The following is a 42,835-nucleotide window of genomic DNA, read 5'->3' as shown; positions in this document are numbered from 1 at the left end:
GCTGCGTTGTCGATCCTCACAGTCAAGGACGGGCCTTCGGCCCGCCGGCTTCGCCGGCCGCTTCGCGGTCCTTGACCCGGCACCTGATCGAGAAAAGATTTCGCCAATATCGGGGCGGCGGCGAGGGTGTGGCGCGGGGATCAGGTTGCTTGTTCGCGGATCGCGTAAATCGGGGTTGACCAGCCTAAACAGGTAGCGCTGTGGTGCTGTTTGACATATAATTGGGCGTATGAACGAGACCGTCGACCAGCTCCTTGCCGGGCCGCCGCTGGGCGCGTCCGAGGGTGAGCTGATCGACTGGATCAGCCGGCTCGAAGAAGTGAAGTGCACCGCTGAGGCGGTTCAGGCAGAAGCAGCGGTACGCCTCGAGGAAGCCACCCGCGTCCGGCAGGCCGAGGCTGGGGTTCCGGCCCGGAAGCTTGGCGAGGGCGTGGCCTCGCAGGTGGCGTTGGCGTGGCGGGTCTCACCGGCCAAGGGCGCCAAACTGCTCGGTCTGGCGAAGATCCTTGTCGCGGAGATGCCGCACACCTTCGCTCTGATGAAGGCTGGTCTGTTCTCGCAGTGGCAGGCCACCATCCTGGCCCGCGAGACCGCCTGCCTCTCGCTGGAGGACCGCCGCGTCATCGACCACCAGCTCTGCACCCTCAGCCCCGACGGCGAACCGCCTGCCGTGGTGACCATGGGACTGCGACAGCTCGAGAACGCCGCCAAGAAGCTCGCCATCACCCTTGACCAGGAGTCCGTCGCCGCGCGGGCAGCGAACGCGGAGAAAGACCGCCGAGTCAGCGTGCGGCCGGCACCGGACACCATGACCTGGCTCGGTGCCCTGCTCCCCGTCAAGGACGGAGTCGCGGTCTACGCCGCGTTGGATCAGGCAGCCAAAGCTGCGCAGGCTGCCGGGGACGATCGAACCCGTGGCCAGGTCATGGCCGACACCCTGGTCGACCGCGTCACCGGACGTGAGGGCGTCGATGCGAGGCCTCGGATCGAGGTGAAGGTCGTGATGACCGCTGACTCGCTCACCAATGACAGTGACCAGCCTGCGGTGGTCGAGGGCTACGGCCCCGTCCCCGCGTCTTGGGCGCGTGAGGCGCTCGCCGACGCGGAGGTCTTCATGCGGCGGCTGTTCACCGATCCCGCCGGCCAGCTGGTCGCGATGGAGTCCCGCTCCCGCACAGCCCCCGACGGACTCGCAGAGTTCATCACCACCCGCGACGGTGGGATCTGCCGCACCAACGGCTGCGACGCCCCCATCCGCAACGTCGACCACGTCGAACGCCACACAGACGGCGGCACCACCAGCGTCCCGAACCTTCAAGGGCTCTGCGAGCGCTGTAATCAGGCCAAGGAAGCCCTCGGCTGGCAGGCCAGACCAGGACCGGACGGCAGCATCATCACCATCACGCCGACCGGCCATACCTATGTGAGTCCGCCACCCGACACCTGGCGAGCAGACCCACCACCACTGTCGCGGGCGGAGTTCATGCTCCGCGACGTACTGATGGACTACGGACGTGCCGCTTGACCGCGGCCGCCCCGCCGACCGGGCGTCAGTCGATGTAGCCGGTCTTCGGATCCACCTGCGCCAAAAACGTCCGGATCTCGTCGTCCAGCTCGGCCTCGGTCTGCTGTCGGCCGTCACTCACGCTGCTGCGCTCTCGGCGGGTCCCCGGCGGCGCCCGACGGCGACGGCGCCCCAGGCGACCAAAGTGAACGCGGCGGCGATGCCGATGACATAGGCGATCACCACTTCGTAGCCGCCCTGCAGGTGGTGGTTGAGGAACGGGTAGGGGTACCACCACGGGTCGCCGGTCAGTGGGCTGACGACGTGTTCGCCGCGGATCAGGGTGTAGACCGCCCACACGATCGGGAACGCGATGATGGTCCCGACGGTCGGCCAGGGCAGGCGGCGCCGCGGGGGACCGAGGAAGAGGTCGACGAGCAGGAACAGCGGGCCGATCAGGTGCAGGATCTCGTTGGCCCACGGCACCGCCGAGGGCACGAGTCCACGCAGCAACAGGTTGTAGACCAGCCCGGTGATGGCCATGAACGTCGTCGCTGCCGCCGCCAGCACCGCCATCCACGGGGGCTCCTCGCGGCGCCGGGCCAAACCCCAGATTCCGGCGGCGACGAGCGCTGCCACGGCGAAGAGGTTCGACTCGATCGTGAAGTAGCTGAAGAAGTTCACCACCACCGTCGACATGCTCGAGCCCTCGGCGGGTGCGGTCCGCAGCGCCCCGCGGAGCTCGGCCGTCACTGCGGCGAGGATCAGCGCAGCCATGATGAGCCGCAGGATCGACCAGGTCCTTGTCACAGGCTCACCGTAGCCGCCGAGGCCGGCTGAACCGGCCGTTCTCGATGTGGACGTACGTGTCGATGTCCAGACGAGCGAGGAAGGCGTCGTCGTGACTGACCACGATCAGAGCGCCGCGGTAGGCGTCGAGCGCGGCGAGGACCTGTTCGACGGTGGCGATGTCGAGATTGTTGGTCGGCTCGTCGAGGACGAGCAGCTGATTGGGCGGATCGGCCAGAAGCACGGCGGCCAGTGCGACCCGGAAGCGCTCGCCGCCGGAGACGTCACCGACTCTCCGATGCACGACGTCGCCTCGGAAACCGAACCCGGCCAAGGTCGCGCGGGCCTTCTCGGGCTCCGCCTCGGGCCGGGTGCGGCGTACGGTCTCGAGGATCGTGAGGTCGTCGTCGAGGTGGTCCAGGCGCTGGGGAAGATAGCCGATCCGCGTGGTGAGCGCGGTCGCGTACGGCTCCTGGTCAACTGCACGTGGCCGCACCTGCTTCTCCGTACGCAGCCTCTGCTCCGCCGTGGTCAGAGCTTGCTCCGCTGCGGCCTGCTCACGCTCCACGTGCTCCTGGAACGCGGAGTAGCGACCGCCGTAGACCGTCAGCGACCCCTCGCGCAGGTCAGCGGTCTCGTCCATCAGGTCGAGCAGCTCCAGGTCGTGGCTGGCCACCAGCAGCGTCCCGCGCCAGCTCGCGATCAGGTCGTAGAGCCGGTGCCGGGCTTCGCGGTCGAGGTCGTTGGTCGGCTCGTCGAGCAGGGCGATTTCGGCGCCCGAGAGGCTGATCCCGGTCATCGTCGTCGCGACGGTCTCGCCACCGGACAACGTCGCGACCCGGCGATCGAGATCGAGGTCAGAAAGTCCGTTGATCCCGAGCGCTGCTCGCGCACGCTCCTCGACACCCCAGTCGTCGGCGAGCGCCTCGAAGCGTCGCGGATCGGCGTCCCCCGACTCGATCGCCCGCAGCGCGTCCAGCCGCTCACGTACACCGAGGAGGTCGGCCACCGTGGCATCGGTCTGCACGGTGATCTGCTGGGGCAGATAGCGGACCTGGCCCCTGGCCGAGACCGAGCCCGACGTGCGTGCCAGGTCACCGGCCACGACCCTGAGCAGGGTCGTCTTGCCGGCACCGTTGGTGCCGACCAGGCCGGTGCGTCCGGGGTTTAAGGCTGCGTCGAGGCCGTCCAGCGCAATGGCGCCGTCCGGCCAGCGAAGGGTGAGACCGTCGATGACGACGGCCGGCTTCTGCGTACTCATCGAGCTCCTGGGCGTGTCAGCGGGGCGCTGACATCGGAGCCGGAGGCGGCCTACGACGTCAGCGCGCGATGGCGGTGAGCGACTCGCGGATCAGCACGATGAGTCCTTCTGGTGGGTGATGGTGCGTGAACATTCTCCGGTGCGCCGCGGATGGTCGCAACGGGTTATCGGCCCGCCGCGACCACCGCGCGTCAAGCCTCAGGTCCAGAGGTCGACGAACCGCCCGGCGAGGCGCCGGCCCTGGGCGTGGCCGGCCCTCGCGGCTGGTGCACGGGTCGCCAGGCTCATCATGTTGTCGCCGAACGCCGCGAGCGAGTCGACGTCCGGAAGGATCGCCTCGACGCTGCTGCCACCCGCACGGAGCTCGTCGACCTGGGCGGCGAGGTCGCTCCGCCAGGCCGTCGGATGCCGAGTCCTGCCGCCGAGGGGCGAGAGCACGAGCACTCGTTCGTACCCGCCGGCCAGGTCGGCGTTCTCGCTGGAGCGCCGGTAGCCGCCGTCGATGTAGTGCCTCTCGCCGATCCGGTACGCCGGACCGCCGGCGCAGCTGGCTGCGACCGCGTCGACCAGGTCGACACCGCTGTCCCGGTCGAACCCGACCGGCTCGCCTGTGTCCGCATCGACCGCGGTGAGGAGCGTGTGCCGGTCGGGCCAGTGCACGCCGGAGAGGCGGGCGCGAACCGTGTCGCGCCACCGCTCGTTGCCCTCATCGCCCGCGGCCGCGGCGAGCTCGAGCGCGTCCGCACCGGCCCGCCGGCGCATGTCGGCAAGGTCTGCGGAGTCGGCGATGATGGCGTTGGTCCGCTCCAGATGGTTCATCCACATGGCCGTCCGGCGATCGGGGCGTGCCGGCTCGCTCCGGATTGGCGGCGGTGTCGCGTCGAGGATGGCCGCGAGCAGGTCAGTGAGACCCGCGCCGGCGATCTGGGCGGCGGCGGTCGCTCCAGCGGACGTGCCGATGACCAGATCGGCGTTGGTCACATCCAGTCCGCCGTCGCTCAGTCCGGCGATCACGCCGATCAACCAGGCGTTGCCGGCCGATCCGCCACCGCCGAGGACGAGTGCGCGTGAGGGCAGCGATTCAGGTGTAGTGTTCATGGGAGTGCCTTTCGGGATTCGAGGCGCTCCCTACGGCGATCAGCGCAGTCGCCGGATCGTGGACTGCAGGGGAGCACCCGCTGTGGACGCTGCGTGCACGGGACTCACCTCCTGCCAATAGATCACGATCGCCGCGACGCTAGCACGGCGCCGACCGGGCGCGCCTCGGATATTCCGATCGTCTCCGGTCCGCCGGTCGGGCGTCTAACGTGTCGCGTGCAGCATGTCCGCGAGCACCCAGGAGCGCACCATGACATCCAGCCGCGTCGGCGTGGTCGGTGGCGGGATCGTCGGGCTGGCGGTGGCCCGCGAGATCCTGCTGCGTCGCCCTGAGGACACCGTGGTGGTGTTCGAGAAGGAGAGCCGGCTGGGCGCCCATCAGACCGGGCACAACTCAGGCGTCGTCCACGCGGGGATCTACTACAAGCCCGGCAGCCTCAAGGCCCGGCTCTGCGCCCGCGGGCGTGACCTGCTGAAGGAGTTCGCCGCTGAGCACCGGATCCCGTTCGAGGAGTGCGGCAAGCTCGTCGTCGCGGTCGGTGAGGACGAGATGGGGCGCTTCGATGCGTTGGAGAGGACGGCCACCGACAACGGCGTCCCCGGCCTGAGGCGAGTCGGCCGCGAGGAGATCGAGGACATCGAGCCGTACGCGGTGGGGCTGGCCGCCCTGCACTCGCCGAGGACCGCCATCATCGACTACGTCGCGGTGGCCGAGACGCTCGGCCGGACGATCACGGAAGCCGGGGGAGAGATACGCCTCGGCGAGGAGGTCACCGGCATCCACCGCTCGACCGGAGGGATCGACGTCGAGACGGCCTCCGGGCGGACCCAGGTCGACCACCTGGTCGTCTGTGGAGGCCTGGAGTCCGACCGGCTCGGTGAGCTCGCCGGCGGTCCCGAAGCGCCCAGGATCATTCCGTTCCGCGGTGAGTACATGCAGGTCAGCGCGGAGAAGCAGGACCTCGTCAAGGGCATGGTCTATCCGGTCCCCGACCCGCGCTATCCCTTCCTCGGCGTGCATTTCACCCGTCGGGTGGGCGGCGGTCTCGAGGTCGGCCCCAACGCCTTCCTGGCGCTGAGCCGTCGTCGCTACGGTCGGACGTCGCTGACCCTGCGCGACGTCGTCGACACGCTGGCGTGGCCGGGGTTCTGGCGGTTCTCCGTCGAGCACTGGCGCACGGGCTTCACCGAGCTCCGCGGCGTACTGTCCAAGCAGGCCTACATGGGGGAGGCCCAGCGCTACGTGCCCGAGATCGGCGCGGGTGACGTCACCCGCGCGGGGCTGGGACTGCGGGCGCAGGCCGTCGAGCGCGACGGCTCGCTGGTCGACGACTTCGTCATCCACCACGCCGATGGCATCACGTCAGTGCGCAACGCGCCGAGTCCGGCGGCGACCTCCAGCCTCGCGATCGCCGAGTACGTCGTGGACCGGTTGTCCTAGCTCGCGAGCAAGGGACTTCACGGCGGCTATGTGCCGCTGAGCACCTCCGCGAGCTGGGACATCATGTCCTCGTCGCGTCTGTAATGGATCCACTTGCCGATGCGCGTGGACCGGACGAGACCGGCCCGCTCGAGTGTTGCCATGTATGACGAGACCGTTGATTGGGCTAGCCCTGACTTGGCCTGCAGGTGGCTGACGCAGACCCCGACCTCGTCCCGATCAGCGATCGGCTCCCACTGCGAGAACTCGCCATGCGGATCTCGCAGCCAGTCCATGATCTGCAACCGCGCGGGGTGTGCCAGAGCCTTCAGGGCCTCGACCGCTTCCGGGGGGTCGATCCTTCCTGGGCCTGTCGCGTGTGACTTCGCCACGGTCTTCTCCTCATCCTCGCGCCTACGCACCATCATATCCCGATGTGACGCTCTGAGCCCCGCTCGCTCCGCAGCATGCATTTACATATCGCGATGTGACGATATGATGAGCTCCGGTCCACAAGAGAAGGAAGTGCCATGTCTGTTGCCGGAAAGCCGTTGATCGTCGTCGCGGGTGCGACCAGCAAGCAGGGAAGGAGTGTTGTCGCCTCCCTGCTCGACAGTGGGCGGTTCCGGGTGCGAGCCCTGACCAGGGCCGCCGACTCTGTCCAGGCCCAGAATCTCGCGAGAATGGGTGCGCAGATCGTCACGGTTCCCCTGGAGCCGGGGCATCAGCGTGAGCTCGTGCGGGCGTTCGGATCGGCTGACGGGGCCTTCCTCATGACGCCACCGGTTGCGCCGCCGTCCACCGATGAGTTCGCCCTCGGGCGTCAGCTCGCCGATGCTGCGGTCGAGGCCGGCGTGGCGCACGTCGTCTTCAGTGCGCTCGAGAACGTCGACGAGAGGTCGTCGGGCACCAAGTACGCCCCACACTTCACTGACAAGGCGCTCGTCGCAGAGCACATTCGGACCCTGCCGGTCGGGCACACCTTCGTCATGCTGTCGTTCTTCTACACGAACGCGCTGGAGTACTACGCGCCTCGCATCGAATGCGACCGGGTGCTCATGCCCTTCTATCTTCCTGAAGACTTCCGGGCCCCGTTCGTGGACCCGCTCACTGCGACCGGACCCGCCGTTCTGGAGGTGTTCTCGAATCCGGACGCCTATCGCGGCGCCGCGCTGCCGGTCGTCGGCGAGGTCATCTCGCCGAGGGAGATGGTCGATGCGTTCTCCCGTGTCACCGGCCTCGAGGCCGAGTACTGCAATGCACACTCCAGGGAGGGCCTGCTGACCTACTTCCCCGAGCTCGGGGAGAACCCTCTGCTGGTCGACGAGATCCTCGGTATGGCGGAGTACGCAGTGGAGCTCGGATACTTCGGCAACGACCGCGACATGGAGTGGAGCCGACGCATCGATCCCGCCGCACTGAGCTGGGAGCAGTTTCTCCGCAGGACCGATTGGCGCGGCGAGCGGATCTCCTTCGGGGGCTAGTCTGCGGAGTCTTCTGTGGCGGGCCAGTCGGTGGGGAACTCCTTGGCGAGCCGGTCGTGCTCCTTGGTGAGCTTCTTGCGCGCCTTGGCGGAGAGACGGTCACCGAAGACGGTGCCGTTGGTGTGGTCGGTCTCGTGCTGGAGGCATCGGGCCAGCAGGCCGTTGCCCTCGAAGTGGACCGGTTCGCCGTCGAGGCCGACGCCGTCGACCGCTGCCCAGTCGGGGCGGGCACAGTCCACGAAGGCGCCGGGGAAGGAGAGGCAGCCCTCCAGGTCGACGTCCAGGTGGCGGTCGTCGCCCTCCGGCAACGTCAGGACCGGGTTGCAGACGACGCCGACGGTGCGCTGGCCGGAGGCGTCGGGGCAGTCGAAGACGAAGATCGCGACGTCCTCGCCGATCTGGTCGGCGGCCAGCCCCACGCCCTCGGCGGCGTACATCGTGGCGACCATGTCGGCGGCCAGCGCGCCCAGCGCGTCGTCGAAGACCTCGACCTGCTTCTTGGGCCGGTGCATCACCGGAGTTCCCCAACGGGTCATCGGCCGCACGTTCCCGCCTTCGGGCAGGGGGCCGTGGGGTGCGAGCGGGGCTGCGCCTTCGTGGGGAGCGGGGGATTCGAGGGAGGAGTCGGCCATGGTCCAACCCTATAAAGCGCTCGTACGCAGTTTGTTACCGCCATCACCTGGTCCAGGTGTAGACCGCGTTGTAACTCCCAGTTACAGTTCTGCTCATGAGTATCCTCCAAGGCCTACGTGGCGGGGTTGCGCACGGCGTCCCGTCCGGCGAGTCGCGTGATCCGATCGGATTCGCCGTGGCCGGTCTGCGCAAGCTCTCGCAGAGCCCTGTGCTCGACCGGCTCGGTGTCCGCAAGCAGACCGAGCAGGCCGTCTTCACGGTGACCCGCAGCGGGTTCAAGACGATGGCGGCGACCAGTCGTGCGTTCAAGAAGAAGGGCAAGCCGGGCGCTCCGGGCGTCCGCGTGCCCAACGCCATCCCCAAGGGCGTCTTCGACCTGACTCCGAGCGAGGACGAGCAGATGCTCGTCGACGTCGTCACCGAGTTCGCCGCGGAGGTCGTGCGGCCCGCTGCGGCCGAGGCCGACGAGGCCTGCGCCGCACCCGACGACCTGCTCAAGTCGAGCCTCGAGATCGGGCTGCCGATCCTGGGTGTTCCCGAGGAGCTCGGCGGCATCTCCGAGACCCGTTCCGCGGTCGCCGGCACCCTGGTCGCCGAGGCGCTCGCCAAGGGTGACCTCGGTCTGGCGGTCGCGGCGCTCGCGCCCGGCTCGGTCGCGACCGCGCTGGGGCTGTGGGGCACCGACGAGCAGCAGCAGACCTACCTGCCGGCCTTCACGGAAGGGTCCGTTCCGGCGGCCGCCTTCGCGCTCAACGAGGACAAGGTCCTCTTCGACGTGCTGTCGCCGGCCACCACCGCCACGAAGACCGCCGACGGGTTCACCCTCAACGGCGCCAAGTCCCTGGTCGCCCGTGGCACCGAGGCCGAGCTGTTCGTCGTCGGCGCCGTGCTCGACGGCAAGCCGACCCTCTTCCTGGTCGAGTCCTCGACCCCCGGGATCACGATCGAGTCCGAGCCGGCGATGGGCGTCCGCGCCGCCTCGCTGACCAAGCTGACTCTGACCGACGTGAAGGTCCCCGCGTCGGCAGTCCTCGGTGAGACCGACGGTTCGACCTACACCGAGGCCGTTCGGCTGTCCCGCCTCGCCTGGTGCGCGCTGTCCATCGGCGTCGGTCAGGCCGTGCTCGACTACGTGACGCCCTACGTCAAGGAGCGCGAGGCCTTCGGTGAGCCGATCGCTCACCGCCAGTCGGTGGCGTTCATGGTCGCCAACATCGCCATCGAGCTGCAGGCGATGCGTCTGGTGACCTACAAGGCCGCGTCGCGCGTGGCCCAGGGGATCGACGCGACCCGCGAGATCGCGCTGGCTCGCAAGCTCTGTGCCGACAAGGGCATGCAGATCGGCCTCGACGGCGTCCAGCTGCTCGGTGGCCACGGCTTCGTCAAGGAGCACCCGGTCGAGCGGTGGTACCGCGACCTGCGTGCCATCGGAATCATGGAAGGCACGGTGCTGGTCTGATGGCCATCAATCTGGAAGACCCGAAGAAGCTCAAGCCGCTGCGCGAGCAGGTCCACCAGGTCGCGATGAACATGCTGCGACCGATCTCGCGCAAGTACGACAAGGCCGAGCACGAATACCCCACCGAGCTCGACATGCTCGCCGCAATGGCCGACGGGCTCTCCGAGTCCGGGCAGGGCGAGGGCGCCGGCGCCACCGGCGTACGCCGTGACTCGAAGCCCGACGACGGGTCGGTCAGGAACGGCGCCAACATGTCCTCGGTCCTCTCCGTCAACGAGATGTGCTGGGGTGATGTCGGGCTCACGCTGGCCATGCCCCGTCAGGGCCTCGGCAACTCCGCCATCGCGAGCGTCGCCAACGACGAGCAGCACGAGCGCTTCGACGGCGTTTGGGCTGCGATGGCGATCACCGAGCCGGGCACCGGCTCGGACTCGGCCAACATCAAGACCACCGCCACGCTGGACGGCGACCACTACGTGCTCAACGGCGAGAAGATCTTCGTCACCTCCGGTGACCGCGCCGACGCGGTCGTGGTGTGGGCGACCCTTGACAAGGAGCTCGGCAAGGCGGCGATCAAGTCGTTCGTGGTCGAGAAGGGCACCCCGGGGATGAAGGTCGAGCGTCTTGAGCACAAGCTCGGGATCAAGGCCTCCGACACCGCCACCATCACCTTCACCGACTGCCGGGTGCCGGCCGAGAACCTTCTCGGGAGCCCCGAGGTCAACGTCAAGGAGGGCTTCGCCGGCGCGATGGCCACCTTCGACAACACCCGTCCGCTGGTGGCCTCGATGGCGGTCGGTTGTGCCCGGGCCGCGCTCGACTACACCCGCGACCTGCTCGAGAAGGCGGGCGTCGAGATCGACTACGACCGGCCGGCCCACCTGCAGTCGGCGGCTGCGGCGAAGTTCATCCAGCTGGAGTCGGACTACGAGGGCGCGTACCTCCTCATGCTCCAGGCCGCTTGGATGGCCGACAACCGCCAGCCGAACTCCAAGGAAGCGTCCATGGCAAAGGCCAAGGCCGGCCGGATGGGCTCCGACGTGACCCTGTCCTGCGTCGAGCTGGCCGGCACGATCGGCTACTCCGAGGGTGAGCTGTTGGAGAAGTGGGCGCGCGACTCGAAGATCCTCGACATCTTCGAGGGCACCCAGCAGATCCAGCAGCTGATCGTGGCGCGACGCGTCCTGGGCCTCTCCTCGGCCGAGCTGAAGTAGACCCCGGCCCGAGTCGGCTCATCCTGACCGGAATGCATGCCGAGTCGGCGCGTCATGACGCGCCGACTCGGCATCCTGCTCGTCGCGGACGAGATGTGACCTGCGCCCCTGTCCTGGGGCGCTGGAGTGACCCCAGTGAGCGGTCTACTCGCCAGTAGCATCACAATCCAGGCGTGGACGCATTGCAATCGGGGGTGGCCGAGCTGCTCCGGAACCGCCTCGGCGCGGACAGTCGGAACGACGGTGACGAGGCGACCCTGGCTCTCGTGATCGAGGGCGGCGGGATGCGGGGGATGTTGTCGGCGACGATGGCCGCGGTGCTCGCCGACCGGGGCCTGCTGGATGCGGTCGACCTGGTGGTCGGCACCTCCGCCGGCGCGGCGAACGCGACCGCGGTGGCGGCCGGGACGATCGGCGCCTTCAGCGAGTCGTACGCCTCGGTGTTCGCCTCGCCGGAGTACATCGGCGCGGGGCGGATGCTGCGCCGCAAGTCGATGGTCGACACCCGGGGGATCACCGCCCGCTCGGCGGAGCTGTTCGAGTGGTCGCTGGCGTTGCGGGACGGCGCGCCCCGGCTGGCGGCGGTGGCCACCGACGTGGTGACGGCGAAGTCCGTCCCGCTCACCGACTTCACCGGCCCCACCGACCTCGCCGACTCGGTGATCGCCTCCAGCCAGCTGCCGCTCGCCGGTGGGCTCCCGGTGACCGTACGCGGCCGCCGCTGGCTCGACGGCGGGCTGGTCGAGCCGGTGCCGGTCGCCTCGGCGGCAGCGCTCGGGGCGACGCATGCGATCGTGCTGGCGACCCGGCCGTTCGGGACGGCGCCGCTCTACGGGCGCGCCGACCGCGTGATCGAGCGCTACCTGCGCCGGGTCAACCCCGACCTCGGCGACCTCTACCGGAGCCGTCCGGACCGCTACCGCAGCGCGGTCGCGGAGATGAGGGCCGGGAGCCATGGCGGCGTGTGCACCCTGACCTTCGCGCCCGGCGCGGCCGACCCGATCCCGGGCCGCACCGAGACGGACGTAGACCTGCTGCGGGCCGCGCGGGAGGCCACGATCGCCACCACCACCCGGACGCTGGCCGAGGCCGGCCTGGTCTGAGTCGGCGCGGCGGATGCTGACCGAGGTAACTCGGTCAGCAACCACTTACTTCGTCGAACTCCACGAAGTCAGTGCGAGCTCACCGAGTTACCCTTCGACAAGCTCAGGACATCGCCTCGGTGAACGTCGCGCCCGCCGACGGGCTGGCGATCAGGTGGCCAGGGGCGCCGTATCCGGCCTTGGCGAAGGCCTCGTCGATGGCCGCGCTGACCGACTCGACGGCGGATGCGGGAACGATCGAGACGATCGATCCGCCGAAGCCGCCGCCGGTCATCCGGGCGCCGTCGGCACCGGCCTCGACCGCGGTGGCCACGGCGAGGTCGAGCTCGGGGACGGAGATCTCGAAGTCGTCGCGCATGGAGGCGTGGGAGGCGGCGAAGAGCTCGCCGATCGCGGCCCAGTCGCCGGCGCCCAGCGCGGCCACGGTCGGCTCGACGCGGGCGATCTCGGTGACGATGTGGCGGGCCCGGCGGCGGACGACGTCGTCGTCCAGCGACTCGACCTGGTCCAGGGTGGCCTGGCGCAGCGAGCTCAGCCCGAGGTCGGCGGCGGCCTTCTCGCACTGGGCTCGGCGGGAGGCGTAGCCGCCGTCGGTCAGCTGGTGCTTGACCCGGGTGTCAGTCACCAGGATGGTGCGCTCCCCGAGGGCGAGCGGGACGTTGCGGTGCTCGCCGGAGTCGAAGTCGATCAAGAGGGCGCCGCCCGCCTCGGCGAAGACCGCAACCGACTGGTCCATCCCGCCGGTCGGCGCGTTGGCGACCTCGGTCTCGGCCCGGATCCCGGCAGCGACGACGGCCCGCTGCAGGTCCTCGTCGAGCACCCGACCGGCGACGCCGAGCGCGGCCACCGCGGTGGCGCACTCGACCGACGCCGAGGAGGACAGGCCCGCACCGAGCGGGACCGAGGACTCCAGGTGCATGTCCAGCCCGCCCGTGAGGAGGCCGGCCTCTCGCAGCGTCCACAGCACCCCCGCGACGTACGCCGCCCAGCCTTCGATCTGCGGTCCGAGCTCGTCGATGTGGCCGGTGAACGCCTCGGACTCCTGGGCCGACGCGATCCGGATGACACCGTCGGTGCGCGGCGCGGCCGCGGCGTAGGTGGCGTGGGGGAGTGCCACCGGCAGCACCAGTCCGGCGTTGTAGTCGGTGTGCTCGCCGATCAGATTGACCCGCCCCGGCGCCCTCCCGACGACCGTGGCCTCGGTGCCGAAGGCCGTACGCAGTGCCTCGGTCGCGCGGGTGGTGAGATCGGTCGGTTCGAGCATGCGTCAAAGTCTGCCGCGTGCATGCGGCAGACATCGACCCGGGGCTCAGTAGACGGCGATCACACGGACGGTCGCGGTGCAGCTCTCCGAATCGATGTCGCGAAGAACCCCGACGAGGCGCACGGTGCGTTCCAGGTTCGCGAGCTCGCTGAAGTCTTCGCGTTCGCGGCCCCGGGTGCCGATGTGGACCGTGATGTCGAGCCCACCGGTGTGGAAGGTCATCTTGCCGGTGTTGTCCGGGCCGTCTGCGGGCGGCTCCGGGATGCCCATCACGAACTTGTGGAGACTTCGTGCGGGCACCTTGAACTGAAGGAACTGGTCGTCGGCCTCGTCGTCCTCCACCAGATGCGCGAACTCGTCGAGATCCGCGTCCATCCCGTGGATCAGTCCGTCGGTCTCCAGGTGACTGAGCACGTCGGCGGCCATGGTGGTCAGCGTGTGCGTCAGCTCCTGCTGGTACTTCGTGGCCTCCTCGCGAACCCCTTCGCCGATCACCGAGACCGGCGGGACGTCGAGCCCGACCTTGAGGCCACCCTGCGCCCTGGCCATCACCTCGATCAGTCGCTGGCCGGCCTCGCCGCCGTAGATCTGCGCGTGCAGCATCGCGATGCGGGTGGGGGAGAGGAAGAAGTAGGTACGCAGCAGCCAGCGTTGCCGGTTCGGGCTGTGCGGCCGGGGCAGAGGCGTCTTCCCTGGCCAAGTGGCCGCCGCGGCCACGCAGACGGCGATCCCGGCGGTACCGACGGCACCGACAGCCCAGCCCCAGGCCCCGGTGGTGACGGCCGCGCCGGCCAGCGGGACCGCGGCGAGCGCTCCGGCGGCGGTCCAGTTGGAGTTGACGATCCTGGAGAGCATCGACGCGGGCTTACTGGTAGTCACGGATCTCCTGGAAGATCTTGCGTAGGTCGGCGGTGTCCTTGGCGACCACGTCGCGGCCGCCGGTGTGCTCGGCGAAGCTCACCAGCTGCTCGAGGCTCGGGTCGGCCGAGGTGGCGGCATCGCCGACGAGCACCACGTAGAGCGGCACACCGAGATCGCGGTAGGCCGATTCGTACTTCTTGCTGAGCTGGGCGTAGGACTGCCCGCCGTTCTGCTCGCCGTCGGTCATCAGCACGACCGAGGTGGTCGCACCCTCCTCGGGCGAGGCCTTGATGGCTGCGTACGCCGCGTCGATGGCGTCGTAGTAGGCGGTGCCGCCGTGGCCGGTCAGGTCGCCGACGCGGTCGATGAGCTCGTTGAGCGCCGGGTCCCGCTCCGGCTGGTCCTCGACGACGACGTCCCCGAGAGGCGCGGCCTCGTCGGCGTAGGTGTAGACCGCGAGCCGCTCGCCCTTGCGGAAGCGCTTGAACTGACCGCTGATCGAGGTGTCGTCGCCGGCCAGCCCCTCGAAGGCCCGGCGCAGCTGGTTCATCTTGATCTCGTCCATCGAGGCGGAGGTGTCGAGGAGGTACGTCGTCCGGGTCTTCGGTGCGAACTCGTCGAAGTAGGTGAAGATCAGCTCGTCGATCGTGCCGAGGTCGTCGGGGAGCGGGAGCGCCTTGACCTCGTTGTCGGGCACCCCCGCCGACGGTTCCACGCTCGCCAAGCCCGGGCGGCGGTCGCTGACGGAGCTCAGCTCCTCCTGCACCTCGGCCGTACGCAGCCACGCGACCGCCGTCTCGTAGGCCTTCTGCTTCTCGGGGTCGACGAGGGTGAGCGGGTAGGTCGCCTCGATGGTGCCGTCACTGGGGTAGACGATGTCGAGATCGTCGACCTGCTCCGAGAGCGCCAGCAGCTCCGACTCGTAGTTGAAGATCGCGTCGTAGGCCGTCGGGTTCTCGCGGAACTTGTCCGAGAGCCACCCCGAGCTGGCCGCGCGGCCGAGCTGACCGCTGAAGAGCTGGCGTACGTCGTCCCGAACCACGCCGACATCCTCGCTCTGCAGCGGCGGATCGGCGTCGAAAGCGGTGGCCACCCCGGCGAGCGTGGACAGGCCGGAGTTGGACGAGGCGGGGCTGGTCATCAGGAACCCGAGCTCGCCGTCGGCGGCGCGCCGGGCGATCTCTTCCCACGAGACCTCGGCGCCGTCGGTCCAGCCCAGCCGGACGGCGACCCCGTGGTGCACGCCCAGCGCCACCGGCGAGCGCATGATCGGGTCGGAGGAGGTCAGCTCGTCGGTGCCCTTCGCCGCCAGCGCGAGGCGCAGGTAGTCGTCGGAGGCGAACCAGGCGGCGTCGTAGCGGTCTCGGTCGGCGACGATGGCGTCGGCGGCCTCGAGCGTGCCGATGAACTCCGGCTCGAGGACGACGTTGGTCTCCTTCCGGAGCCGCTTCACGAGCGCGCCGGGCTTGCAGCGGACCGGGGTGCCGGTCGACTCCTCGGCCTTGCTGGTGCCGCCGGCGCACAGGACGTCGTCGAGCTCGGAGCCGGCCGCGACCTTCAACGTCACCGGATCCGGCAGCCGGCCCGTTCCAAAACCGTCCGGGAGGACGTTGGCAACCAGGAACCACCCCAGCAGCACCAGTCCCAGACCGCCTGCGACGACGGTCGTCCACCCCGTGCGGTTCACCTGAGAAGCCTGCCTTCTGTCCTTGATCGGGCAGAGTCTAGGGACGAGAACCGGTACCGCTGGGTGGAATGAGGCCGGCCGGTCCAGATGTCGCCAGGCGTTCACCCGGCATTTGCTGGATTCCTGCGCGATCTCTCAGCTGCGGGAGGAGTTCCGCGAGCGGCCACGGACGATGCCGATGAAGGTCTGCACGCGCTCGTCCTCGTTGTCGATCAGCCAGGCCAGGCCGACGGTCGTGGCCGCGATGCCGACCACGGGCCGGAAGACGGCGTCCTTGCGGTGGTACAGCCGGGCGATCGACAGCGGCACGATCGCCACCCCGGTGCCGGCGGCGACCGTCTCGACGGCGTCCTCCTCACTCATCGGCGGCCAGGCCAGCTGCTCGGCGCTCGGTGTCCAGCCTCCGCGCTCGGGGATGACCAGCTGCTCCTCGGCGAGATCGTCGAGGGTGACCTCCTCGAGCAGGGAGAGCAGGTGCTCGTGGCCCATCACGGCGACCGGCTGCTCCTCGTAGAGCGGGATGCAGTGCAGGCCCTCGCGGTCCACGGGGAGGCGTACGAGGCACATGTCGAGCTCGCCGGTGCGCAGCAGCCGCTCCTGATCCCCCTCGGAGACCGGGACGAGCTCGAGTCGCTCGCGGCTGCGGTCACGCCAGATACTGGCCCACTTGTCGGGGGTGGCTCCGGTGACGAAGCCGACGGTGAATGTCACCACCGCATCATCCCATCAATCGGCCTGAATCCTGTGACGGAGAACGTAGCGTTCTGCGGCACTCAGAAGTTTCTATCGAGTGACAGTTTTGCTAATGTCGAAGACGTCAGCCGAGACCGGCTGCCGGACGAGGGAGCCGTACCCGGAAGCGCGACAAGACGGCCGTCTGGAGTTGGTCATGTCTTGGATTTTTCTTGTTGGATCAGGCGTCCTCGAGGCTGTGTGGGCGCTCGCCCTGGGGCGTACCGAGGGCTTCTCGCGACTGGTCCCGTCGGTGGTCTTCGTCGTCGCTCTCGTCGGCAGTCTGGCGGGCCTTGCCCTGGCCATGCGCACGCTGCCGATCGGCACAGCGTACGCAGTCTGGGTGGGGATCGGCGCGGCTCTCACCGTCGGCTACTCGATGGCCACCGGGGCCGAGTCGATCAGCGCCGTACGCGTCCTGCTGATCGTCGCTCTCGTCGGCTGCGTCATCGGCCTCAAGCTCACTCACTGAGAGTTCGCGGCGGACACGTCGCCCGGCGCTTGACTCTTTCGATATGAGTGCGAAACTTGCTCTCTCCGATCTTATCTATCGTACGACAGAAAAAGGCGATGCCACGGTGTCACAGATCTCGCCGCGTCCGGGTCGCGGCCGCCCACGGCTGCTCCCGGGCAAGGTTGCGGCGAACCCCCGAGATCAGATCCTCGCTGCCGCCGCGGAGCTCTTCGTGGGCCGCGGCTATGCCGGCACCACCACCCGCGAGATCGCGGACGGTGCCGGGCTGAGGCAGGCGTCCATCTACTACCACTTCGGCAGCAAGGAGGAGATCCTCGCGGAGCTGCTCGAGCGATCGGTCCAGGAGCGGGTCGAGCAGGCCGGGAAGATCGAGGCCGAGATGGGGTCTGTGACCCCGGAGGTGGGCCTCTACGCCCTCGCCGTCAGCGACATGAGCGCCCTGGTGGCGATGCCCCACAACATCGGCATGCTCTACCGCCTCCCCGACGTCATCGCCTCTCCGGTCTACGACCGTTATGGCCACCTGCGCGGGGATCTCGTCGCCGGCTACGGACGGGTGGCGCAGCGGGCGGCGGGGGAGCGGATCTCTGCGAGCAGCGGCGAGCCCGGGCTCGGTGAGCTGGTCGTGCAGATGGTCGAGAGCGTGGTCAGCCTCCGTCGCGAGGACCGGGTCGGCAGCACGACAGTCGCCACGATCGCCTCTGCCTGCCTACGGCTGTGCGGGATCGCCGAGGACGCGATCGAGCAGGCGCGCGGGGCGGCCCTCACGGCGCTGGCGCGGACCTGACCCGACCAGGCGCCTGACCGGAAATCAGTTCTCGGCCGCGCCGTCCCGTGGCAGGGTGGCGGCATGTCCCTCGCCGAGAACTTCCTGTCGCTGCACCTGCCAGGCACGCCGCTGCTGATGCCCAACGCCTGGGATGCGGGCTCGGCCAAGGTCCTGGCCTCGCTGGGCTTCCCGGCCCTGGCCACGACCAGCAGCGGGTACGCCGCGACCCTGGGACGGCTCGACGGGCAGGTCAGCCGGGACGAGGTGATCGCGCACTCGGCCGCGCTGGCCGAGGCCGTCCAGGTGCCGGTCTCGGCCGACCTGGAGGCCGGTTTCGCGGCCACCACGGCAGAGGTGGAGGAGACCTTCCGGCTCGCCGCGGCCACCGGTCTGGCGGGCGGTTCGATCGAGGACTACGCCGGGGTCGAGCAGGACGCGTTCTACTCCCTCGAGGAGGCCGCCGAGCGGGTCGCCGCGGCGGCCGCTGCCGCAGGCGACGGCTTCGTCCTCACCGCCCGCGCCGAGAACCACATCCGCGGCCGCGACGATCTCGCGGACACGATCGCCCGCCTGCAGGCCTACCAGGAGGCCGGCGCCGACGTCCTCTTCGCGCCGGGAGTCGTCGCCGTCGAGGACGTACGTCGCCTGGTCGGTGCCGTCGACCGCCCGGTCAACGTGCTGCTGCTCCCGGGCGGCCCGTCGGTCCCGGAGCTGGCCGAGGCGGGCGCGGCCCGCATCTCGGTGGGCGGCGCGTTCGCCTTCGCCGCCCTCGGCGCAGTCAAGCGCGCCGCCGAGGAGCTGCTCGGCGCCGGCACGACCGGCTACTCCGAGCTGGCGGCCGAGGGTGCCAAGGCGTTTCGCAGCGCTGGTTGACTGGGGGCGTGACCGATGAGCTGAGGGTCGTACGTGCAGGGTTCGCGCCGATCAAGGGGACCCGACATCTGAGTCTCGACGAGGTGATGCTCGACGAGCGGGGTGCCGTGGGTGACCGGGGATACGCGCTGGTCGAGGTCGACCGGGCCGATCCCTCACGAGGGCGGGTGCTGCGTACGGTCCAGAACCCGTCGCTGGTCGCGGTGCGCGTGCCGTTTGCGGCAGAGCGGCTCGATGTCGAGCTGCCTGGCGGTGAGGTGGTCGCCGCGGCACCGGGCCCGACCGGCCGGACCGTCACCTGCGACTACTGGGGGCACGAGGTCCCGCTGGAGCTGCTCGAGGGACCGCACGCCGGACTGTTCTCGCAGTGGCTCGACCGTCCGGTGCGGTTGGCCAGAGCCCGGCGCGGGGACGTCGTCTTCGCCGGCGCGGTGACGTTGGTGACGACCGCCTCCGTGCGAGATCTCGCCGAGCGGATCGGACGCCCGGGGCTGGCCGACGAGATCGCCAGGTTCCGGTCGACGGTGGTGGTCGAGGCCGAGACGCCGTACGCCGAGGAAGGCTGGACCGGCCGGATGGTCGCCCTCGGTGACGCGACGGTGAGGATCGGCGCACCCATCCCTCGCTGCGCTGTGATCGACGTGCATCCCGAGACGGGACTGAGGGACGGACGTCTTCTCAAGACGCTGACCGGCTACCGACCGCGAAACCGTGCAGGGGAGCCGGTGTTCGGGATGTTCGCGGAGGTGTTGACGCCTGGTGTGGTGTCGGTAGCGTCGAGGCCGTGAGTGTGATCGAGCTGACCGAGACTTCCGACGACGCCTGGATCCCTGTCGACCGTGCGCACCGGCTCGCCGACCTGATCCCCGGCGCCGAGCTCACCGTCATCCCGGACGCCGGCCATCTCGTTCACCTCGACCAGCCGGCCGCGCTTGCGGCGACCCTCACCGAGTGGCTGCTGCGACAGAGCCGGGGCTGACACCTCCGCGTCGCCGACACCCAGCTCACCCGAACGCGCCAAGAGGCGCTCAGGCGGGGTTGCGTACGCTCCTGAACGTGGATATGCAATCGCTGTTGTCGCGCGAATCCGTCAAGGTCGCCCTCGTCGTCAACGCCGGCTCGCGCCGTGGAGAGGACGCGTTGGCCTCGTCGGAGAAGATGCTCCGCGACGCGGGGATCCAGGACGTGCGCTCCTACGCGGTCCACTCGGGGGAGGAGCTGGAGTCCACGTTGGACGAGGTGGCCGCCGACCAGCCCGACCTGCTCGTGATCGGCGGCGGTGACGGCTCGGTGGGCGCCGCGGCTTCCCGGATCGCCGGGACCGACGTCGTGCTCGCCGTGCTGCCGCTCGGCACCGCCAACGACTTCGCCCGCACGCTCGAGCTGGACCAGGACCCGCAGACCGCGATCCGGCAGGTGCTCGAGGGGAAGGTCATCAACGTCGACATCGGCCGGGCCAACGGTCACAGCTACCTCAACGTGGCCTCCTTCGGGCTGTCCGTCGCGGTGACCGATGCCCTGGACCCTCGGCTGAAGAAGCTGATCGGTGCGGCGGCCTATCCGGTGGCGACGCTGCAGGCCTACCGCCACCACCGGCCGTTCACCGCCCGGTTGGAGTTCCCCGACGGAGACCACGACACGGTGGAGCTCGACGATCTGCTCCAGGTCGCGGTCGGCAACGGCCGCCACTACGGCGGCGGCAACACCGTCTCGCCCGCGGCTTCGGTGGACGACGACCTGCTCGACGTCTACGCGATCGTCCGCGGCCGCATGCGCGACCACGTCTCCATCGCGCGGCTGCTCAAGAGCGGTCACTTCATCGAGCACGATCAGGTGCACCACGTGACCACCACGGCTGTGCGGATCACCACCGACGAGCCGATGCCGGTCAACCTCGACGGGGAGATCCTCACCGAGACGCCGACCGACTTCACGCTCGAGAGCAACGCGCTCCACGTCGCGGTGCCGATCCGCAGCCGTGCCGGCCGCCTCGACGGCCCGCCGCCGGACGTCCAGGGCTGAGGGCTCTTCCAGGCTAAGGGCGACCGGCGCGGGGCACGTCGACCCGGATGGCCAGTAGCCGTGCCTCGGTGCTGGCCTTGCGCGGCTCCTCGAAGAAGTCGGGCGCGGCACAGGCGTAGAGCGTCTTCCCGTCTCTGCCGCCCAGCATGCAGGCGAAGACGCCACCGTCCAGGTCGATCTGCTCGAGGATCTCGCCGCCCTCGGCGACCCTGACCAGCCGGCCGAAGACCGCGTCGGCGGTCCACACCGCGCCCTCGGCGTCCAGACAGCAGCCGTCGGGTGCCAGGACGGCATCGCCCATCGCCTCCCCGAACGCGGTGTGGGTGGTGAGCTCGCCGAACTTCGCCCACGTACGCCGGTTGGTCAGCGACCCGTCCGCGGCGATGTCGAAGGCACTGATCCGGTTGCCGCAGGTCTCGTCGACGATGAGCGTGCCGTCGTCGGTGATCACGCTGCCGTTGGGGAACCACAGGTCGTCGGCGACCTCGGCCACCGTGCCGTCCGGGTCGACCCGCAGCAGCACCGTCGAGGCCACGTCGGCGCCGGCCATGATGTCGAAACCGAAGTTACCCACGTACGCCCTGCCCTCCTCGTCGACCACCATGTCGTTGAGGTGGTGGTCGACGTGGCCGCTGAGATCGGCGTGGGTGACCAGCGACCCGTCGCTCTCGCGGCGCAGGATCCGCCGGTCGCGCATCGAGACGATGAGAAGGTGCCCGTCGGGGAGCCAGCCCAGCCCCGACGGCTGGCCCGGCACCTCCGCCTCGACCCGGAGGTCCGACCCGTCCTCCCGCGCCGAGTAGACCTTGTAGGAGTAGAAGTCCACGAACCAGATCCGGTCCTGGTGCCACCTCGGGCACTCCAGGTAGTGCAGGTCCTCCACGACGGTGCTGATCTCTCGGGTTTCTCGGGCCATTCCGGGCTCCTCCGGTCGACGGTGACAGGTTCGGAAACCACCTTGGCGTCTCGGGGCGGTCCAGTCCCGGGATTGGCCGGATTCGGCGCGGCGAGCCGTCTCGGCGAACGAAAATTCGTTCGGACGGAAGAGGGCCTGGGCTTAGCCTCGAACGGTGATCACCGCCTCCGGCCTGCTCCGCCGCAGCCCCCGCGTCGAGCGCGGAGTGCGCTGGACGGCGGATGGGCTGCTGGCGGGCTTCGCGGTGCACCTCGGCTTCTCGCGGGCCTCGGCCTGACCTACTCCTCCAGCTTCCAGACCGCCTTGAGGGAGAGCTGGCCGCCGGTCTGGAGCAGGGCGCGGCTGTAGAGGCGCTCGGCGAGGCGTACGAGGGCTGCGCCGAAGGCGAGGAGCAGGACCAGGGCGATGATCGGCTCCCACCACGCGGCGGTGCCCTCGACCAGGCGCATCGGCATCAGCACAGCGGAGAGCGGCGGGACGTAGGAGCCGATCTGCTCGCCGACGCCGTCGAGATAGAGGGCGCCGAAGAACATCACCATCAGCAGCATCGTGATCGGGGTCGAGGAGGACTGCAGGTCCTCGGTGCGCGAGGCGAGCGCGCCCGCGACCGCCCACAGCGTGGAGAGCACCACGAAGCCGACCAGGAAGAAGATCACGAACCAGCCGATCGCGCCCGACAGCACCGGCAGCGCGAAGCTGAACTCGGTCAGGCTCAGCCCGATCAACCCGACGGCCACGTAGATGAGCATCTGCCCGACGGCGATGACGGCGTTGCCGATGATCTTTCCGGCCAGCAGCTGGCGCAGCGGCACGGCCGCGGCGATCATCTCCACGATCCTCGACTGCTTCTCCTCCACGACGCTGTTGGCCAGTGTCATGCCGAACATGATCGAGGCGAAGTAGAAGACGATGGCGAGGGCGTACCCGACCACCCAGCGGATCGCGCTCAGCTCGCTGTCGCCCTCGATCTGGTCGACCGCGACCGACGAGCCCTTGGTCAGCTCGGCCGCACTCGTGCCGGCCGCGTCGGCGTTCCCGGCGAGGACGATCTCCTCGACCGCCTGCTCGACCACGCCGCGCAGCTCGGAGTCGGCCTCCTCGAGCGTGAGCAGAGTCCAACCGTCCTCATCGGGGTACAGGTACGCGTCGGCCTGCTCCTCCTCGAGGGCGTGCCGGGCGGCGTCGGCGTCGTCGACGGAGACAGGCTCGATGTGCACCTTCTCGTCGATCTCGGTCGAGCGTTCGGCGATGCCCTCGACCATCGCCTGCGACGTCGTCGAGGAGTAGGCGACCTCGTACGTCTTCTCCCGGTTCTCGCTCCACGCGGCGAAGCCGAGCACGCCCACGATCACGGCGAGCATGATCGCGGTGCCGATGATGGTCGACTTGTCGGTGACGCGGACGGTGATCTCGCGGCGTGCGACGATCTGCCAGACAGGTTGCGTCCTCATGCGGTGACCTCCCGGTAGATCTCGGACAGACGGGGGACGACGCGGTGGAAGTCGAGCACGCTCCCGCGTGCGGCGGCCTCGGCGAGCAGCTTCTGCTCGGCGCCGTCGGAGACGATCTCGATCTCGGCCTCGGGGCCGGAGACGTCGCGGACGTGGAGACCCGGGACGTCGCGTACCCACCCGGCGTCGCCACCGAGGACGAGCCGGTAGCGCAGCGCGGCCTCGGCGCGCAGCTCCTCACCCGTGCCCTGAGCGACCACGCGGCCGCGGGCCATCACCACGAGGCGGTCGCACAGCCGGTCGACCAGGTCGAGCTGGTGGGAGGAGAAGACGACGGGAACGCCGTCGCGAGCGTGCTCGCGCAGCAGGTCGGCCATCGCGCCGATGGCGTCGGGATCGAGCCCGGAGAACGGCTCGTCGAGGACCAGCGCCATCGGAGCGGGGACGAGCGCGGCGATGATCTGGACGCGCTGCTGGTTGCCGAGGGACAGCTTCTCCAGCGGGTCCTTGGTGCGCCCGCCGAGACCGAACCGCTCCAGCAGCACGGTGATCTCCCGGCGCGCGTCCGCGGCGCTCGTGCCGCGGAGCCGGGCCAGGTAGACCAGCTGCTCCAGGATCGGCTGCTTCGGGTAGAGACCGCGCTCCTCGGGCATGTAGCCGAACCTGCGCCGGTCCTCACGGGTCACCTCGTGCCCCTGCCAGGAGACCGTGCCGGCGTGAGCGGCCAGCACCCCCATGATCATCCGCATGGTGGTGGTCTTCCCGGCACCGTTGCCGCCCACGAACCCGGTGAGCCCACCGGACGGGACCGGGAAGGACACGTCGTCGACGGCGACCATGTCGCCGAAGCGGCGGGTCAGCCCGCTGACCTCGAGCATCGATTCTCCTCTGTTTCGGAAACGAACGGGACTCACGCTATTTCAGGGCACCGCCCGGCGGATCCGTCGCGAGGATGAACCCGTCCTCAGCCGTTGGACGGGTCCGCGGGCAGCAGCCCGTGACGGTGGATGAAGACCACCGTCTGCACCCGGTCGCGCAGCTGCAGCTTGGCCAGGCAGGCCGACACGTGCGTCTTCACGGTCGCCTCGGTCAGGAACAGCCGGCGGGCGATCTCGTTGTTGCTCAGCCCCTCGCCGATGAGCAGAAGCACCTCGCGTTCGCGGGCGGTGAGCAGAGCGAGCTCCGCGGGCGGCTTGGGTCGCGTCGGGGCAGGCGCCTCGGCGCTGGTCACCCGGCCGATCACCCGCATCGTGACCTCCGGGGCCAGCAGCGCGTGACCTTCGGCCGCCGCGCGCACCGCCTCGGCCAGCGAGTCGGGGTCGGCGTTCTTGAGCAGGAAGCCGCTGGCGCCGGCCGCGAGCGCGTCGAACAGATAGTCGTCGCGGTCGAAGGTGGTCAGGATGATCACCTTGGCTCGTCCCTCGGCGACCACCGTACGCGTCGCCTCGATGCCGTCGGTGCCGGGCATCTGCACGTCCATCAGCACCACGTCGGGCTGCAGCTCGCGCGCCTTGGCGATCGCGTCGGCGCCGTCGGAGGCCTCACCGACCACCGAGATGTCGTCCTCCATCGAGAGGATGAGACGGAACCCCGAGCGCACCAGCTGCTGGTCGTCGGCGAGCAGCACGCGGATCATCGGGTCGCCCCTGCCGGCAGGACGAAGGATTCGAGCGGGAACCTGACCCGCACCCGATACCCCTGCACGGCCCTGGGCCCGATGTCGACCTCCGCCTTCCGGATGGCCGCCCGCTCGCGGACACCCAGCAGGCCCAGGCCGCTGCCCGAGGTGCCGTGCCGGGGCCGGCCGTTGTCGGTGATCTCGACCTCGGCGTACGGCGACGCCGCTGAACGGTCGACGCGGAGGACGACCTGGGCGCGGTCGGCGGTGGAGTGGCGGCGGATGTTGGCCAGCGCCTCCTGGACGATGCGGTAGACCGAGTGCGCCAGCGGCGTGGGCAGCTCGTCGACCGGCCCGACGGCCTCGTAGTCCACCCGCAGCCCGTTCTCGCGCACCTCGTCCAGGAGCGCCGGCAGGTCCTCGAGGCGGGGCTCGGGGCGGCGTACCTCTGCTGATGCGGTGTGCGCCGATCCGTCCGTCTCCTCGTCGCCGACCGGGTCGCGCAGGGTGCCGAGCAGCGAGCGCATCTGGGTGACCGCCTCGCGAGCGGAGGCCTCGACGTTGCCGAGCGCCTCGGTGGCCCCTTCGACGTCGCCGGGACGACCGCGCTCGAGGAGCTTGCGCCCGGCGGCGGCCTGGACGCCGACGACCGCGACGTGGTGGGCGACGACATCATGCAGCTCGCGGGCGATGCGCAGGCGCTCGTCGATCACGGCGCGCCGCTGGAGCTGTCCGGACTGGGCCGCGATGGTCGCGGCCTGCTGGGCGAGCTCGGCCTTCTGCCGCGCACCGCGCCAGGCGACCTGACCGCCGACGATCGCGCCGGCGAAGTAGAGCAGGTTGATGACGGTGGTGAGCAGCACGAAGGCGGTCACCGGGCCGACGAGCGAGGAGCCTTCCGAATCGGCGGTCGACTCGCGGATCTCGTCGATGCCGCTGCCTACCGCGAACTGCCAGGAGAGCCACGCGAACATGAACAAGGTGATCAGCCCCATCACGACGACCATGTCCCGCCGCCGCCGCGCCCAGGCCGCTCCGGCGAAGAAGGCGAGGAAGTAGATGATCTGCATGGGCAGCAGCCCCATCACCATCGGCAGCCACACGCCGGTGACGAACATGTGGAGCCCGGCCAGGAGCGCGACCGTGAGCGGGAAGCGCCGCCGGAAGACCAGCAGCGCCGCGCCGATGAGCACCGCTGTCCACTCGACCCACATCGGGGCGTCGCTGGAGTCGAGCGTCCCGACTCCGCGGATCAGCTCCAGGGTGAGCAGGCTGGCGACCAGCACGCTCACGCCGACCAGCCAGTCGCCGGCCGAGATCGAACCCTCCCGCTCCCAGTCGTCGTCGGTCGCGAAGAAGGTCGCCAGCCGGCCGGGAGTACCGGTGGTGTCATGCGAAGTCACCCGGCAACCCTAGTTCCAGAGACGTGCGCCGTCCTCAGTCTGAAGTCGGAGTCACGGGGCCGTCAGTCGGCGGTCAGCAGGTCGCGTACGACATGGCCCGCCGAGTCCACCCCGGAGCTGCCGCCCTCGACGAGCGCGGCGACGGCGATGCGGTCGTCGTACGCCGTGAACCAGCCGTTGGTGTGGTCGCCCTCCTCCGCGGTGCCGGTCTTGGCGCCGACGCCGGGGAGGTCGCCGACACGCGGAGCAGCCGAGCCGTGCGAGGCCGCGGCTTTCATCATGGTCCGCAGGTAGCCGGCGGTGCGTGCGGAGATCGGGCGGGGAGCCCTCGCCTGCGGCTGGTTCTTCATGATGATCGGCTGCTCGAACCCGCCCTTGGCCACCGTCGCGGCGATCGAGGCGATGAACAGCGGAGTGGCGGTGACCTTGCCCTGGCCGATGAACTGGGCAGCCTGATCGCCGCGCTCGACGTCCGGTGGGATGGAGGGGTCACGCGTGCCGACACCGCCGCCGATCGACCACGACCCCATCCCGAACACCTCGGTCGCCTCCCGGTGGAGCGCAGAGGCGTCGCCGTCGTTGACCAGGTGGTTGAAGCCGTCCTTGATGAACGCGGTGTTGCACGAGACCGTGAACGCCTCCGCGATGGTGGCGCCCTCGTCGGGACTGACGCCGGGGTCGTTGCCGAAGGTCTGCCCGTTGGCGAGCACCGAGTCGGGGCACGGGGCGGCACTGCCGGGGTGCAGCCCCGCGAGGTCGAAGAGGGCAGCGGCGGAGACGATCTTGAGCGTCGATCCCGGCGCTTTGACCGCGTTGATCGCGATGTTGCCGCTGTCCCCGGCGTAGGCGATCGCCAGGATGTGCCCGGTGCGCCAGTCCAGCGCCACGACCCCGGCCGGCTTCCCGTCGAGTACCGGGTTCTTGACGGCCTTCTCGGCGGCCGCCTGGAGGCGGGCGTCGATGGTCGTACGGATCGCCGGAGCCTTCGACGAGGCCAGCACCGTGAGCGTCTTGACCTGCGTGCCGGCGGCGTCGACGATCGCGACGCCGTGGCCCGGCTTGCCGCCGTCGCCGTCGGCGTTGTCCCGGATGGACCCGGCGATGTCGGTCAGTGAGGGGACGTCCTGGAGATCCTTCCGCCCGTCGGCGGTGGTCGGCCGGGCGGTCATGAACTCGTCCGTGAGCTCACCGGCGACCAGCGACTGGCCGGTCGCGAGCTCGGGGTGCAGCACAGTGCGGTCCCACCGCACCGCCGTGTAGCCGTCCTCGTCCTGGATGACACCGAGCGTGCTCCGGTACGCCCACCGCCCGCCGTCCACGTTCGCCACCACGTCGAAGTCGACCGTGGTCGTGCCGCTGACCGACGACGATCCGCGAACCGCCAGCCCGCTGAAGGCGATCTTCGTGAGACCGAGGTCGTCGGCGTACGCCTGGAGTGCTGCCGTCGCGGAGTCGGCCGCGTCCGTGAGCGCCCCGGCCTCGGCCGGCTTGTCGCGTGCCCAGCCGTCGAGGAACGCCTGCGCGGTTTCCGTCGCGGCGGCGGCCGACGGCGGCTCGCTCGACTTCTCCTCCGGGTCGTAGGTGTTCGTCGTGTCCCGGAGGACGAAGAACCACCCCGCCCCCATGAGGACGAGCAGCACCAAGCCACCGCAGATGATGGCGACGTCCGTCCTCCGAGTCATGGGCGGAGAGTAAAGCGATACCCGCCCGCGCATGACCGATACGGCGGACTGTTACCCGGCTGTTCTCATCCCCGCTGGTCGAGGCGGAGTCGTGCGTGACGACGCCGGCTCGACCAGCGGATCAGGTGGATCAGCGAGCGCCGGTGGTGCGCTGACGCTTGCGGGCGCGCGAGCCGGGGCGGCTCTTCCGGTTGCCGGTGCCCTCGCCGGCGGGACGGCGAGGAGGCTGCTGGGCGGCGACCGGGACGAACGGACCGGGGTGGTTGCGCTCGCCCGGAGCCAGCTCGATGAGGATCGGGTGGTTGGGACCCTCGAGGCGCGTGGTGGTCGGCTTGATGCCGGCGGCTCGGGTCATGGTGCGGACGTCCTTGACCTGGTCGGGCAGCATCAGCGTCACGACGGTGCCGGAGGCGCCGGCGCGGGCCGTACGCCCAGAGCGGTGCAGGTAGGCCTTGTGCTCGGCGGGCGGGTCGGCGTGCACCACGAGGGTGACGTCGTCGACGTGGATCCCGCGGGCGGCGATGTCGGTGGCCACGAGGGTGGTCGCCCGGCCGGAGTGGAAGGCGTCCAGGTTGCGCACGCGGGCGTTCTGGGAGAGGTCGCCGTGGAGCTCGACGGCCGGGATCCCGGCGCGGCCGAGCTGGCGGGCGAGGCCCTTGGCGCCGTGCTTGGTGCGGGTGAAGACGACGGTGCGGCCCGGCGCGGCGGCCAGGTCGGCGAGCACCGGGATGCGGTGCTCGCGGGCGGCGAGGTGGAGGACGTGGTGCTCCATCTCGGAGACCGGCGACTGGGCCGAGTCGGCCTCGTGGACGACCGGCTGCTGGAGGAACTGCTTGACCAGGACGTTGACGCCCTTGTCGAGGGTGGCGCTGAACAGGAGGCGCTGGCTGCCCTTGGGCGTCGTCGCCAGCAGCCTGCGCACGGCGGGCAGGAAGCCGAGGTCGGCCATGTGGTCGGCCTCGTCGAGCACGGTGATCTCGATGGAGGACAGGTCGGCGTGACGCTGCGCGATCAGGTCCTCGAGGCGGCCGGGGCAGGCGAGCACGACGTCGGCGCCCTTGCGCAGGCCGACGACCTGCGGGTTCTGGCCGACGCCACCGAAGATGGTCTGCATGCTGAGGCCCGCCGCTGCGGCGAGCGGACGCAGCGCCTCCTCGATCTGGCGGACGAGCTCACGGGTCGGCGCGAGGATGAGGGCACGCGGCTTGCCCGACTTCGCCTTCGGACCGCCGGCGAGGCGGGCGACGAGGGGGAGCAGGAAGGCGTACGTCTTGCCGGACCCGGTCCGCCCACGGCCGAGCACATCGCGGCCGGCGAGGGAGTCCGGCAGCGTCGCGGCCTGGATCGGGGTGGGGGAGGTGATGCCGTGGTGATCGAGAACGGCGGTGAGGTCTGCGGGCACGCCAAGCGCGCTGAAGCTCTGCTGAGACAAGAAATCAACTTTTCAAGCGAGGTGTCTCGCCATGATGAGTTGATACTGAGAGCGGCCGGGGCAAGACCGGAACGGGCCGCTGTTGAAACCGATACTACTGGTAGGTGACCCGTCTACCAGCATCCTGGACGCGTGGGCTCGGTCACGCCCACGGGTCGACGAGGATCTTTGCGTGCGTCTCCGGATCGGCCAGATCCGAGAACGCCTGCGCGACCCCGTCGAGCCCGACGGTGCCGGTGTGCAGGGGCGAAGGGTCGACCTTTCCGGCGGCGATCAGCTCCAGCGTGCGCGCGAACTCCGCCGGGTCGTAGCCGAAGACGAACCGCAGGTCGATCTCCTTGTGGATCGCGACCGCCGGGCGGATCGTGTCCGGCTCCATGCACACCCCGACCACTACGACGCGCGTGTGCAGCGGCGCCGCGGTCATGATCTGCTCGAGCATCCCCGGCACGCCGACGCACTCGAAGACCACGGGCCCGGTCGGCGACTGTCCGAGGCGATCGGCGTTGAGCAGCACCGTCTCCCAGGGCAGCAGCGGGATGCGGCGTACGACCTGCATCGCGTCGATCCCGAAGCTCAGGTACTCGGGCAACGACGTCACCGGACCACGCTGCCGGTAGGCGTCCCACGGCGAGGACTCGCGCGGGTCGACGACCACGTCGGCACCGCACTCGACCGCCAGTGCACGACGAGCGGGGGAGAGGTCGGAGGCGACCACCGTCTTCACCCCCTGCGCCTTGAGCATCAAGATGACGGCCAGGCCGATCGGGCCGCAGCCGATGACCACGGCCGGGCGCCGCGCGGAGACCGCGCCGCGGCGTACGGCGTGGAGGGCGACGGCGAGGGGCTCGGTGAAGACCGCCCGCTCGGGCTCGACCTCCTCGGGCACAGGGAAGGTGAACGCCTCCTGGACGACGCAGTACTCCGCGAAGCCGCCGGGGGAGTCGACGTCGAAGCCGACCATGTGGATCGCCCCGTCCGTACGCAGCACCGGCAGCGCCGTCACCGAGGTGCCCGGCTTCCAGCGACCGCGGGTCTGGGGTCCGTAGGCCACGACCGAGCCCAGGACCTCGTGCCCCAGGACGATCTCCTGCTCCGGGGTCATCGCGGTGGTGTAGCCGAGCTCGGTCACGACCTCGTTGAGCTCGTCGCTGTGCTCGCGGACGTGCAGGTCGGAGCCGCAGATCCCGGCGCGGAGCACCTTGATCAGCAGCTGTCCCGGCCCCGGCTCCGGTCGCGGCACCGACCGCACCGAGAGCTCGCCGTTGTGGACCACGGTTGCGCGCATCTGAGTCATCGGCGCTGAGGCTACCTCAGCCTGCCCGCAGCGACCCGTCAGCAGTGATCCGGTGCAGGTGGGCGGTGAACGAGTGCTGATGGTCGACTCGCGGCAACCGGAGCGCGGTGCCGGTGACCAGGTGCAGGGTGACGTCGATGCGTGGGTTGGCCCTGCGCTCGTCGACGACACCGGTGTCGATGCTGGTCACGTCCTCCCAGAGGATGACGTCGGTGTGGCGGGCGTAGTCCAGGACCAGGCCGCCCTCGTAGAGCCCGAGATCCACCGCGAACGGACGCCGCAGCCCGAGCCAGGCCAGCCGGAATCCGAGGATCAGCCCGGCGAGCGCAACCAGACATCCGGCCAGCACGAGCACCGTCGGCAGTCGGGGCCGGGTGGCGCCCCAGGCGCCGAGCGCGATGAGCGCCGGGCCGAGCGCCAGCCCGACCGGCGCCAGCCACGCCCGCCCGTGCGCGGGGTGGGTGCTCAGCCGGATGCCGAGGCGATGTCCTGAGCTTGTCGAAGGGTCCTCGCTGAGCGGCTCCTCGCCCGGCGTACGCAGCCACGCTCGCCGCGTCGGCAGCACCACCAGGCCGAGCACGGTGAGCGCGATCCCGCCCCAGAGCACCGGTTCGCGGGCCGTCCCGAGGATGCGGGCCGGCCACGGGTTGATCGCGTGCTCTCCGTAGGCGTCGGAGTCGACGACCCACATCCGGTAGGTCGCCTTCGAGGGATCGGGGTCGCGGCCGATGTCGCGCAGCGTGCCGTGGATGCTTCCGGTGACCTGCTCGCCGTCGACGCGCCACCGGCCCTGGCAGGAGATGATCTCGCCGGTGCCGCTGTCGAACTCGCACCGCTCGACGACGTTCACCTCCGCCCACTGCCCGCTGTTCCATCGGTCGGCGGCCTGCTGTGCCACGACGGTGGCCGGGAACAGCATCGCCAGCGCGCCGAGGCCCAGGGTGATCAGGACGGTCGCCAGCGACGTACGTCGCTGTAGCCGGGCGACCCGGCGAGACGGGTCGATGAGACGGGACTTGGGGCCTGTGGTGGGGAGCACGAGGTCTTTCACATCAGACGGGGAGGGACGCCGATCGAGGCATCGAAAGTCTAGTCGTATGCCCCAACGGGTTCCGGTGATCTCGCGCCGTCCCGCCCGCGCCCTGCGGCCGCAGGGCGAAGCCCGTCGCCTGTTTCGCAGTACGCCGTCGGCGACGGATACGATCGGGACGCCGCGCGAGCATCGCGGTCCACACACCACCGGAACCCACAGGAGCATCCGTGTCCGAGATCAAGATCGCCGTACTCACCCCCGACGGGCGCGAGGAACGGACGGTCACTACGGGCACGAAGGCGTGGGAGCTCTTCGCGGACACCCCCGACGTGATCGCGGCGCGGGTCGGAGCCGGCTCCGAGGAGTCCAGCCTCAAGGACCTCGCCTACGAGCTCGCCGACGGCGACGAGGTCGAGGGTGTCCTGATCGACTCCAAGGACGGCCACGACATCCTGCGCCACTCGACCGCGCACGTGATGGCGCAGGCCGTGCAGGAGCTCTTCCCGGAGGCCAAGCTCGGGATCGGCCCGCCGGTGACCGACGGCTTCTACTACGACTTCGACGTCGAGACCCCGTTCGTGCCCGAGGACCTGGTCAAGATCGAGTCCCGGATGAAGAAGATCATCAAGGCCAACCAGAAGTTCTCCCGCCGGGTCACCACCGACGAGGACGCCCGCGTCGAGCTGGCCGACGAGCCCTACAAGCTCGAGCTGATCGGCCTCAAGGGCAACGCCGGCGAAGCGGCCGAAGGCGCCAGCGCCGAGGTCGGTGGCGGCGAGCTGACCATCTACGACAACCTCGACCGCAACGGCGAGATCGCGTGGAAGGACCTCTGCCGTGGCCCGCACCTGCCCACCACCAAGCGGATCCCGGCCTTCAAGCTGATGCGCAGCGCCGCGGCGTACTGGCGCGGGGACGAGAAGAACAAGCAGCTCCAGCGCATCTACGGCACCGCCTGGGAGTCCAAGGAGGCGCTCGAGGCCCACCTGACCCGGATCGAGGAGGCCGAGCGCCGCGACCACCGCAGGCTCGGCCGCGAGCTCGACCTGTTCTCCTTCCCGGACGAGATCGGCTCCGGGCTCCCGGTCTTCCACCCCAAGGGCGGGATCATCAAGCGGGAGATGGAGGACTACGTACGCGCCAAGCACATCGAGCACGGCTTCGAGTACGTCGGCACCCCGCACATCGCGCGCGAGCAGCTCTTCCACACCTCCGGCCACCTGCCCTACTACGGCGACGGCATGTTCCCGGCGCTGGACGTGGACGGTCAGGACTACCGCCTCAAGGCGATGAACTGCCCGATGCACAACCTGATCTTCCGCTCGCGCGGGCGGTCCTACCGCGAGCTGCCGCTGCGGCTGTTCGAGTTCGGGTCGGTCTACCGCAACGAGAAGTCGGGCGTCATCCACGGCCTCACCCGGGTGCGCGGCTTCGCCCAGGACGACAGCCACTCCTACTGCACCAAGGAGCAGGCGCCGGCCGAGGTCAAGCACCTGCTCGAGTTCATGCTGACCGTGCTCAAGGACTTCGGCCTCGACGACTTCTACCTGGAGATGTCGACCCGGGACGACGCCAACAAGGACAAGTTCGTCGGCAGCGACGAGGACTGGGCCGAGGCGACCAGGATCCTCGAGGACGTGGCCCGCGAGACGGGTCTCGAGCTCGTCCCGGACCCGGGCGGCGCGGCCTTCTACGGCCCGAAGATCTCCGTCCAGGCCAAGGACGCCATCGGCCGGACCTGGCAGATGGGCACGGTGCAGTACGACTTCAACCAGCCCTCCGCCGACCGGTTCAACCTGGAGTACCAGGCCGCCGACGGCACCCGGCAGCAGCCGGTGATGATCCACTCGGCCAAGTTCGGCTCCATCGAGCGGTTCCTCGGCGTGCTCGTCGAGCACTACGCCGGTGCCTTCCCTCCGTGGCTCGCCCCGGTCCAGGTGGAGATGATCCCGGTCGCGGATGCGTTCAACGACTACGTCTACGACATCGCCGGCAAGCTGAAGAAGGTAGGCGTACGTGTTGAGGTGGACGAGTCGAGCGACCGCTTCCAGAAGAAGATCCGCAACGCGCAGCTGCAGAAGATCCCGTTCATGCTGATCGCCGGTGGCGAGGACGTCGAGAAGGGCGCGGTCAGCTTCCGCTACCGCGACGGCCGCCAGGAGAACGGCATCCCGGTCGACGAGGCCATCGAGCGGATCGTCGCTGCCGTGGAGTCGCACGAGCAAGTCTGACCCGACATCCCGAGGGCGGTGCGTGAGTTTCACGCACCGCCCTCGTGGCGTTTCCGGGCACCACGGACCACTGAGAAATAAACGCGACACTAAGTCGCGCGTACTCTTGTTATCGGGACGCGTGTCCGGGTAACGTGGGTCACGTAGTCAGTGGTTCAACGCAGAACTCAACGGTGCAGAAGGAGCGATCATCATGACCGCCGTTCAGGATGAGAAGTCCACCGGATACGTCCGCCAGGGCAAGCAGGCCTACCTCGACACGCTCCGCACGCTGTCGGAGGCCTCGGTGGAGGTCCACTTCGACCCGTTCAAGGACATCGACTGGGACTCCGCCGAGCTGGAGGTGCGTCCGGACGACGAGCGCTGGATCCTCAACGACGCCGACGAGATCGGTGCCCACCCGTGGTACAAGGCGCTGTCCAAGGAGCGCCAGATCGAGATCGGGATGTACCGCTGGGCCCAGGTCGCCAAGGTCGGTCTGCAGTTCGAGCAGCTGCTCATCGGCGGCGTGATGAACCACCTGGTCTGGTCGGAGAACAACAACCCGGAGTTCCGCTACGCGACTCACGAGGTGACCGAGGAGACCCACCACACCCAGATGTTCCAGGAGTTCGTCAACCGGGTGAACCCCGACGTGGCGGGTGCGCCGACCTACTTCAAGGTCCTGGTGCCCTTCATGGCCTCGGCGGGTGCATTCTTCCCGGAGGCGTTCTTCACCGGCATCCTCGCCGGTGAGGAGCCGATCGACCACCTGCAGAAGGGCGCGATGCGCGCCGGCGGCAGCCACCCCGCGGCCAACCGGATCATGCAGATCCACATCGCTGAGGAGGCCCGCCACATCGGCTTCGCTCACCAGTACCTCGAGCAGCACGTGCCCGAGCTCGGCCGCGTGAAGAAGACCCTGCTCGCCTACATCTTCCCGGTCATCATGCGGCTGCTGTGCGACGTGATCATGGTCCCGAGCAAGCAGGCCCGCTACGACATGGGAATCCCGGACGAGGTCGCCCGCGAGATCTGGTGGAAGTCCGAGGAGTCCGAGAAGCTGCTGCGTGACCTCTTCGGTGACGTGCGCCTCCTGGCCGACAACCTCGGCATCCGCAAGGGTCCGGCCAAGCTGCTGTGGAAGCTGACCGGCATCGACGGGCGCGCCTCGCGCTTCCGCGCCGAGCCGCGCGCGGCCTCCTACTGATCACCTCCACCGGCCCAGAACGGTAGTCACACGTGCCTCACGTCGTCACCCAGTCGTGCTGTGCAGACGCATCCTGCGTGGTCGCCTGCCCGGTCAACTGCATCCACCCCGCCCCGGGCGAGCCCGGCTTCGGTGAGGCCGAGATGCTCTACGTCGACGCCAAGAGCTGCGTCGACTGCGGCGCCTGCGTCACGGCCTGCCCGGCCGACGCGATCGTGCCGCACACGACCCTGACCGCCGCGCAGGAGCCGTTCCTCGCCATCAACGCGGAGTACTTCGAGGTCTTCCCGCACTCAGACCGCACTCCGCTCGCCCTGGTCCACCCCCAGCGCCGGCTGACCCGAACCGGACCGTTCCGGGTCGCCGTGGTGGGGGCCGGGCCGGCGGGGATGTACACCGCCGACGAGCTGCTCAAGCACCCCGAGATCAGCGTCGACGTCTTCGACCGGCTGCCGACGCCGTACGGCCTGGTCCGGGCCGGCGTCGCGCCCGACCACCAGAACACCAAGCAGGTCGAGAAGCTCTTCGCGCAGATCGAGGCGCAGCCGGGATTCCGCTACTTCCTGGGTGTCGAGGTCGGCAAGGACGTCTCCCACGCCGAGCTGACCGCGCGCTACCACGCGGTCGTCTACACCGTCGGTGCGGCGAGCGACCGGGCGCTCGGGATCGACGGCGACGACCTGCCCGGATCGCTCAGCGCCACCGACTTCGTGGGTTGGTACAACGGCCACCCCGACAAGCAGGACCTGCCGGTCCACCTCGACGCGGAGTCGATCCCGTCGGGGCGGGTCGTCCTGGTCGGCAACGGGAACGTGGCGCTCGACTGCGCCCGGATCCTCGCCGAGGATCCGGAGCGGCTCGCGGGCACCGACGTCGCCGACGGGCCGCTGGCGGTCCTTCGCGACAGCGCGGTGAAGGAGGTCGTCATCCTCGGGCGCAGGGGGCCCGGGGAGGCGGCTTTCACCGTCCCTGAGCTGGTCGGGCTGATGGGGCACACCGGCGTCAACGTGGTCGTCGACACGGGCGATCTTCCGCTCGAGGATGCACTCGCCGGCGGTGCGACGACCACCCGGCTGCTGCGTGAGCTCGCCGGACGCGATCTGCGCCCGGGGCTGCGTACGATCGTGCTCCGCTTCCTCAGTTCGCCGGTGCGTGTGCTGGGCACCGATCGGGTCACCGGGGTCGAGGTCGGTCGCAACCGCCTCGAGCGCGACGCGAATGGCACCGTCCGAGCGGTCCCCACCGGCGAGACCGAGGTCCTCGAGACCGGGATGCTGCTGCGCGCGGTCGGCTACAAGGGCCTGCCCGTGGCCGATCTTCCCTACGACGCCGCGACCGGCACCGTCCCGAACGAGGGCGGCCGGGTGCTCCCGGGCGTCTACGTGGCCGGCTGGGTCAAACGCGGCCCGAACGGCTTCATCGGCACCAACAAGTCCGATGCCGAGGAGACCGTCGAGCAGGTCCTCGACGACCTCGACGCCGACCGCATCCCCGCACCGGTCGGTGACGCCGCAGAGATCACTGCGGTCGTACGCGGCCGCCAGCCAGGCATGGTGGACCTGGCCGGCTGGCAGGCGATCGACCGCGAGGAGAAGCGGCGTGGCGCAGAGGCCGGTCGTCCGCGCGTGAAGATCACCGATGTCGAGGAGATGCGGGGCATCGCCGCGAAGTCACGGAAACCCCGATACTCTCTTGGACGTCGCAAGGAGCGTTGAGACGCTCTCGACGCCGACGCGAGACATGCAGCACGGGGAGCAGGGGGAGACGCGGGTGGCCGGGGAGAAGCGTGATGGTCGGCAGGACCGGTGGAGCAAGCACAACGAGCAGCGCCGTCAGCAGATCATCGATGCCGCCATCGCGGTGATCGAGGCCGGTGAGCCCGGCGCCGACGTCCAGGTGCAGCAGATCGCGGTGCGCGCCGGTCTGTCCCGCACGGTCATCTACCGTCACTTCGAGGACCGCGCCGACCTCGACCGGGCCGTGCAGCAGGCGATCCTCGACGGGCTCTGGTCCGACCTGATGCCCGGGATCACCCTCGACGGCACCGTCCCGCAGATCATCGAGCGGATCATCGGCACCTACGTCCGCTGGGCCCGGGCCCACCCCGCGCTGCACCTCGCCGCCGACCACGACATCGACGGTGGCGACGAAGGTCCCTTCCAGCAGGGGATGGAGCAGCTCGCCGGCCGGATCTCGGCGATCGTCGGCACCGCCGTCATCGCCCTCGGTGGCAAGCCCACCGAGGAGGAGGCCGAGGCCCTGGACCCGCTGATCTACGGTCTCGTCGGCGCGGTCTTCGGTGCCGTACGCCGGTGGCTGACCCGCACCGGTGAGCGGCTGCCCGCCGAGACCCTGGAGCGGCTCACCGCGCAGTCGATCTGGTTCGTCATCGATGGCCACGCCCGCGGCTTCGGGATCGAGCTCGACCCCCACCTGCCTCTCGAGGAACTCCTCGCGAAGGACATCCTCGCGGTATAGAACCTGGCCGCACGGCCGTTCAGTCAAGGAGAAGACCATGCCTCACATGCGCAGACTCTCGATCGCCGTCACTGCCGGCCTGGTGGCCACCGCCGGGTTCGCCGTCCCGCTGAGCCCGGCCACCGCGGCGCCGGGCAGCGGATCCTCCGAGGGCACCGCCCGCGTCTTCATGGTCAACCCGATCCAGTCCAGCAACGACCAGAGCCTGACCGACCAGAAGGACGCCGCGAGCGCCGTGCCGGACAGCGCCTACGCCCAGGTGCCGCTGACCCACCTGGACGGTTCGGGCTACCTCCGCGGCGACTACGCGGTCATCGAGTCGAGCACCGGGGCGCCGGCGTACTCCGCCACCAACAGCTACTCCTACGACCGCCACCAGGACCAGTTCGAGCAGGTCATGGGCTACTTCTGGGTCACCCGTGCGCAGACCTACCTGCACGCCCTCGGCTTCGGTGAGACGCTCCCCGGCGTCCTGGACGGGCCGTTCTCGGTCAAGATCAACCAGTACGGCGGCGACAACTCCTACCAGACCGACAAGCCCTTCCGGATCCGGCTGGGCAAGGGCGGTGTCGACGATGCCGAGGACGCCGAGGTGATCGTCCACGAGTACGGCCACGCCGTCCACGCCGACCAGGTGCCCGGCTACGGCGGCAGCCTCGACGCCGGCGCGATCGGAGAGTCGTTCGGCGACTACCTCGCCGTGACCGTCGGGCTCGACGCCGCCTCGGAGTACGGCTGGCCGGTCGCTGCCGACCCTGCCTGCCCGATGGACTGGGACTCGGCCTCCTACACCGATGCACCGCACTGCATCCGCAGCTTCGACCTCGACCTGACCCTCGAGGACCGACGCAACCAGGTGCACTACGACGGCCAGATCTGGAGCCAGGCGCTGTGGGAGATCCGCGAGGGCTACCAGGACCTCGGCCTCTCCACCCGCGACTGGGACACCACTCTGATCTACTCCCAGTTCTCCTACGCGCCGGACACCAGCTTCCAGGCCGCGGCGGCCGAGACGTACGCGGCCGCGGCCGCTCGCGACGGCCAGGCGGCCGCCGATCTGGTCCGCGACCGGTTCGCCGCCCGGGGGATCACCTTCTAGGTTTCGCGCAGGTAGGCGAGGACGGCGGAGACCCGTCGGTCGGTGGCGGGATCGAGCCGGAGCTTGGCGAAGATGTTGCCGACGTGCTTGCGTACGGCGGCCTCGGAGACGAAGAGCGCGGCGGCGATGCTGCCGTTGGTGCGTCCCTCGGCCATCAGGGCCAGGACCTCGCGCTCGCGCTCCGAGAGCACCTCGAGCGGACCGTCGAGCCGCTGCCGGTCGAGGAGGCCGCGTACGACCTCGGGGTCGACGACAGTCTCACCGCCCGCCACCCGGTCCAGGCTGTCGAGGAAGTCCCGGACGTGACCGACCCGGTCCTTGAGCAGGTAACCGATGCCGCCGCCACCTGCGGTGTCGAGGAGCTCGGCCAGGTAGGCGTCGGCGACATAGGCCGAGAGCACCAGGACGGCCAGGTCGCGGTGCCGACGGCGGAGCTCGGCGGCCGCACGCAGGCCCTCGTCGGTGCGGGTCGGAGGCATCCGGATGTCGGTGATGACCACGTCGGGGCGGGTGTGGTCGGTGAAGGCGAGCAGGGCGTCCGCGTCGCCGACCGCGGCGATGACCTCGTGGCCGGCTCGCTCGAGGATGGCGAGGAGGCCCTCGCGCAGCAGCGCGGCGTCCTCGGCCAGGACGATCCTCAGGGGAGCGCGATCGGGCACGTCATCCTCACTTCCGTCGGTCCTCCCGGTGGACTGGTGACCTCCAGGAGGCCGTCCAGGGCGGCCAGACGGGTGGCCAGTCCGGCGAGCCCGCCCTCGGGCCGCAGGCCGGCGCCGCCGGCCCCATCATCGCGTACGACGACCTCCAGCCGGTCACCGGTGACCTGTCCCTGGACGCGGGCCGAGCGGGCACCGGCATGGCGGACCGCGTTGGTGAGCGCCTCGGCGACCACGAAGTACGCCGCGGCCTCGACCGGCGCGGGCAGGCGGCCATCCAACCGAAGGTCGACCGAGACCGGCAGCCCGGCCGCTCCGGCGAGCTCGCGGACGGCGGCGGTGAGCCCGTGGTCGACCAGCACCCGGGGATGGATCCCGCGGACGGTGGCGCGAAGCTCCGCCAGCGCCGTCTCCGCCTGGGCGTGGGCCTGCCGGACCAGTTCGAGCCCGGCGCCCTCGGGCACCTCCAGCTCAGCCAGCCCGAGCGTCATGGTCAGCGCGACCAGCCGCTGCTGGGCGCCGTCGTGGAGGTCGCGCTCGATCCTGCTGCGCTCGGTCTCGAAGGCGTCGACGAGGTCGACGCGGGACCGGCGCAGGTCGGCGACGGCCGCGGTCAGCCGGGTCTGGGCCGGCTCGAGCAGGAGCCGCGCCAAGCTGGCCTGGGCGGCGGCGAGGAGGGTGGTGGCGTACAGGCCGGCGACCAGCAGAACCAGCCCTGGCGCGACGGCGATCCAGGCTTCCGCCGGCGTGCTGAGCTGCCAGGGACCGAAGGCGACGGGAGCGTCGATCCGGACCAGGACCGGGGCGGCTACGAGCACACCTGGGAGGGTGATGAGGAGGTTGAGCGCGACGGCGTCGACCAGCCACAGCACCGTGGCGACCAGCACGGTGTAGCCGACCTCGGGCCCGGAGATCCGCAGCCGGCGCAGTGCCCGGAGCCGGTCGCTCCAGGCGATCCGGTCCGGGGGAGCGGCCTTCTCCGGACCGGCCTCGGGCAGGACCAGCCGGAGGCGCACCCGTTCCACGTCGGCGACGAGTGCCGCCAGCAGCGGAATCGCGGCCAGGACCAGCACTCCGACCAGGACGACCAGGGTGAGCAGTCCGACGCCCACCAGCACGAACAGCGCGGCCGCGACGACGAGACCGACCAGAGCGCCGGAGGCCAGGTAGGCCAGCGCGCGCCACGGCCAGCTGGAGGCGAGCAGCCGCCAGGGGGAGGAGCGCAGCGCGGCCCAGACGTCGGGTGGAGGTCTCATCACCCTCGAGCCTAGGCACTGATGACCCCGCGGTGGGGTAGCGCACGCGCTACCCCACCGTGGCGTCCGCGCCCGTGCGCGCGGTGCGCACGAGGCGTTTGCTGGAAAACATGACCGCCACCTTCCCGGACGCCGTCCATGCGCCCCGGCCACCCGGCCCGCCCGCAGTCCTTCTCGACGAAGTCACCCGCACCTACCGGTCCCGCTCCGGGACGGTCCACGCCCTGCGGGGCGTGAGCCATGCCTTCGCCGCCGGGACGTTCACCGCGATCATGGGGCCGTCGGGATCGGGCAAGTCCACGTTGATGCAGATCGCCGCCGGCCTCGACCGGCCCACCGCGGGCAGCGTCCGGGTCGTCGGCGCCGACCTGGCCGGGCTGAACCGGACGACCCTGACGAAGCTGCGCCGAGAGGTGATGGGCTTCGTGTTCCAGCAGTACAACCTGCTCGAGGCTCTCACCGCCTACGACAACGTCGCCCTTCCTGCCCGTCTCGCCGGACGGCGTGTGGATCGCGACCAGGTGAACGGGGCGCTCGAACGGGTCGGGCTGCACGGGCTGGCCCGGAGGCGGCCGCCGGAGCTCTCCGGTGGTCAGCAGCAGCGCGTCGCCATCGCGCGTGCGCTGCACACCCGGCCCGCCGTGCTCTTCGCCGACGAGCCCACCGGCGCGCTGGACCGTCAGGCCGGACGCGACGTGCTCGAGCTGCTGCGGGACCTCGTCGACGCCCCGGGGACGCGCGGACCGGCGCAGACGGTCGTGATGGTCACCCACGACCCGCTCGCCGCCTCGTACGCCGACAGCGTGCTGTTCCTCGCCGACGGCGTGGTCGTCGGGCAGATGGAGCACAGCGACCCGGCCCTGATCGCAGCGCGCATGGCCGACCTGGAGCCTGTGGGATGAGCGAGCGTCAGCGAGCGACCGTTGGATCTTTCATCGGGCCGCGTCCGTATTCTGGCGCTTGCGCTACGGGGGTGGCCCGATGAAGGTCGTCACGATGGGTGCCCACAGCCTGAAGACCCTGCGCCAGTCCTGGCCTCCGTACGCCGGAGCCGCCGTCGCCCTCGCCGGTGGCATCGCCCTGATCACCCTCGCCACCAACATGCTGGGAGCGCTCGGCACTGACACCGACGGGCTGGACGAGCAGACCCGGAGGCAGATCGACGACCTCGGGTCCCTGTTCGGCTTCATGGCCGGCATCTCGCTCTTCCTGGCGCTCTTCGTGGTCTCCTCGACCTTCGGTTTCGTGGTGGCCACCCGGCGCCGTGAGCTCGGCCTGCTCCGCCTGCTCGGCGCCACCCCGCGTCAGGCGCGGACGCTGCTGCTCGGTGAGGCGGTCGCGGTCGCGGCCGTCGGAACGGTCGCCGGCTGCCTGCTCGGCACAGTCGCGACGGTGCCGGTGCTGCGGGTCCTCCACCAGGCCGGGGTCACGCCGGTCGCGCTCACGATGCCGAGCCAGGGCACCGCATGGGCGATCGCCGCCTCCTGCGGCGTCGGTGTCGCTCTGGTCGGGGCCTGGCGCGCGGGCGTCCGCGCCGGACGTACGCAGCCGGTCGAGGCGCTTCACGAGGCGGTCCTCGAGCGACGACGCCCCACCGTGGTGCAGGCTCTGGTCGGTCTCACCGCGGCCGGTGTGCTGGTCGCGACCGCCGTGCTCGCACCCCAGATGCCGCTGCTGTTCGCCATGCTCGTCGGCATGTTCCTGCCGATCGTCGCGGTGATCGGGGCCAACGCGGTGGGCGGCCTGCTCTACACCGAGCTCGCGGCGTACGCGGGCGCCGCGGTGGCAGGACGGGACCCGTCGGCGCACCTGGCCCGTGATCTCGTCCGCACCAGCGGCCGGATGACCTCCGCGGTGGCGGCGCCGGTGGTCGCCATCATGGCGGTGGCCGGCTCGATGGTGGTGGCGGTCGGTGCGAGCGCCGACTGGACCGAGGGCGCCGACCGGGCCGCGCTCAGGTCGGAGCTGGTCGTCGAGCAGGCAGAGCGTTCGGAGCGGATCCAGGACGTCCCCGGGGTCGGCGTGAGCGACATCCGCCGCAGGGCCCAGGTCGGGTTCGGGGGCGGCCCGACCGAGGTCGAGGTCGTCGACGTCGCCAGCGCCACCGCCACCCGGAGTCTGCAGGCGACGCGGGGGAGCCTCGCCGACCTCCACGGCCGGGCGATGGCGGTGACCGCCTCCTACGTCACCGACTTCGGCGGTCGGGTCGGCCAGACCCGCCGGATGCGCATCGGCAAACAGAGGGTCGAGGTGCGACTGGTCGCGATCGTCCCTGACGCCCCGAACCTGTGGGGCGACGTCATCGTGCCCGAGGATCTGCCGGGCATCGGCAGGGTCGCCCGCGACACCGGCACGGTCTTCGTCCGCACCGACGCCGGCGCGGACGTCGCCGGGACCGCACGGTCGATCCGCGACACCGGGCTGAGCGCGACCAGTGCGGCGGCCA

Annotated in this window: 40 protein-coding genes and 1 riboswitch; of the genes, 20 read left to right on the top strand and 20 right to left on the bottom strand. The window is 70.1% G+C overall.

The window, feature by feature from the left end:
- Positions 1 to 229 precede the first annotated feature (229 nt).
- Positions 230 to 1,525, top strand: a complete 1,296-nt coding sequence (locus ABZZ22_RS21350) for a DUF222 domain-containing protein (protein ID WP_354935518.1) — start codon at positions 230 to 232, stop codon at positions 1,523 to 1,525.
- Positions 1,526 to 1,642: 117 nt separating this feature from the next.
- Here ABZZ22_RS21350 and ABZZ22_RS21345 read toward each other — a convergent pair whose 3' ends face one another.
- The 3 genes from ABZZ22_RS21345 to ABZZ22_RS21335 form a co-directional block, all read right to left on the bottom strand.
- Positions 1,643 to 2,314 carry a Pr6Pr family membrane protein gene (locus ABZZ22_RS21345; RefSeq protein ID WP_354935515.1) on the bottom strand — a complete coding sequence of 224 codons (672 nt, stop codon included), beginning with the start codon at positions 2,312 to 2,314 and terminating at the stop codon, positions 1,643 to 1,645.
- A 4-nt stretch (positions 2,315 to 2,318) separates the two neighbouring features.
- Complete coding sequence (locus tag ABZZ22_RS21340) at positions 2,319 to 3,554, bottom strand: ATP-binding cassette domain-containing protein (RefSeq protein WP_354935512.1); 1,236 nt, start codon at positions 3,552 to 3,554, stop codon at positions 2,319 to 2,321.
- Between the two features lie 198 nt (positions 3,555 to 3,752).
- The gene (locus ABZZ22_RS21335; protein WP_354935509.1) at positions 3,753 to 4,652 is read right to left on the bottom strand and encodes a patatin-like phospholipase family protein; all 900 of its coding nucleotides are present in this window, start codon (positions 4,650 to 4,652) and stop codon (positions 3,753 to 3,755) included.
- 250 nt (positions 4,653 to 4,902) lie between these two features.
- Between ABZZ22_RS21335 and lhgO the strand changes: the two genes are divergently transcribed.
- Positions 4,903 to 6,093, top strand: a complete 1,191-nt coding sequence (gene lhgO / locus ABZZ22_RS21330) for an L-2-hydroxyglutarate oxidase (RefSeq protein WP_354935506.1) — start codon at positions 4,903 to 4,905, stop codon at positions 6,091 to 6,093.
- Between the two features lie 26 nt (positions 6,094 to 6,119).
- On the opposite strand, the gene ABZZ22_RS21325 is transcribed toward lhgO, so the two are convergent.
- The gene (locus ABZZ22_RS21325) at positions 6,120 to 6,464 is read right to left on the bottom strand and encodes a metalloregulator ArsR/SmtB family transcription factor (RefSeq protein WP_354935503.1); all 345 of its coding nucleotides are present in this window, start codon (positions 6,462 to 6,464) and stop codon (positions 6,120 to 6,122) included.
- A 138-nt stretch (positions 6,465 to 6,602) separates the two neighbouring features.
- Here ABZZ22_RS21325 and ABZZ22_RS21320 point away from each other — a divergent pair, with 138 nt between their 5' ends.
- A complete protein-coding gene (locus ABZZ22_RS21320) occupies positions 6,603 to 7,556 on the top strand; it encodes an NmrA/HSCARG family protein (protein WP_354935500.1) in 954 nt (317 codons plus the stop codon).
- Here ABZZ22_RS21320 and def read toward each other — a convergent pair.
- The gene (gene def, locus ABZZ22_RS21315; RefSeq protein WP_354935497.1) at positions 7,553 to 8,188 is read right to left on the bottom strand and encodes a peptide deformylase; all 636 of its coding nucleotides are present in this window, start codon (positions 8,186 to 8,188) and stop codon (positions 7,553 to 7,555) included. The two genes, ABZZ22_RS21320 and def, sit on opposite strands and share 4 nt — an antisense overlap.
- Positions 8,189 to 8,283: 95 nt before the next feature.
- Here def and ABZZ22_RS21310 point away from each other — a divergent pair, with 95 nt between their 5' ends.
- The 3 genes from ABZZ22_RS21310 to ABZZ22_RS21300 all read left to right on the top strand — a co-directional run bounded on the left by ABZZ22_RS21310 (position 8,284) and on the right by ABZZ22_RS21300 (position 11,965).
- Positions 8,284 to 9,648, top strand: a complete 1,365-nt coding sequence (locus ABZZ22_RS21310; RefSeq protein WP_354935494.1) for an acyl-CoA dehydrogenase family protein — start codon at positions 8,284 to 8,286, stop codon at positions 9,646 to 9,648.
- Complete coding sequence (locus ABZZ22_RS21305) at positions 9,648 to 10,862, top strand: acyl-CoA dehydrogenase family protein (RefSeq protein ID WP_292651383.1); 1,215 nt, start codon at positions 9,648 to 9,650, stop codon at positions 10,860 to 10,862. The genes ABZZ22_RS21310 and ABZZ22_RS21305 overlap by 1 nt, the downstream gene beginning before the upstream one ends.
- Positions 10,863 to 11,035: 173 nt before the next feature.
- Positions 11,036 to 11,965 carry a patatin-like phospholipase family protein gene (locus ABZZ22_RS21300; protein ID WP_354935490.1) on the top strand — a complete coding sequence of 310 codons (930 nt, stop codon included), beginning with the start codon at positions 11,036 to 11,038 and terminating at the stop codon, positions 11,963 to 11,965.
- Positions 11,966 to 12,068: 103 nt separating this feature from the next.
- On the opposite strand, the gene galK is transcribed toward ABZZ22_RS21300, so the two are convergent.
- The 4 genes from galK to ABZZ22_RS21280 form a co-directional block, all read right to left on the bottom strand.
- Positions 12,069 to 13,229 (bottom strand): galactokinase, encoded by a 1,161-nt coding sequence (gene galK, locus ABZZ22_RS21295; protein WP_354935487.1) that lies wholly within the window; start codon positions 13,227 to 13,229, stop codon positions 12,069 to 12,071.
- A 45-nt stretch (positions 13,230 to 13,274) separates the two neighbouring features.
- Complete coding sequence (locus tag ABZZ22_RS21290) at positions 13,275 to 14,108, bottom strand: hypothetical protein (protein ID WP_354935484.1); 834 nt, start codon at positions 14,106 to 14,108, stop codon at positions 13,275 to 13,277.
- Entirely contained in the window at positions 14,095 to 15,777 is a 1,683-nt protein-coding gene (locus ABZZ22_RS21285; protein WP_354935481.1) for a substrate-binding domain-containing protein, read from the bottom strand. Before ABZZ22_RS21285 ends, ABZZ22_RS21290 begins: the two co-directional genes overlap by 14 nt.
- A 135-nt stretch (positions 15,778 to 15,912) precedes the next feature.
- Entirely contained in the window at positions 15,913 to 16,488 is a 576-nt protein-coding gene (locus ABZZ22_RS21280) for a LysR family substrate-binding domain-containing protein (RefSeq protein WP_354935478.1), read from the bottom strand.
- Between the two features lie 103 nt (positions 16,489 to 16,591).
- Positions 16,592 to 16,655, top strand: a riboswitch (guanidine-III (ykkC-III) riboswitch).
- Positions 16,656 to 16,666: 11 nt separating this feature from the next.
- Between ABZZ22_RS21280 and ABZZ22_RS21275 the strand changes: the two genes are divergently transcribed.
- From ABZZ22_RS21275 to ABZZ22_RS21250, 6 genes are all read left to right on the top strand, one after another.
- Entirely contained in the window at positions 16,667 to 16,981 is a 315-nt protein-coding gene (locus ABZZ22_RS21275; protein WP_354935475.1) for a multidrug efflux SMR transporter, read from the top strand.
- Positions 16,982 to 17,087: 106 nt separating this feature from the next.
- Entirely contained in the window at positions 17,088 to 17,771 is a 684-nt protein-coding gene (locus ABZZ22_RS21270) for a helix-turn-helix domain-containing protein (protein ID WP_354935471.1), read from the top strand.
- A gap of 63 nt (positions 17,772 to 17,834) precedes the next feature.
- On the top strand, positions 17,835 to 18,626 hold the full coding sequence (locus tag ABZZ22_RS21265; RefSeq protein ID WP_354935468.1) for an isocitrate lyase/phosphoenolpyruvate mutase family protein: 792 nt from the start codon (positions 17,835 to 17,837) through the stop codon (positions 18,624 to 18,626).
- An 8-nt stretch (positions 18,627 to 18,634) separates the two neighbouring features.
- Positions 18,635 to 19,414 (top strand): MOSC domain-containing protein, encoded by a 780-nt coding sequence (locus ABZZ22_RS21260; protein ID WP_354935465.1) that lies wholly within the window; start codon positions 18,635 to 18,637, stop codon positions 19,412 to 19,414.
- Positions 19,411 to 19,605: an alpha/beta fold hydrolase gene (locus tag ABZZ22_RS21255; protein WP_354935462.1), complete on the top strand. Its 195-nt coding sequence runs from the start codon at positions 19,411 to 19,413 to the stop codon at positions 19,603 to 19,605. The genes ABZZ22_RS21260 and ABZZ22_RS21255 overlap by 4 nt, the downstream gene beginning before the upstream one ends.
- A gap of 83 nt (positions 19,606 to 19,688) precedes the next feature.
- The gene (locus ABZZ22_RS21250; RefSeq protein WP_354935521.1) at positions 19,689 to 20,648 is read left to right on the top strand and encodes a lipid kinase; all 960 of its coding nucleotides are present in this window, start codon (positions 19,689 to 19,691) and stop codon (positions 20,646 to 20,648) included.
- A 13-nt stretch (positions 20,649 to 20,661) separates the two neighbouring features.
- Here the strand turns inward: ABZZ22_RS21250 and ABZZ22_RS21245 are convergent, their stop codons facing one another.
- Positions 20,662 to 21,564 (bottom strand): SMP-30/gluconolactonase/LRE family protein, encoded by a 903-nt coding sequence (locus ABZZ22_RS21245; protein ID WP_354935459.1) that lies wholly within the window; start codon positions 21,562 to 21,564, stop codon positions 20,662 to 20,664.
- Positions 21,565 to 21,718: 154 nt separating this feature from the next.
- Here ABZZ22_RS21245 and ABZZ22_RS21240 point away from each other — a divergent pair, with 154 nt between their 5' ends.
- On the top strand, positions 21,719 to 21,841 hold the full coding sequence (locus ABZZ22_RS21240; RefSeq protein ID WP_354935456.1) for a hypothetical protein: 123 nt from the start codon (positions 21,719 to 21,721) through the stop codon (positions 21,839 to 21,841).
- 1 nt (position 21,842) lies between these two features.
- On the opposite strand, the gene ABZZ22_RS21235 is transcribed toward ABZZ22_RS21240, so the two are convergent.
- The 8 genes from ABZZ22_RS21235 to ABZZ22_RS21200 form a co-directional block, all read right to left on the bottom strand.
- Positions 21,843 to 23,015 carry an ABC transporter permease gene (locus ABZZ22_RS21235; protein ID WP_354935453.1) on the bottom strand — a complete coding sequence of 391 codons (1,173 nt, stop codon included), beginning with the start codon at positions 23,013 to 23,015 and terminating at the stop codon, positions 21,843 to 21,845.
- Entirely contained in the window at positions 23,012 to 23,893 is an 882-nt protein-coding gene (locus ABZZ22_RS21230) for an ATP-binding cassette domain-containing protein (RefSeq protein ID WP_354935450.1), read from the bottom strand. The genes ABZZ22_RS21235 and ABZZ22_RS21230 overlap by 4 nt, the downstream gene beginning before the upstream one ends.
- Positions 23,894 to 23,979: 86 nt before the next feature.
- Entirely contained in the window at positions 23,980 to 24,651 is a 672-nt protein-coding gene (locus tag ABZZ22_RS21225; RefSeq protein WP_354935447.1) for a response regulator transcription factor, read from the bottom strand.
- The gene (locus ABZZ22_RS21220) at positions 24,648 to 26,036 is read right to left on the bottom strand and encodes a histidine kinase (RefSeq protein ID WP_354935444.1); all 1,389 of its coding nucleotides are present in this window, start codon (positions 26,034 to 26,036) and stop codon (positions 24,648 to 24,650) included. The genes ABZZ22_RS21225 and ABZZ22_RS21220 overlap by 4 nt, the downstream gene beginning before the upstream one ends.
- 62 nt (positions 26,037 to 26,098) lie before the next feature.
- Positions 26,099 to 27,718, bottom strand: coding sequence for a penicillin-binding transpeptidase domain-containing protein (locus ABZZ22_RS21215; protein WP_354935441.1), 1,620 nt, complete (start codon positions 27,716 to 27,718; stop codon positions 26,099 to 26,101).
- 130 nt (positions 27,719 to 27,848) lie between these two features.
- On the bottom strand, positions 27,849 to 29,150 hold the full coding sequence (locus ABZZ22_RS21210) for a DEAD/DEAH box helicase (RefSeq protein ID WP_354935438.1): 1,302 nt from the start codon (positions 29,148 to 29,150) through the stop codon (positions 27,849 to 27,851).
- A 142-nt stretch (positions 29,151 to 29,292) separates the two neighbouring features.
- On the bottom strand, positions 29,293 to 30,447 hold the full coding sequence (locus ABZZ22_RS21205; RefSeq protein ID WP_354935435.1) for a zinc-binding dehydrogenase: 1,155 nt from the start codon (positions 30,445 to 30,447) through the stop codon (positions 29,293 to 29,295).
- Positions 30,448 to 30,463: 16 nt separating this feature from the next.
- Positions 30,464 to 31,486: a hypothetical protein gene (locus tag ABZZ22_RS21200; protein ID WP_354935432.1), complete on the bottom strand. Its 1,023-nt coding sequence runs from the start codon at positions 31,484 to 31,486 to the stop codon at positions 30,464 to 30,466.
- Between the two features lie 221 nt (positions 31,487 to 31,707).
- Between ABZZ22_RS21200 and thrS the strand changes: the two genes are divergently transcribed.
- The 5 genes from thrS (at position 31,708) to ABZZ22_RS21175 (ending at position 38,477) form a co-directional block, all read left to right on the top strand.
- Complete coding sequence (thrS, locus tag ABZZ22_RS21195) at positions 31,708 to 33,711, top strand: threonine--tRNA ligase (RefSeq protein ID WP_354935429.1); 2,004 nt, start codon at positions 31,708 to 31,710, stop codon at positions 33,709 to 33,711.
- Between the two features lie 193 nt (positions 33,712 to 33,904).
- Positions 33,905 to 34,900, top strand: coding sequence for a diiron oxygenase (locus ABZZ22_RS21190; protein WP_354935426.1), 996 nt, complete (start codon positions 33,905 to 33,907; stop codon positions 34,898 to 34,900).
- Between the two features lie 32 nt (positions 34,901 to 34,932).
- A complete protein-coding gene (locus tag ABZZ22_RS21185; protein ID WP_354935423.1) occupies positions 34,933 to 36,615 on the top strand; it encodes an FAD-dependent oxidoreductase in 1,683 nt (560 codons plus the stop codon).
- Positions 36,616 to 36,640: 25 nt separating this feature from the next.
- Positions 36,641 to 37,378, top strand: a complete 738-nt coding sequence (locus tag ABZZ22_RS21180; RefSeq protein WP_354935420.1) for a TetR/AcrR family transcriptional regulator — start codon at positions 36,641 to 36,643, stop codon at positions 37,376 to 37,378.
- 37 nt (positions 37,379 to 37,415) lie between these two features.
- Positions 37,416 to 38,477, top strand: a complete 1,062-nt coding sequence (locus ABZZ22_RS21175; protein ID WP_354935417.1) for a M36 family metallopeptidase — start codon at positions 37,416 to 37,418, stop codon at positions 38,475 to 38,477.
- On the opposite strand, the gene ABZZ22_RS21170 is transcribed toward ABZZ22_RS21175, so the two are convergent.
- Together ABZZ22_RS21170 and ABZZ22_RS21165 are read right to left on the bottom strand one after the other, a co-directional pair.
- Entirely contained in the window at positions 38,474 to 39,136 is a 663-nt protein-coding gene (locus ABZZ22_RS21170) for a response regulator transcription factor (RefSeq protein ID WP_354935414.1), read from the bottom strand. The two genes, ABZZ22_RS21175 and ABZZ22_RS21170, sit on opposite strands and share 4 nt — an antisense overlap.
- Entirely contained in the window at positions 39,115 to 40,389 is a 1,275-nt protein-coding gene (locus ABZZ22_RS21165) for a sensor domain-containing protein (RefSeq protein WP_354935411.1), read from the bottom strand. The genes ABZZ22_RS21170 and ABZZ22_RS21165 overlap by 22 nt, the downstream gene beginning before the upstream one ends.
- A 110-nt stretch (positions 40,390 to 40,499) precedes the next feature.
- On the opposite strand from ABZZ22_RS21165, the gene ABZZ22_RS21160 reads away from it, so the two are divergent.
- Both ABZZ22_RS21160 and ABZZ22_RS21155 read left to right on the top strand, forming a co-directional pair.
- Positions 40,500 to 41,291: an ABC transporter ATP-binding protein gene (locus tag ABZZ22_RS21160; protein ID WP_354935408.1), complete on the top strand. Its 792-nt coding sequence runs from the start codon at positions 40,500 to 40,502 to the stop codon at positions 41,289 to 41,291.
- Between the two features lie 79 nt (positions 41,292 to 41,370).
- Positions 41,371 to 42,835: FtsX-like permease family protein (locus ABZZ22_RS21155; protein ID WP_354935405.1), on the top strand; the 1,465-nt coding region annotated here is incomplete at its 3' end.

This window comes from Nocardioides sp. NPDC006273 (genome assembly GCF_040613495.1).
GTDB lineage: Bacteria > Actinomycetota > Actinomycetes > Propionibacteriales > Nocardioidaceae > Nocardioides.
This window is presented reverse-complemented; position numbering and strand designations above follow the sequence as displayed.

Excerpts from the sequence above, each read along its gene's own strand:
- ABZZ22_RS21275 (WP_354935475.1), top strand. The coding sequence starts at position 16,667 with ATGTCTTGGATTTTTCTTGTTGGATCAGGCGTCCTCGAGGCTGTGTGG.
- ABZZ22_RS21190 (WP_354935426.1), top strand. The coding sequence starts at position 33,905 with ATGACCGCCGTTCAGGATGAGAAGTCCACCGGATACGTCCGCCAGGGC.
- lhgO (WP_354935506.1), top strand. The coding sequence starts at position 4,903 with ATGACATCCAGCCGCGTCGGCGTGGTCGGTGGCGGGATCGTCGGGCTG.
- galK (WP_354935487.1), bottom strand. The coding sequence starts at position 13,229 with ATGCTCGAACCGACCGATCTCACCACCCGCGCGACCGAGGCACTGCGT.
- ABZZ22_RS21215 (WP_354935441.1), bottom strand. The coding sequence starts at position 27,718 with ATGACTCGGAGGACGGACGTCGCCATCATCTGCGGTGGCTTGGTGCTG.
- ABZZ22_RS21320 (WP_354935500.1), top strand. The coding sequence starts at position 6,603 with ATGTCTGTTGCCGGAAAGCCGTTGATCGTCGTCGCGGGTGCGACCAGC.
- def (WP_354935497.1), bottom strand. The coding sequence starts at position 8,188 with ATGGCCGACTCCTCCCTCGAATCCCCCGCTCCCCACGAAGGCGCAGCC.
- ABZZ22_RS21335 (WP_354935509.1), bottom strand. The coding sequence starts at position 4,652 with ATGAACACTACACCTGAATCGCTGCCCTCACGCGCACTCGTCCTCGGC.
- ABZZ22_RS21310 (WP_354935494.1), top strand. The coding sequence starts at position 8,284 with ATGAGTATCCTCCAAGGCCTACGTGGCGGGGTTGCGCACGGCGTCCCG.
- ABZZ22_RS21250 (WP_354935521.1), top strand. The coding sequence starts at position 19,689 with ATGCAATCGCTGTTGTCGCGCGAATCCGTCAAGGTCGCCCTCGTCGTC.
- ABZZ22_RS21160 (WP_354935408.1), top strand. The coding sequence starts at position 40,500 with ATGACCGCCACCTTCCCGGACGCCGTCCATGCGCCCCGGCCACCCGGC.
- ABZZ22_RS21265 (WP_354935468.1), top strand. The coding sequence starts at position 17,835 with ATGTCCCTCGCCGAGAACTTCCTGTCGCTGCACCTGCCAGGCACGCCG.
- ABZZ22_RS21180 (WP_354935420.1), top strand. The coding sequence starts at position 36,641 with ATGCAGCACGGGGAGCAGGGGGAGACGCGGGTGGCCGGGGAGAAGCGT.
- ABZZ22_RS21305 (WP_292651383.1), top strand. The coding sequence starts at position 9,648 with ATGGCCATCAATCTGGAAGACCCGAAGAAGCTCAAGCCGCTGCGCGAG.
- ABZZ22_RS21205 (WP_354935435.1), bottom strand. The coding sequence starts at position 30,447 with ATGACTCAGATGCGCGCAACCGTGGTCCACAACGGCGAGCTCTCGGTG.
- ABZZ22_RS21230 (WP_354935450.1), bottom strand. The coding sequence starts at position 23,893 with ATGCTCGAGGTCAGCGGGCTGACCCGCCGCTTCGGCGACATGGTCGCC.
- ABZZ22_RS21350 (WP_354935518.1), top strand. The coding sequence starts at position 230 with ATGAACGAGACCGTCGACCAGCTCCTTGCCGGGCCGCCGCTGGGCGCG.
- ABZZ22_RS21225 (WP_354935447.1), bottom strand. The coding sequence starts at position 24,651 with ATGATCCGCGTGCTGCTCGCCGACGACCAGCAGCTGGTGCGCTCGGGG.
- ABZZ22_RS21235 (WP_354935453.1), bottom strand. The coding sequence starts at position 23,015 with ATGAGGACGCAACCTGTCTGGCAGATCGTCGCACGCCGCGAGATCACC.
- ABZZ22_RS21165 (WP_354935411.1), bottom strand. The coding sequence starts at position 40,389 with ATGAGACCTCCACCCGACGTCTGGGCCGCGCTGCGCTCCTCCCCCTGG.
- ABZZ22_RS21245 (WP_354935459.1), bottom strand. The coding sequence starts at position 21,564 with ATGGCCCGAGAAACCCGAGAGATCAGCACCGTCGTGGAGGACCTGCAC.
- ABZZ22_RS21340 (WP_354935512.1), bottom strand. The coding sequence starts at position 3,554 with ATGAGTACGCAGAAGCCGGCCGTCGTCATCGACGGTCTCACCCTTCGC.
- ABZZ22_RS21175 (WP_354935417.1), top strand. The coding sequence starts at position 37,416 with ATGCCTCACATGCGCAGACTCTCGATCGCCGTCACTGCCGGCCTGGTG.